The organism is Bradyrhizobium sp. in8p8 (genome assembly GCF_000426845.1).
In the GTDB taxonomy this organism is placed as follows: Bacteria; Pseudomonadota; Alphaproteobacteria; order Rhizobiales; family Xanthobacteraceae; genus Bradyrhizobium; species Bradyrhizobium japonicum_C.
Genome location: NZ_AUGD01000007.1, coordinates 1 through 55,321 on the forward strand (window position 1 = coordinate 1; position 55,321 = coordinate 55,321).

A 55,321-nucleotide genomic window follows, 5' to 3' on the forward strand; every position below is an offset into this window, starting at 1 on the left:
GCGACCGCGTGCGGACGAGCGGCGCTGACAGGTTCGTCCCGCCGGTGCTCGATGGCAACGTGCACAAGGCCGTCGGAGCCGGTGGGGTCAAGCGAACCGCGCGTACGGCAAAACCGTGTGGTCCTGACCGTCGTTGCTACGGTCAAGCGTTGGCGAATGCGGCAGTCGCGTCAACCGGCGCGGGCGCCGGTGAATTTCGCTGGGGCGAGGGAGGCCAGAAGGAACTCGGCTCCCGGGAGAGCGCGGCATAAGCCGTCCGACCATCGCGCAGGGAAGGCCGTGTGTTGGGCTTCACCTGTATGCTGCTGTGCGGTTTCCTGCGTGCACCTTTTGCGCAGCAGACCGCGGGTGCCGCCGGCACTCGGCCTTCCCTGCGCCCTCTTGGTTTGGAGTGCGGAGAGATCAAGCAAAGCTCGGGTGAAGCAGCCGCGAGAACGGGAAGGCATGTCTGCGAGCCGACACGCGCATTTGAGAACGGCGGCGATGCCGCCCTTGCTCTGTCGTTGCGAGCGCAGCGAAGCAATCCAGAATTCGTCCCCGGCGACAGTGTGGATTGCTTCGTCGCAGAAGCTCCTCGCAATGACGAGGCGGAGAGGGCGTGCGCAAGACTCCACCTTCTTGCCCCGGACGCACCGCAGCGTCCCCGTGAGGACACGCTGCTAGGTCGCGATGAAGCTGCTCGCCTGAATTTTTTGTCAGAATGGGGAATAGTCATTCCCTATACCTATCTTGAGTCCAAGAGAATGACCATGAATGCCACGATCGAGAGCACGCCCGGCCCGGATACGCTGTCCCAGCGCCTGACCGTCGTGCTCGCTGCGGCTTGCGGCATGGTCGCCGCCAACATCTACTATGCCCAGCCGCTGATCGCCCCGATCAGCGCCGCGCTCGGCCTGTCGCATGCGGCGGCGGGGCTGATCGTCACAATGACGCAGATCGGCTACGGCACCGGGCTGCTGCTCATCGTGCCGCTCGGCGATCTCGTCGAGAACCGTGCCCTGATCTGCGCGGTGATCATGCTCGGCGCTGCGGCGTTGCTCGCTGCCGCCTTCGCGACCCATGCGCTGCCGTTCCTGCTTGCCGCATTGTTCATCGGGGTCGGCTCGGTCGCCGTGCAGATTATCATTCCCTATGCCGCGCATCTGGCACCCGAAGCCATCCGCGGCCGCGTCGTCGGCAACGTCTCGACCGGGCTGATGCTCGGCATCATGCTGGCGCGTCCGGTGTCGAGCTTCATCACTGCAGCGCTGTCCTGGCACGCGGTGTTCTTCTGCTCGGCCGCGCTGATGATCGTACTCGCCGCCGTGCTCTGGATGACGTTGCCGAAGCGCAGGCCGCTCGCGCGGATGCACTATGGCGAATTGTTGCTGTCGATGCCGCAGCTGGTGCGGGCCACGCCGCTGCTGCGGCGCCGCGCGCTCTATCAGGCGAGCCTGTTCGGCGCCTTCACTTTGTTCTGGACGGTGGCTCCGCTCCAGTTGGCCGGCGAATTCGGTTTCACCCAGCGCGGCATCGCGCTGTTCGCGCTCGCCGGCGTTGCCGGCGTATTCGCCGCACCGATCGCCGGACGGCTCGCCGACAGCGGCCACAGCCGCATCGCGACACTGGTCGCGATGCTGCTCGCGGCGGCCGGCTTCCTCGCGACCTATATCGGCGTCCCCGGCTCGATGCTGAACCTCGCCTGTCTGGTCGTGGCTGCGATTGCCATCGACATCGGCGTCCAGGGCAACGTCGTGCTCGGCTTCCGCGCCATCTTCGCGCTTGGGCACGAGCACCGCAGCCGCCTCAACGGCCTCTACATGGCGACGTTCTTCGCGGCCGGTGCGGCGGGCTCTGGGGTCGGAGCCTTCGCCTTCGCGCAGGGCGGCTGGATGCTTGCATCGGCCATTGGCCTCGCGCTGCCCGTCGCCGGCCTGCTCTATGCGGCGACTGAATGACCGCCAGCATGCCCGGATGTGGCCCATTCACCAACGGCGCAAGGATGCAATTCCGTCTCGCGGTCACTGCGGCGCCGTAGCACTTTGATCGCAGACCCTCCTGGTTAACGGGCGGCAGGGGGAAGGCTGATGAAGCGTGCGGGGCTGTTCGGCGTACAGCGGGGGCGGCCATGGTCGTGCCAGGCGTTTCTGCTTGGGCTGGTGGTCGTCTAATGTCCGTCCTGCTTCAGGGCATTTGCGTCGCGCTCGGCGTCAGAAGCGGCGGACTGAAGCCTTCGGCCGAGAGCGCGGTAACGAATCCGCAATAGACCTTCTCGCGCACGTTGCGCCCGCGCAACAGTCCGGCAACCATCCGCGAACTTGCCGGGCGCCGCTAACTTTTCGAAAAAGATTTGGCCGCAGTTTCTCCCGCGGGAATGACGAGGGAGTCTTCAATCATGAACGGTCACGCCATCCTGGAGAACGTGCGCCGCTACCGTGGCATCGCATCGCTCTATCGCCAGACTGCTGCATTCCGCCCGGGCCAGAGCTGGTCGCTGCTGGAGCAGGCCAGGGATTGGGAAGCGCGGGCGTTGTCGGAGCTCGAAGCCTATTTCGCGACGCGCAGCGACTGCGCCGCCTCGCTCGCGGCCTGATCTCAAGCCATCGGCCCGGCCGCGAACCGGCGCCGGGGAGGCGCCGCCGCCCACGGGGCGACTACGGAGTTGCCTGCGCATCCTACTGTGCTAGCAACGCGCGGATCGACATCTTCTTCACGTCGGCCGGGGCACGCGATGACCACCTTCAACCGCATCTTCACGACCGAGCGTCTGCTCCAGATCATCTTGGTGCTGATGGCGACCTTGGCCATGAAGCTGATGAGCTGAGCGCCTTCGCCCTATCGCCCGCCGAGCTCGGGTACGTCGGGCAGATAGTTCGAGCCTTCCGAACCCAGGAAATCGAACATCGCCTGCGCGGGCGGCAGCAGCACCTTGTCGCTGCGGCGGATCACGTACCATTGCCGGACGATCGGCAGGCCCGCGACATCGAGCACGACGAGCCGGCCCTCGGCGAGCTCATGCGCCACGGTGTGGGCCGAGATGAAGGCGATGCCGAGTCCGGCGATCACCGCCTGCTTGATGGTCTCGTTGCTGCTCATCTCCATGCCGATGACCGGCTCGAGATCCGACTTCTGGAACATGCCTTCCATCAGCGTCCGCGTGCCCGAGCCGGGCTCGCGGGTGAGGAAGGTCTCGTGCACGAGGTCGGTCAGGCTGAGACCGGAATCCTTCTCCAGCCAGTGCCCCTTGCGCGCGACGATGATGTGCGGATTGCGCCCGAGCTGGCGGACGTCGACGGTGACGTCGGCCGGTGGCCGACCCATGACCGCAAAATCGAGGTCGTAGCCGTGCATGGCCTCGCGGATCTCTTCGCGATTGCCGATGGTGAGCTTGATCTCGATCTTCGGGTATCGCTTGGAGAACGCCGCGATCGCGTGCGGCACGAAGTATTTCGCGGTCGAGACCGCGCCGAGATGCACGGTGCCGCCGGTCCGCCCCGCAAGCAGGTCGAGCGCACCTTGGCAGTCCGCGATGGCAGCTTCGACGCGCTCGGCCAGCGCCAGCACCTCCTTGCCTGCGTCCGTCAGCAGCATGCCGTCACCGGTCCGCTGCACCAGCGGCAGGCCGGCGAGGTCCTGAAGCTGCCGAAGCTGCTGGGTCACGGCCGGCTGGGTCAGCCCGAGATGGCTGGACGCGGCCGTGACGCTGCCTTTGAGCGAGAGCGCCGCAAGCGAGCGCAACTGCCGGATCGTCAGATGCCGGAGCTGAGCGGCCGCATGGCCGGGACCATTATAAGAAAATTCTTTGAGGCTCATTATGAATAGAAATTTTCCTTATTAAGCTGCCCCTGTCAATCTCCTGATGCCGGGACTGGGCGCACCAAACCTCCAGCGGGGAGGGACAATAGGTGCGGCGCCGGCAAGGGGATGGACGCAGATGATTGGGCAACTCAGGCTGGATGACCACCTTCAACGGTATTCAGAGACCGTTCCGCACGCGCTAGCGGTGGCGGGCGCCGTCGATGCCATCGCAGCCGCCGCTATCGAAATCGCGGATCTCATCGCCTCGGGCGATCTAGCGGATGCTTCGGGCCTGACCACCGGCCGCAACAGCGACGGCGATCTCCAGCGCGATCTCGACGTGCAGGCGGATGCGATCCTGCGCCGCCGCCTCGGCAGGCTGCCGATCGCGGCGCTGGCGTCGGAGGAGATGCGTGAGGCTCAGATCGTCGATCGTCAGGGCCGCATCTGCATCGCGATCGATCCGCTCGATGGCTCCTCCAACATCGACATCAACATGACCGTCGGCACCATCTTCTCGATCCTGCCGGCACCCGATGATCTCTCGCTCGCCTTCCACCAGCGCGGTTCGGCGCAGCTCGCCGCCGGCTTCGTCACCTACGGCCCCCAGACCTCGCTGGTGCTGACGCTCGGCGAGGGCGTCGACATCTTCACGCTCGACCGCAAGGCGGGCTGCTTCCGCCTCGCGCGCAGCGGCGTGCAGATCTCCGAGGCCTGTGACGAGTTCGCGATCAACGCGTCCAATCGCCGGCACTGGGATCCGCCAGTGCGCGCCTTCATCGACGAATGCCTCGCCGGTGTCGAAGGCCCCGCCAACCACGATTTCAACATGCGCTGGATCGGCTCGTTGGTCGCCGAGGCCTATCGCATCCTCACCCGCGGCGGCGTGTTTCTCTATCCCGCGGACGCGCGCGCCGGCTACGGCGACGGCCGCCTGCGCCTGACTTACGAGGCGCATCCGATGGCGATGATCATCGAGCAGGCCGGCGGCTCCGCAACCACCGGACGCGAGCGCATCGTGGAGCTGTCGGCACAGAGTCTGCACCAGCGCGTCCCGCTGATCATGGGCTCGAGCAACGGGGTGCGGCGCGTCGAGGAATTGCATTGCGATCCGCTGCTGGTCGCGAGCGTCTCGGCGCCGCTATTCGCGCGGCGCGGATTCTTCCGGCTCTGAGCGAGGCGATCCCATGTCCAGGAAGCATCCGATCATCTCCATCACGGGCTCCTCCGGCGCCGGCACCACCTCGGTCAAAAAAACCTTCGAGCAGATATTCTTCCGTGAGAAAGTCAACGCTGCCTACATCGAGGGCGACGCCTTTCATCGCTACGACCGCGCCGAGATGCGCGCGCAGATGGCCAAGGAGGCCGAGCGCGGCAACAAGCATTTCAGCCATTTCAGCCCCGAAACCAATCTGTTCGAAGAGCTCGAGCGGGCCTTCCGGGATTACGGCGAGACCGGGACTGCGGTGACGCGGCACTACGTCCACGACGCCGAGGAGTCCGCGCTGCACGGCGCCGCGCCCGGCACCTTCACCGAGTGGAAGCGGCTGCCGGAGAACTCCGACCTGCTGTTCTATGAGGGCCTGCACGGCGCGGTGGTCACGGACAAGGTCAATGTCGCGCGCTACGCCGACCTCAAGATCGGCGTCGTGCCTGTCATCAATCTCGAATGGATCCAGAAGCTGCACCGCGACCGCAGCGCGCGCGGCTATTCGACCGAGGCCGTCACGGACACCATCCTGCGGCGGATGCCGGATTACATTCACTACATCTGCCCGCAGTTCACCGAGACCGACATCAACTTCCAGCGCGTGCCGACGGTGGACACCTCCAATCCCTTCGTGGCGCGCTGGATCCCGACGCCGGACGAATCGATGGTCGTGATCCGCTTCAAGAACCCGCGCGGCATCGATTTCCCCTATCTGCTCTCGATGCTGCCGCAAAGCTGGATGTCCCGCGCCAACTCGATCGTGTGCCCCGGCGCCAAGCTCGATCTCGCGATGCAGCTGATCCTGACGCCGCTGATCATGCAACTCATCGAGCGCAAGCGAAGCCTGAAATGATCCGCGACACCAACAACGGGAGGATCTTATGAACATCTCGGTACATGCCGAAGCCGACCTCTATGCCGTCGCACATAACGACCTCGCAAACGCCGTCCGCTTCCTCGCGATCGACGCCATCGAGACCTCGCAGTCGGGGCATCCCGGCCTGCCGATGGGCATGGCCGACGTCGCGACCGTGCTGTTCTCGCGCTTCCTGAAATTCGACTCGGCGCATCCGAACTGGCCGGACCGCGACCGCTTTGTGCTGTCGGCAGGTCACGGCTCGATGCTGCTCTATGCGCTGCTGCATCTGACCGGCGGCGATGTCAGCCTGGACGACATCAAGGCCTTCCGGCAGTGGGGCTCCAAAACGCCGGGCCATCCCGAATACGGCCACACGGCCGGCGTCGAGACCACGACCGGCCCGTTGGGGCAAGGGATCGCCACCGCGGTCGGCATGGCGCTCGCCGAGCGTATGGCCAATGCGCGCCATGGCGACGGCCTCGTCGATCACTTTACGTATGTCATCGCCGGCGACGGCTGCCTGATGGAAGGCATCAGCCAGGAGGCGATCTCGCTTGCCGGTCATCTCCAACTCGGCCGGTTGATCGTGCTGTTCGACGATAACGGCATCTCCATCGACGGGCCGACCTCGCTGGCGACCTCCGACGACCAGCTGGCACGCTTTGCAGCCTCCGGCTGGTCGGTGCGTCGAATCGACGGCCACGATCCCGAAGCCATTGCGCAGGCAATCGCCGAAGAGCGCGAAACCGAGAAGCCGTCGTTGATCGCCTGCCGCACCATCATCGGCTATGGTGCGCCTGATCGGCAGGGCACCGAGAAGGCGCACGGCGCGCCGCTTGGTACCGAGCAGACCGCAGCAGCGCGCCGGGCGCTGGGCTGGGACTATCAGCCCTTCGTCGTGCCGATCCCGATCCTCAAAGCCTGGCGGATGATCGGGCAACGCGGGCAGGTCGATCGCCTCGCCTGGCTTGATCGCTATGAATGCGCAACGCCCGAGCAGCGCGACCTGTTCGTCGAGGGCAGAGCCGTTGCCTTGCCCGCCGCCTATGCACTGGCCGCGGCGAAGTTGCGCGAGCGCTTTGCATCCGAGCGTCCGAAGCTCGCGACGCGGCAGGCCTCGCAACAGGTGCTTGATGGCATCGCCGGGACGATTCCCGGCCTTGTCGGCGGCTCCGCGGACCTGACACATTCGAATCTGACGCACGCCAGGGCGCAGGCGCCGGTCAAGAGCGGTGCGTTCGCGGGCGACTACATTCATTACGGCATTCGCGAGCATGGCATGGCCGCTGCGATGAACGGCCTCGCGCTGCATGGGGGCTTCATCCCCTACGGCGGCACGTTCCTCGCGTTTTCCGACTACAGCCGGCCGGCGATCCGGCTCGCGGCCCTGATGCGGCTGCGCGTCATCCACGTGATGACGCACGATTCGATCGGCCTCGGCGAGGACGGCCCGACGCACCAGCCGGTCGAGCATCTCGCGGCGCTGCGCGTGATTCCCAACCTGCTCGTGTTCCGGCCGGCTGATGCGGTGGAGACGCTGGAGGCCTGGGATTGCGCATTGAGCGCGGAGCATCGTCCGTCCGTGTTGTGCCTGTCGCGGCAGGCATTGCCGACTTTCCGCAGCGATGCGCGCGGCAAAAATCGCGTCGCGCGCGGTGCCTACCTCGTCGTCTCCCCGGACGGCGGCCGCGACGTGACGTTGATGGCAACCGGCTCGGAGGTCTCGATCGCGCTGGATGCTGCCCGCCTGCTAGCGACCGAGCACATCCGTGCGGCCGTCGTCTCGGCGCCGTGCTTCGCGCTGTTCGAGGAACAGCCGGAAGATTACCGCGCCACGGTGCTCGGCACAGCGCCGCGCGTCGGTATCGAGGCGGCCGTGCAGGGCGATTGGTCACGCTGGATCGGGATGGAGGGCGAATTCGTCGGCATGCGTGGCTTCGGCGCCTCGGCGCCCGCAGCCGTGCTGTACCGCGAATTCGGCATCACGCCGCAAAGCATTGCGGAAGCCGCCCGCCGGGCGATTGCGCGCAAGAGCCAATGACCAACAAGGAGGACGTCTCGTGGCCCGTATCACACTTCGGCAACTGCTCGATCATGCCGCCAGCCACGGTTATGCCGTGCCGGCGTTCAACATCAACAACATGGAGCAGGGCATCGCGATCATGCAGGCGGCAGCCGAGGTCGATGCGCCTGTGATCATGCAGGCCTCGCGCGGCGCGCGCAGCTATGCCGGCGACCTCATGCTTTCGCACATGATCGACGCGCTGGAGCGAACCTATCCGGACATCCCGCTCTGCATGCACCAGGACCACGGCAATGATGAGGCGACGTGCGCCTCGGCCATCGCCCATGGCTTCACCTCGGTGATGATGGACGGCTCGCTCAAGGCCGATGCCAAAACGGCGGCGGACTACGATTACAACGTTGCGATCACCCGCCGCGTCGTCGATCTCGCGCACTGGGTCGGCGCGTCAGTCGAAGGCGAGCTCGGCGTGCTTGGCTCGCTCGAGCAGGGCGGCGGGGAGCAGGAGGATGGGCACGGCGTCGAGGGCACAGTCGGTCACGACCAGCTACTGACCGATCCGGATCAAGCCGTCGATTTCGTGCGCGCGACGAAGGTCGATGCACTCGCGATCGCGATGGGCACCTCGCACGGTGCCTATAAGTTCAGCCGCAAACCGGACGGGGACATCCTCGCGATGCGCGTGGTCGAGGAGATCCATCGGCGACTGCCGAATACGCATCTGGTCATGCACGGCTCCTCCTCCGTGCCGCAGCCGCTCCAGGACATGTTCAACCAGTTCGGCGGCGAGATGCCCCAGACCTGGGGGGTGCCTGTCGAGGAGATCGTCCGGGGCATCAGGAGCGGCGTGCGCAAGGTCAATATCGACACGGACTGCCGCCTCGCGATGACCGCGGTGTTCCGTAAGGTCGCGTCCGAGGCGCGCTCCGAGTTCGATCCGCGCAAGTTTCTCAAGCCGGCAATGGATGCGATGCGCGAGCTTTGCCGCGAGCGCTTCGAGCAATTCGGCACCGCGGGCCATGCGAGCAGGATCAAGGTGGTCCCGATGAGCGAGATGGCGCGTCGATATCGCGCCGGCGAACTCGATCCGCGCGGCGACGCCCGCGAGTCCGTGGCGGCCTAGCCAATCCGAAAGACCAGAGAAAAGAGCAGGAGAGAGACATGAACGCACATGCAGGCACAGTCCGCGGCAAAGAGCGCTATCGATCCGGCGTGATGGAATACAAGCGCATGGGTTATTGGGAGCCCGACTACACGCCAAAGGATACGGACGTGATCGCGCTGTTTCGCGTCACGCCACAGGAGGGCGTCGATCCGATCGAGGCATCGGCTGCGGTAGCCGGCGAATCCTCTACCGCGACCTGGACGGTGGTGTGGACCGATCGCCTGACCGCCGCGGAGAAATATCGCGCCAAATGCTATCGCGTCGATCCGGTCCCGGGCTCGCCCGGCTCGTACTTCGCCTACATCGCCTATGATCTCGACCTGTTCGAGCCGGGCTCGATCGCCAACCTCTCGGCGTCCATCATCGGCAACGTGTTCGGGTTCAAGCCGCTCAAGGCGTTGCGGCTGGAAGATATGCGCTTCCCCGTCGCCTATGTGAAGACGTTCCAGGGGCCCGCGACCGGCATCGTGGTCGAGCGCGAACGCCTCGACAAGTTCGGTCGGCCGTTGCTGGGGGCCACCGTGAAGCCGAAGCTCGGACTTTCCGGCCGCAACTACGGCCGCGTGGTCTACGAGGCGCTGAAGGGCGGGCTCGATTTCACCAAGGACGACGAGAACATCAACTCGCAGCCCTTCATGCACTGGCGCGACCGTTTCCTTTACTGCATGGAGGCGGTGAACCGCGCGCAGGCGGCCTCAGGTGAGGTGAAAGGCACCTACCTGAACGTCACCGCGGGCACGATGGAGGACATGTACGAGCGCGCGGAGTTCGCGAAAGAGCTCGGCTCGGTCATCGTCATGATCGATCTCGTGATCGGCTACACCGCGATCCAGTCGATGGCCAGATGGGCGCGGCGCAATGATATGATCCTGCATCTGCATCGCGCTGGCCACTCGACCTATACGCGGCAGAAGAGCCACGGAGTGTCATTTCGCGTCATCGCGAAATGGATGCGGCTTGCGGGCGTCGACCACATCCACGCCGGCACGGTGGTCGGCAAGCTCGAAGGCGATCCAAACACCACGCGCGGCTACTACGACGTCTGCCGCGAGGACTTCAACCCGACCAAGCTGGAACATGGCCTGTTCTTCGACCAGTCATGGGCCAGCCTCAACAAGATGATGCCGGTTGCCTCCGGCGGCATCCATGCCGGGCAGATGCACCAGCTGCTCGATCTGCTGGGTGAGGACGTGGTGCTGCAGTTCGGCGGCGGCACCATCGGTCATCCCATGGGCATTGCGGCCGGGGCGACCGCCAATCGCGTCGCGCTGGAAGCGATGATCCTCGCCCGCAATGAGGGACGCGACTATGTCCACGAAGGGCCAGAGATCCTCGCCAAGGCGGCTCAGACCTGCACGCCGCTGAAGGCCGCGCTCGAGGTCTGGAAGGACGTCACCTTCAACTATCAATCCACCGACACGCCGGACTTCGTGCCGACCGCGCTGGAAACCGTCTGAGGAGATCTGACATGAAGATGACCCAGGGCTGCTTCTCGTTCCTGCCCGATCTGACCGACCAGCAGATAACAAGCCAGGTGCAGTATTGCCTCGCCAACGGCTGGGCGGTGAACATCGAGTTCACCGACGATCCGCATCCCCGCAACACCTATTGGGAGATGTGGGGGCTGCCGATGTTCGATCTCCAGGATGCCGCAGGTGTGATGATGGAGCTGGCCGAGTGCCGAAAGGTGTACAGCGACCGCTACATCCGCATCAGCGGCTTCGATTCCAGCCATGGCTGGGAATCGGTGCGGATCTCCTTCCTCGTCAACCGGCCGAAGCAGGAGGCCGAATTCGAACTGGTGCGCCAGGAAGTCGGTGGCCGCGCCGTTCGCTACACCACGGTGCGCAAGCCGGCCGCGCAGGCCGCAACCTGAGCTGTTCACCTCCGCACGGGGCTCTCCCTGCTCCGTATCCTTGGCGGACCACTGCTTCGCCGCTTCCCCCGCGGCGAAGCTCCTTTCTTCGAGGTGCCGATGCTCGACGTGCCCGATGCAACGACGACCGAACCCGGCGAGACCCATTTCGATCTCCGCAAGGAGGCCGAAGCGGCCGGGATCACGGATACGCTGCAACAGCTCGATCAGGAACTGATCGGGCTCAAGCCGGTGAAGAGCCGCGTGCGCCAGATCGCCTCACTGCTGCTGATCGAACGTGTCCGGCAGCGGGCGGGCCTCGCTTCCGCCCCGCCGACGCTGCACATGTCGTTCACCGGCAATCCCGGCACCGGCAAGACCACCGTGGCGCTGCGCATGGCGAAGATCCTGCACGGACTTGGGTTCGTGCGGCGCGGCCAGGTGATCTCGGTGACACGCGACGATCTCGTCGGCCAGTATATCGGCCACACCGCGCCGAAGACGAAGGAGATATTGAAGAAGGCGATGGGCGGCGTGCTGTTCATTGACGAGGCCTATTACCTGCATCGCCCCGACAATGAGCGTGACTATGGGCAGGAGGCGATCGAGATCCTGCTCCAGGTGATGGAGAACCAGCGCGAGGACCTCGTCGTGATTCTCGCCGGCTATGGCGAGCGGATGACCAGTTTTTTCGCCTCGAATCCCGGCTTCCGCTCGCGCATCGCCCACCACATCGAATTCCCAGACTATGCCGAGGCCGAGCTGCTCGTCATCGCCGAGCTGATGCTGAAAGAGCGCGGCTATCGCTTCTCGGCAGCAGCGCGGGAAGCGTTCGAGAAATACATCGCGCTACGCCGCACCCAGCCGTTCTTCTCCAATGCGCGCTCGATCCGTAACGCGGTCGACCGCATTCGCCTGCGGCAGGCCGATCGTCTGGTGTCGGATCTCGACCGCATGCTGGATGTCGCCGATCTCGAAACCATCGATGCCATGGACGTGTTGGCGAGCCGGGTCTTCAACGGCGGCGCCGATGTGCGGAGTGCAGAGCCATGACCGGAGAGATCATCATTGCTCCCTCGATCCTGGCTGCGGATTTCTCGCGGCTCGGCGAGGAGATTTCGGCAATCGACGCGGCTGGCGCCGATTGGATCCATTGCGATGTCATGGACGGACATTTCGTACCGAACATCAGCTTCGGTGCCGACGTCATCAAGGCGATCCGGCCGCAGACGGAGAAGATCTTCGACGTGCATTTGATGATCGCGCCGACCGATCCCTATCTCGAAGCGTTCGCGCAAGCTGGAGCGGATATCATCACGGTGCACGCCGAGGCCGGCCCGCATCTGGACCGCTCGCTCCAGGCGATCCGCGCGCTCGGCAAGAAGGCCGGTGTCAGCCTCTGTCCCGCCACGCCCGAGAGTGCGATCGCCTATGCGCTCGATCACGTCGATCTGGTGCTGGTGATGACGGTCAATCCGGGATTCGGCGGCCAGTCCTTCCTCGAGCCCCAGCTTGAAAAGATCGAACGGATCAAGACCATGATTGGCGATCGGCCGATCCGGCTCGAGGTCGACGGCGGTATCACGCCCGACAATGCCGCTGTCGTGGCGGCGGCGGGAGCTGATGTGCTGGTCGCGGGTTCCGCCGTGTTTCGCGGCAAGGGCGTTGCCGATTATGGTGCAAACATCCAGGCCATTCGCCTCGCAGCTGAGAGGGGCCGGATCCCGAAGCGGCAAGACAATGCTGCGCAGCGGATGCGCGTCAGCGATGGGGGCCGATCCGGTAGACCCGCGTGAGGCCGAGCGTCCGCCGGCGCGTTTGGAACTTTGAGCCGAATACGCATTTCCCAGGAGCGAGCCGAAATCGGGTGCGGGGCGCAGCAAATCTTTCGCGCAACCGCCATCGGCCTGACGCAAACTGGGGCGATAACCCCCAGCAAATGCGAGGGAGGGTCTCATGGAGAACGTACGTCGCTACCGGGCGCTGGCATCCCTCTGTCGACAGCAGGCGGCCTACCGGCCGCTGCAGAACTGGGAACTCCTCGGCCAAGCCGAACATTTCGAACATCTCGCCGACATCGAGCTCAAGGCATATTTCGACGCCTGCAATGTGTCTCAGGACGAGGACACCCCCGCAGCCGCGACATGGGAAGCTCCCGTCGCGGCGTGATGGCGCCAAGCCGGCGCGGCTCAGTGGGTCATCAGTGTCGGGACCGTCATGGCCTCCAGCATGGCACGCGTGACGCCCCCGAGAATGCGCTCCTGCAACCGGGAATGGCCGTAGCCACCCATCACAAGGAGGTCGAGGCTCTCATCGGCCGCGAGCGACAGGATGGTCGGCTGAATGTCGGCGCGCGTCGCCGACAGGCCGACGATGCGGGTCGACAGACCGCGCCGGCCGAGATGTCTTGCCAGACCGCTTGCTGAAGCTTCGCCGGAGCCGGCGTCGGGTTCGTTGATGGTGATGACCACGATTTCTGTGGCGCGCGCCAGGAACGGCGCTGCGTCGCGCACTGCTCGGGCGGCGAGACGGCTGCCGTCCCAGCAGATGCCGATCCGGTTTGCCTTGAAGGCTCCACGGAAGGTGTAAGGCAGGAAGAGCACCGGGCCGCCCGCCTGGAACAGGATCTCGCTTGGCACGTCGTTGTCGAACGAGCCTTGCGCCGGATCAGGCTGGAGCACGATGCTGAGGTCGTGCAGCCGGGCCATCTCGCCGAGCGATTCGGCTGCGTCCGCCGGGATCGCGCCGAGCGGGTGGCAGGCGTAGGAGATGCCGGCGTTCGCCGCTTCGGTCTTGAACACGGCCAGCGCTGCCTCGGCCCGTTCCACGGCGCGCTCGCGTTCCAGCTCGAACACGGCCGCCACGGCCGCGCCCCCCTCCATCACGTAGGCTACACTGGTTGTGACATAGCCCACCGCGACCGCGTCGAGATGGGCGTTGAGGTGCGCCGCGAGCGAGATCGAGCCCTCGATTGCGGGTCGCATGGGACGTTCGGTGGGAATGTGGACGAGAATATCTTTGTACATGGCGCGCCTCCGGTCGTCATCCGATGATCGCAGTTTTTCACGGCGCGAAGGACCCATGTTGAGCTGTATCAAACGGGCAGGGGTGATTTTCCTGCCGCGCCCGCTGCCTCATTCTTTGCCGAGATTTAATCGGACGGACGGGACCCCGTAAGGTGGCAACGACCATGTTGGGGTCAAGGCGACACCAGCTCAACATGGACATTTCGACATGAACGATCGCGTCAATTCCGACACCACCACGTCTCGCAAGATCTTGCGGCCGCGCCGCCTCGCGCTGCTCGGCACCGTGGCCGCGCTGGGCGTAGCCGCCCTGTCAATTGCGCCGGGCACTTCGCCGTTCGGCATGAATTCCTTCATTGCGCCGGCTCAGGCTGCGGAGGCCGCGGCGACGCCACCGAGCTTCGGCGATCTGGTCAGCAAGGTCAAACCCGCGGTTATCTCCGTGCGGGTCAGGATCGACCGGGACAACGACAAGAGCGCAATGCTGCAGCAGAACCGTATGGACTCGGACGAGGACACGCCGTTCGACCAGTTCTCGCGGCAATTCGGTTTCCGCTTTCCGGGCGGCATGAACGGCATGCCGCGCCAGCGTCACCAGATGATCACCGGTGAAGGGTCCGGCTTCTTCATCTCCGCCGACGGCTATGCAGTGACCAACAACCATGTCGTCGATCACGCCGAATCCGTTCAGGTCACCATGGACGACGGCACGACCTACAAGGCGAAGGTCGTCGGCACCGACCCGAAGACCGATCTGGCGCTGATCAAGGTCGATGGCAGGAGGGATTTTCCGTTCGTCAAATTCTCCGACCAGAAGCCGCGCATCGGCGACTGGGTGGTCGCGGTCGGCAATCCCTTTGGTCTTGGCGGCACCGTGACCGCCGGCATCGTCTCGGCCAGCGGTCGGGACATCGGGAATGGTCCCTATGACGACTTCATCCAGATCGATGCGCCCATCAACAAGGGCAATTCAGGCGGCCCGGCCTTCGATATGAACGGCAACGTGATCGGCGTGAACACGGCGATCTTCTCGCCCTCGGGCGGCTCCGTCGGCATCGGCTTTGATATTCCGGCCTCGACCGCCAAGCTCGTCGTCGCGCAATTGAAGGACAAGGGGGCGGTCACCCGCGGTTGGCTCGGCGTGCAGGTGCAACCCGTGACATCGGATATTGCGGACAGCCTCGGCCTCAAGGAGGCGCGCGGTGCAATCGTCGACAATCCGCAAGATGGCAGCCCGGCGGCGAAGGCCGGCATCGAGGCCGGTGACGTCATCACCGCCGTCAACGGCACCGCGATCAAGGACTCCCGCGATCTTGCCCGCACCATTGCCACCCTGGCACCGGGTACGTCGGTGAAGCTCGAGGTGTTCCGCAAGGGCGACAGCAAAACGGTGACTTTGGCGCTAGGCGAGCTGCCGAACGAGCGGCAAGCCAAAGAAAATCGCAATTCCGACGAGCGTAGGGGGCAGCCGAATGCCGGCACGCCGCGCCTGGGTCTCAGCCTGGCACCGGCTGGCGACGTCCAGGGTGCAGGTCAGAGCGGTGTCGTCGTCACCGAGGTCGATCCGCAGGGGCCGGCAGCTCAGCGCGGCATTCAGACCGGCGACGTCATCCTAAATGTCGGCGGCAAGGCCGTTGCCAGTGTCGGCGACGTCCGTTCGGAGCTGGCGCAGGCCAAGTCGTCCGGCAAGCGCAGCGTGCTGTTGCAGGTCAGAAGCGCGGAGGCGACAAGATTCGTCGCGGTTCCGCTCGCCTAAGCCGAGCGCGCAACATCGGTTAGAAAAAAGGCGGCCCTATCGGGCCGCCTTTCCTGTTCATCCTCAGAAGTCCCGTGGACGTCCGGATAACATTCTTGTTAGCCGCAGCGACGCAGGTCGTCTGAAAGAGCCTCTTGGCTCATCACAGTTCCAATTCCCGTTGCAGACGGCAATGGGCGCCGCCAAATGTGGTTGCAACCTTGGAACTTCCAACCTGCCACCGCTTTGTGGAACGGGCCGGTGGTACGCAGTTGATCGGTGCCGACATGGATCGATTGAAGTTCTCGCTGTGGAGCACGCTGCTCGTGGCGCCATTGGTTCTTTCAGGCGGAAACGCGTTCGGGCGCGACGACGGCCGTTACGCGAATTCTCCCCTGAAGCCCTGGTTCGACAGCCTGCGCAGTCGCCTCGGTCCATGCTGCTCGGACGCGGATGGTTTCGCCGTTGCCGATCCCGACTGGGAATCGCACAACGGACGTTACCGTGTGCGTCTCGACGGGCAGTGGATCGAGGTGCCGGACGACGCCGTGATCACCGAGCCGAACCGGGCCGGCCGCACCATGGTGTGGCCGGTGAAGACGGCGTTCGGGGTTTCGATCCGCTGCTTCATGCCAGGCAGCATGATGTGAACAGGTCAGCGCGACCGTGTGGAGGATTTACGCTTCGATGATTTCTTCGAGGACTTCCTGGACGACTTCTTGGATGTTTTCCTGGACGTCTTCTTGGCGCTCGTTCGCTTCGATGCCTTCTTCGGGACCTTCTTGCCTTTCTTGCGCGCCTTCGACAGTCCGATCGCGATCGCCTGTTTGCGGCTCTTGACGCGGCCGCCGCGTCCTCCACGGCCGCTCTTCGCGGTCCCCTTCTTGTAGCGCCGCATCTCGCTCGCGACATCGCTGCCCGAGCTGCGTGAGTAGCGTTTCTTTGCCTTGCGTGCCATGCATGTTCTCCCTTGGCCGAGAAGAACCCTTCGGTACAGGCATGGTTCCGGGAGCGCGTGTGCAACACTCCGGAAGGCGCGATGCAGTCTAGAAGGAATTCGCCAGCTCGATCTCCGCTTCCAACGCTCGGATGCGCTGTGCGGCCTCGCTGAAGGAGAGATCACGCGAATATTGAGCAGGCTGATAAGCTTCCTCGCTCAGCCGTTTCAGCTTGAGCCCCTGCGCTCGCGTCATCTGCTCGCTCAGGAAAACCCGCGCGTCGTATTTACCTTGCACCGGCATCTGACTTCTCCGTTCCGAAATCGTGACTTGACTATATGTTCTTATTTTGTTCTAACAAGCCATGGACAACAGAATTAGCGAAATTCGACGCAAAATCAGAGCCTTGAGGCTTGAGATGGCCGACGTCGAGGTGTCGGTGCGCGACCTCGTCGAGCGCGATCGCGACTGCACTGAAAAGGCCCTGGCGCAGATGGAGTTGCGCCGGAGGATCAACCTTCTGATCGGGGAATGGAAGGCGGCTGGTGGCACCGACGTTCTGCCCGACATTCGGGACCGGGTGCGCGGTCGCGCATGACGACCGCTGGTGATCCCGCACGCGTGATCGGACATGCGGGAGAATCATTGACGCAGGCAACCCTCGTTCGCGCACAAGCCCTAAACGGGTCGTCGCATAGTGCGTCACGCACCCTTCAAGGTTCCTTGTCCTCTGTAAGGATGAACACGACGCCCGTAAGGGTGGCGCCGATCGCGAACGTCATCACCAAGGTGAGAGCGACGACCACGATCGCCTGGCTTCCGCCGTTGTTTAGCAAGTTGGCCACGGCCGGGTTGGACAGGACCAGCGTAAGGGTGAAGGTGAGGCCGAGGGCTGCGCCCATCATTGTATGCGTCATCAGCTTGATGAGGCCGGTGGCTGAGATCAGCTGATGCCTTCTGCGCATGGACCGCATCCCGAATTGTGGCATGCAAACGCCAGCGTGATTACCAGGTTCCTTTCGAGTGGAGGAATCGTCGTCGCCGGTTTTCATGCGACGTTCATGCCGGGCCTGCGAGGATGGAGCCCAGCAAAACGGGAACATCAATATGGGTAAGGTAGTCTTTCTCTACCGCTCGCTGGCCTATCGCAACGCGGCCGCGGACATCCTGCGCAAGGCGCGCAAGCTCCCGAACGGGGCGGAGCGAAGCGCGGCACGCCGCTACGCCAGGGCATTGCGCGATCTCGCGCGAACGGAAGCCTGGCTGGAAGGGCGGGTCGCACGCGAACCGCGGACGGTCCGGCGCATGACGAGCGCTGCGTCCGGTTAACCGGACGCGCGTTGCAATTCGGCGGCGCCGGCGGCGTCGAACTTGCCGGGTGCTGTCGTCGCCGAGGCCTTGCGCGTCAACGGGACCTCCAGGCGGCACAACAGGCCCTCGGCGCGCCAATCGAACTGCGCCTGTCCGCCAAGCTGCGACTCGACGCTCGCAAGCAGGCTCCGCGTGCCGAAGCCGCGGGATTTCGGTGTCATGACCAACGGACCGCCGGATTCCTCCCAGCTCAGGGTGAGGAGTTCGTCCTCAATCTGCCAGGCGATCGAAAGCCGCCCCGATCGCGTGGAGAGCGCGCCATACTTCGCCGAGTTGGTGAAGAGCTCGTGCAGCGCGAGCGCAAGTGTCTGCGCCGTTGTCGGCAGCAGCTGGACTTCGGGCCCGGCCAATCTGATCTGGCCGCCGAGCGAGTAGGGCGCAAGCTCCTCGTCGATCAGCTTAGAGAGTTCGGCACCCTGCCAGCTCGACAGCGACAGGATGGTGTGCACGCGCGCCAGCGCATTGATGCGTCCCTCGACGGCGTTGACATAGGCCTTGACCTCGTCGGCCCGGGTGAGACGCACGATCGACTGCGCCAGCGCCAGCGCATTCTTGGCGCGATGATCAACTTCCCGCGCCAGCAGATTCTGCCGCTCCTCGGCGCGCTTGCGTTCGGTGATGTCGACGGTGACGCCGCTGACGCGCACCACGCGCCCGCTCTCGTCGACCGTTGCAGCCGCCGTGCCGACGCACCAGCGAACCTCGCCGTCGGGCCGCAAGATGCGGAACTCTGTCTCATAGGCACGCGTGCCTTTGCTGAATTCGGCGATCGCCCTGCGCAACTGATCGACGTCATCGGGATGCAACAGCGCCTGAACATTCGCCGGGTTGACCTCAAAGCTCTCCGCGTCGACGCCAAAGATGCGGTACTGCCCCTCATCCCACATCCAATCGCCGCTGACCCAGTCCCAGTCCCAGGACCCCATCTTGCCGGCAGCGATCGCCATGCTGCGCCGCTGCTCGCTTTCGCGCAGCTTCGCGGTGGAACGCTCCAGTTCCGCGGTGCGAGCGCGGACGCGGTCTTCGAGATCGTGGTTCAGCCGTTCGAGTTCGCGGGTCTTGCGGTAAAGCTCGGCAAACACCTTTATCTTGGCGCGCAGCACCTCCGGCACGACCGGAACCGGCACATAATCGACCGCGCCCATCTCGTAGCCGCGCAATCGGTCCATGTCGCTGACCTGGATGGCTGAGATGAAGATCATCGCGGTCTTCTGGAACCGCGGATGCTCGCGGATCATGGCGGCGAGCTCGAAGCCGTCGAGTTCGGGCATGCAGACGTCGACCAAGATCACCGCGATCTCAGTCTTGAGCAGCACCTCGAGCGCCTCGCGTCCCGACGAGGCGATCACGAGGTTCTCGCCGAGATCCTTCAGGATCACCTCATAGGCAAGCAGCTTGGCGGGCTGATCGTCGACGAGAAGGATATTGACCTTGTCCTGGTCCATACGGGGCCCAACTCAGCGATGCAGCCACATGCGGATCGCAAGCAGCAATTGGTCGGTGTTGACCGGCTTGGCGAGGTAATCGGACGCGCCGGCTTCGAGGCACTTCTCACGGTCGCCCTTCATCGCCTTGGCGGTCAAGGCGATGATCGGAAGACGGGCGAAGGCCGGGTTCTCGCGGATCACGCCGATGGTCTGATAGCCATCCATCTGCGGCATCATGATGTCCATCAGCACGATCGCGATCTCCGGATTGGATTCGACCAGTGTCACCGCCTCGCTGCCGGTCGTCGCCGTCAGCACTTTCATGCCACGACGTTCGAGCACACTCGACAGGGCGAAGATGTTGCGGGCGTCGTCGTCGACGAGCAGGGCGGTCTTGCCGATCAGGTCCTCGTCGGAACTATTTAGCTTCTCCAGCATACGCTGCTTCTCGACCGGCAATTCCGTGATCACGCGGTGCAGGAACAGCGCGGTCTCGTCGAGCAGGCGCTCGGGCGATTCCACCCCCTTGACCACGATGCTGCGCGCCATGGTGTGCAGTTCGGCGTCCTCCTCTGCGGAAAGCTCGCGTCCGGTGAACACCACGACCGGGATGTTCGACAGTGTCTCGTCGTTGCGGATCTGATCCAGCACCTCGAAACCACTCATGTCCGGCAGCCTGAGGTCGAGCACCACGCAGTCGCAGGGGTGCATGCGGAGCGTCGAAAGCGCGCCAGCGCCGGTGTCCGTCGTCACGATCTCGATATCGTCATGATGCAGCAGCTCGCGGATCGAAAGCTGCTCGGCCTCGTTGTCCTCGACGATCAGCAGCCGCTTGCGCCGCGGCCGCGCATACTCCTTGATCTGCGTCAGCGCGGCAGAGATGCCTTCGGGCGTCGTCGGCTTGTTGACGAACGAGAATGCGCCGCGCGCCAGCGCATGCTGGCGGTCCTCGTCGAGCGTGATGATCTGCACCGGGATGTGGCGGGTGAGCGGATTGTGCTTGAGCTGGCTCAGCACGGTCCAGCCGAGCATATCAGGCAGGAACACGTCGAGGGAGACGGCGGTCGGCTGGTACTGCTTGGCGAGCTCCAGCGCTTCCCCGCCGCGGGCCGCGACCAGGACCCGGAAGCCTTTGTCGCGGGCCAGATCCACCAGCACCCGGGCGTAATGCGGGTCATCCTCGACGATCAGGAGGATGCTGTCGCCAGGCTCGAGGTTCAACCGGTCGTCGGGAAGCTGCTCGATCACGCGCTGCTCGGGCGCGGGCGGTTGCAGAGCCGGAGTCTGGCTGTATTGCTGCGGCGCCGGCGCGGACCGCGGCGCAAGGGTCGGGCCGGAATATTTCAGCGGCAGATATAGCGTGAAGGACGAGCCCTTGCCAGGCGTGCTGCGCAGATGGATCTCGCCGCCGAGCAGGCTCGCGAGCTCGCGGCTGATCGCGAGCCCAAGTCCGGTGCCGCCGTACTTTCGGCTCGTGCCTGCATCCGCCTGCTGGAAGGCCTCGAAGATCAGTTTCTGCTTCTCCAACGGGATTCCGATGCCGGTATCGGACACTTCGAATGCGATCACGGCCGGCGCGGAGTTCAGCACCGGATGATCCGTTCCCCAGCCGCCGATCGCGCCGGCGACCTTGAGGCGCACCTCGCCTTCGGCGGTGAACTTGAAGGCGTTCGAGAGCAGGTTCTTCAGGACCTGCTGCAGGCGCTTGGAGTCGGTGACGATGCTGCGTGGCAGGTTCGGATCGACGTCGATCTTGAACGACAGGTTGCGGTTGTCCGCCTCGTGCCGGAACGGCCGGCCCACGGTCTCCAGCAGGTTCGCGGTGAGAATTTCCTCGGCGTCGACCGTCACCGTGCCGGACTCGATCTTGGAGAGATCGAGAATGTCGCTGATAAGATTGAGCAGGTCGGTGCCCGCGCCGTGGATGGTGCGGGCGAATTCGACCTGCTTGGCCGAGAGGTTGCCGTCCGGGTTGTCGGTGAGCTGCTGACCCAGGATCAGGATCGAATTCAGCGGCGTACGGAGCTCGTGGCTCATATTGGCCAGGAATTCGGACTTGTACTTCGAGGTCAGAGCGAGCTCGGTGGCCTTTTCCTCAAGCGCGCGGCGAGCCTGCTCGATTTCCTGATTCTTGCGCTCGACCTCGACGTTACGCTCGGCCAGCTGCTGCGCCTTCTGCTCGAGCTGGTCGTTGGTCTGCTGCAGCTCGCGCTGTTGGGTCTGCAGCTCGCCGGCGAGCTGTTGCGACTGTTTGAGCAGGCCTTCGGTCTGCATCGTCGCCTCGATCGAATTGAGCACGATTCCGATGGAGTCGGTGAGCTGCTCCAGGAACGTCATCTGCGAGGTCGTGAAGGAGACCAGCGAGGCGAGTTCGATCACGGCCTTGACCTGGCCTTCGAACAGGACCGGCAGCACCACGAGGTTCTTCGGCGCGACGCGGAACAGCGCCGAGTTGATCGGCACCACGTCGGCCGGAATGTCGGAGACGACGCGCGGCCGCTTGTCGAGCGCGCATTGGCCGATCAGGCCTTCGCCGAACTGCAGCACGGGTTGATAGGGATAGACGCCGTCGCTGGCATAAGAGGCGAGCAACAGCAGCTGCGGGTCGTTCTCGTTCTCTACCTGGTAGATCACGCCGGTATGGGCGTTCACCAGCGGCGACAATTCGGTGAGCAGCATCCGGCCGACCGTGGTGAGATCGCGCTGTCCCTGGAGCATGTTGGTGAACTTGGCGAGGTTGGTCTTCAGCCAGTCCTGCTCGGTGTTCACATCCGTCGTCAGACGGAGGTTCGTGATCATCGTGTTGATGTTGTCCTTCAGCTCCGCGACTTCGCCGCGGGCGTCGACCTGGATCGATCGCGTCAGGTCGCCCTTTGTCACCGCGGTCGCGACCTCGGCGATCGCGCGCACCTGCGAGGTGAGGTTGGCAGCCAGAAGATTCACGTTGCCGGTGAGGTCCTTCCAGGTGCCGGCAGCGCCCGGCACGTTGGCCTGGCCGCCGAGCCGACCTTCGACGCCGACCTCGCGCGCCACCGACGTTACCTGGTCGGCGAAGGTCGCCAGCGTCTCGGTCATGTTGTTGATGGTGTCGGCGAGAGCGGCGACCTCGCCGCGCGATTTCATCGTCAAGTTCTGCTTGAGATCGCCGTTGGCGACCGCGGTCACCACCTTGACGATGCCGCGCACCTGCTCGGTCAGGTTCGCGGCCATGAGGTTCACCGTGTCGGTGAGGTCCTTCCATGTGCCGGCAACCCCGGGCACCTGGGCCTGGCCACCGAGCTTGCCCTCGGTGCCGACCTCGCGCGCCACGCGCGTGACTTCGCCGGCAAAGGCGTTGAGCTGGTCCACCATGGTGTTGATGGTGTTCTTGAGCTCGAGGATTTCACCTTTCACGTCGACCGTGATCTTGCGCGAGAGGTCGCCGCGCGCAACCGCCGTGGTGACTTCGGCGATGTTGCGGACCTGCGTCGTCAGGTTCGCGGCCAGGAGGTTGACGTTGTCGGTGAGATCCTTCCACGTGCCACCGACGCCGGGCACGACGGCCTGACCGCCGAGCCGGCCTTCGGTGCCGACCTCGCGCGCGACGCGCGTCACTTCGGCGGCGAAGGAGCGGAGCTGCTCGACCATGGTGTTCAGGGTGTCCTTCAAGAGAAGGATCTCGCCGCGCACGTCGACCGTGATCTTCTTCGAAAGGTCGCCGCCGGCAATGGCGGTTGCGACCTCGGCGATGTTGCGGACCTGGGCCGTCAGATTCGAAGCCATGAAGTTGACGTTGTCGGTGAGGTCCTTCCAGGTGCCGGCGACGCCGGGCACTTCGGCCTGTCCGCCGAGCTTACCTTCGGTACCGACCTCGCGCGCGACGCGCGTGACTTCGCCGGCAAAGCCGTTGAGCTGGTCCACCATGGTGTTGATGGTGTTCTTGAGCTCGAGGATTTCGCCTTTCACGTCGACGGTGATCTTGCGGGAGAGGTCGCCGCGCGCAACGGCGGTCGTCACTTCGGCGATGTTGCGGACCTGGGCCGTGAGGTTGCCCGCCATCGAGTTCACGGAGTCGGTGAGATCCTTCCAGGTGCCGGCAACGCCGGGCACGTTGGCCTGGCCGCCGAGGCGTCCTTCGGTGCCGACCTCGCGCGCGACGCGCGTCACCTCGCCGGCGAACCGGTTGAGCTGGTCGACCATCGTGTTCAGCGTATCCTTGAGCTGAAGGATCTCGCCGCGCACATCCACGGTGATCTTGCGGGAGAGGTCGCCGCCAGCGATCGCAGTCGCGACTTCCGCGATGTTGCGGACCTGGGCCGTGAGGTTGCCCGCCATCGAGTTCACGGAGTCGGTCAAATCCTTCCAGGTGCCGGCAACGCCGGGCACGCCGGCCTGGCCGCCAAGCTTGCCGTCGGTGCCGACCTCGCGCGCGACGCGCGTGACCTCGCCGGCGAAGGCGTTGAGCTGGTCGACCATGGTGTTGAGCGTTTCCTTCAGCTGAAGGATTTCGCCCGACACGTTCACAGTGATCTTCTTGGACAGGTCGCCCTTCGCCACGGCGGTCGCGACCTCTGCGATGTTGCGGACCTGCCCGGTCAGGTTCGAGGCCATCGAATTGACGCTGTCGGTCAAGTCTTTCCACGTGCCGCCGACGCCGCGCACCACGGCCTGGCCGCCGAGCTTGCCTTCGGTGCCGACCTCGCGCGCCACGCGCGTGACTTCGCCGGCGAAGGCGTTGAGCTGGTCGACCATGGTGTTGATGGTGTCCTTCAGCTCCAGGATCTCGCCGCGCACGTCCACGGTGATCTTCTTCGAGAGGTCGCCGCCGGCGACCGCCGTCGTCACCTCCGCGATGTTGCGCACCTGCGCGGTCAGGTTGGAAGCCATCGAGTTGACGCTCTCGGTCAGGTCTTTCCAGGTGCCGGCAACGCCGAGCACGTTGGCCTGACCGCCCAGCCGCCCCTCGGTGCCGACTTCGCGCGCGACCCGCGTGACTTCGCCGGCGAAGGCGTTGAGCTGGTCGACCATGGTGTTGAGCGTCTCCTTCAGCTGAAGGATCTCGCCCGAGACGTTCACCGTGATCTTCTTCGAGAGGTCGCCGCTCGCGATGGCGGTAGCGACGTCGGCAATGTTGCGAACCTGCGCGGTCAGGTTCGAGGCCATGAAGTTGACGTTGTCGGTGAGATCCTTCCATGTGCCGGCCACGCCGGGCACCTGGGCCTGGCCACCGAGCTTGCCTTCGGTGCCGACCTCGCGCGCCACGCGCGTCACTTCCGAGGCGAACGAGTTGAGCTGGTCCACCATGGTGTTGATGGTGTCCTTCAGCTCCAGGATCTCGCCGCGCACGTCCACGGTGATCTTGCGCGAGAGGTCGCCGCGCGCCACGGCCGTGGTGACGTTCGCGATATTTCGTACCTGCGCGGTCAAATTGCCGCACATCGCGTTGACGGAGTCGGTCAAATCCTTCCAGGTGCCGGCCACGCCCGGCACGATCGCCTGGCCGCCGAGCTTGCCGTCGGTGCCGACCTCGCGCGCCACGCGCGTCACTTCCGAGGCGAAGGAGCGGAGCTGGTCCACCATCGTGTTGATGGCTTCCTTGAGCTGGAGGATCTCGCCGCGGACGTCGACCGTGATCTTCTTGGAGAGGTCGCCATTGGCGACCGCGATCGTCACCTCCGCGATGTTGCGAACCTGGTTGGTCAGGTTGTTCGCCATCGAGTTGACGCTTTCAGTGAGGTCCTTCCAGACGCCGGTCACCTCGGGCACCTGGGCTTGGCCGCCGAGCTTGCCCTCGGTGCCGACCTCGCGCGCGACGCGCGTCACCTCGGAGGTGAACACGCCGAGCTGCTTGATCATGGTGTTGACGATGTTCGCCGACTGCAGGAATTCGCCGCGCAGCGGCCGACCGTCGACGTCGAGCTTGACGGTCTGGAGCAGGTCGCCTTGCGCCACCGCCGCGACCGCACGCGTAACCTCGCGGGTCGGCCACAACAAATCGTCGATCAGCGTGTTGACGGAGCCTTCCATGTCGGCCCAGGAGCCCGAGGCGAGGCCGAACTTCACGCGTTGCCGGGTCTTGCCCTCACGGCCCACCACCTGGCCGACCAGCTCGAGCTGCTGTGCCATGCGCTGATTGGCCGCGATGATCTCATTAAAAGTGTCGGCGATCTTGCCGTCGATGCCCAGATAGTCACCGCTCATCCGCACTGAGAAATCGCCACTGCGCATTGCCTGCAATGCGAGCAGCAATTCAGCCCGGGAATCCTGCTCCGATGAACCGTTGTTTTTCGGTTTTGGGCCGCGACGACCGGAGCGTGATGCACTTCCGGGATCGAGGTCGCTCATACTGATTCCCCCGCAGGCGTCGCCCGAATCCTAGGCGTGGCGCGTTTGGTCAAAATAGAGCGTCAGCCAAATTCGAAATCAAGCGCCAAGGGTGCGGCGCGGGAATGGAACCTGCTTTGCTCAGCCCGATCCAACTAACGATGATCAGCCGAATTGGTTCCGCCCAAAACCGGAAGAAATGCCATCGGGCTCCCGCGCTCTGCTCTCCGTACCTGGCGTCCGGCTCGCGGAACGGAGCGGCGAGCCCGACTGTTAGCCCGTGAAGAGAGGAGAACGAACATGAAAGCAGGACTCCCCGCTATGGCTATGATGGTGTTCGCCGCCGGTTCGGCCTTGGCACAGGGCGGCGGCCCCAGCGGCCGTGGGGCCGTGACCGGCGACCCCGCCGCGAGCTCCGCCAATCCCCGGGCGGATACCCCAACCACCGGCACGACGACCCGATCAAACCCGAGCGGCAGCGGGACCTCGTCTTCAGGTGGTAAGGACGACAATGGCGATGCCGGCAGGGACAAGATGTTGGAGGGCGACCGCACCGCGCAACCGCAGCGACATCCGAACGACAAGTAGAGGCGGCGCCTACTTGTCCGCCATGGTACGCTCGGCGTCCCTGGCCTGCACGCGCAAAATCGGGAGCTGCTCGCGCGCAAACGCCGCGAGCGCTGCATGGTCGGGCGCCTTCAGATAACGCTCGAGCAGAATGATGATCGACTCGTATTCGGGAATCTGCGCGGCATAGAAGCTTCTGACGTAAGTCGGACCATCCGACATTTCGGGTTCGACGAGACTAGCAGTCGGCGACTCTACCTTGCCGACGTGCAGTTCTGCGCCAATCGCCTCCTGGACGCCTTTCAGTCTCTTGTCGCGCTTGACCGCTTCCTCGGCGCGCAGGGCGGCCAGGTTCTTGACCTCCGCATTGCCCTTGAGGTCGGTGTTCTCAAGAAGACCCTGTTGAAATCGGCTGAAGCTGTAGAGCCCGCTGATGACTTCGATCGCGGTTGGTGGCCGATCGCCAGGCTTTCGCTCGCCGGTGCTCTCGGCAAGAGTCGCGGTGTGGATGAATGCCAGGATAATCGCGGCAAGAACTCGCATCGATATCAATGACGGAATGCGTACGAAGTTCCCCAGGTTACGATCCGGTGAGTGGGTTGCGACGCGAGAGTTCCGCCCTTACGTGTTGTGCATGAAACAGTCTGACATCTTCAGAGACAACGCCGACAATTGTCTTCAGCTTGCCGAGCGAGCGGACGGACAACCTGCCCATAAGCGCTACTCGCGCATGGCCGATGCCTGGGCGGCGCTCGCCAACGAGCAGGATTGGCTCGATGGCGAAATCCCGCCCGTTCCGGCCCACGCTCCTGCTCCGAACCGGGATATGTAGATCCGCTGTGAGACCGCTCACAGAGGACAAGCAACAGATCCGGGATCATTCAGGAGTATTCGATCGCCTCGGTTTCCGGTTGCAGAAGGAGGTTTGGCGATGGCTCCACGTCTGGTGCTTCTTTCCCTCATGCTCGCCTTTGGCGTCTCAGTCGCGTTCGCCACTGTAACGACGGTGCGGCAGGTGCATCTCGAAAACGCATCTGGCGAGGAGGTGCATCCGGTGCGAAGTTAGCGGTGGCGGAACATTCCTGGCCGTATTGCGTAGGCGCTCCGAGACATCAGGAGAAGCGAGAGCCCACCATGGCCCATTCCGATCAAGGTATCGTCAAGGACAAGCGCGGGGAGGAACAGCCGCGCGACAAGGAGCGTGCACAATCTGTGCACAAGACGGATCCGAAAGGTTCGCCCTCGCGCGAAGCGACGCGCGATCCCAAGCTAAGCGACGACAGCAAGACGCCGGGCTCCGGCGCAATGCCGGACGGCTCGAGCGATGCGACAGGCTAGATTTCGCACGGGAACCAATTCCCGCGCGAGGAGTCGAAGGATTGCTTCCGGTTGTCATGCCCCCGGTGCGCCGGAAGCAATCTCCAAGCACGGCCCTGGCACCCACCGTGCCAGGGCCGTTTGCCTGGCAGAGGGCGTCCGTTGCGGTCAGTCCGCTGCGTCTTCCGGATCTCTGTGGGTATGTCCGTCTGGTCCGCGGCCCAGCACGCCGAAGTTGCTTGACTTCACGCCGGCGCTGGCATCGACGCCCACAGCCGCAAGTCCGAGGTTGAGCAGTTCGCGGACGGCGGCCGCCCGCGTCGGCATGCGGTGCCTGAACCGGAAATCATCAATAGCGGCCAATTCTTCCGGCGAGAGCATGACCTGAAGGCGCTCGGCCCGTACGTCGTTCATGGTGATCACGCAATTTGAGTAAGTTGAGTAGATTACTCAACCTGCCAACTTGGGAAGAGTTCCATGCGTATCGTCGCACCCGGCATTGAAGACGGATTCCGAAACAAGCGATTGTAGGCAGTCGGAGGCGCAACCTCCGACGGGCGCAAGCTGCCCGAGCCGACAGGCCGACAAGGCGGCAAGGCCAATGCTGCCCAGCAGTTCCGGCGCTGACATTCGTCGGCTGCGGCGTGACTAGGGTTGCCCGGATCCGCCAGCGGAGCCGTACACCTGACCCGTCGCATAGCTGGCGTCCGCCGCGGCAAGCTGCACGTAGATCGAGGCCAGCTCGACCGGTTGGCCGGGACGGCCCAGCGGGGTCATGCCGCCGAATTTCTCGAGCTTCTCCATGGTAGCGCCGCCGGAGACCTGGAGCGGCGTCCAGATCGGCCCCGGCGCAACGCCATTGACGCGGATGCCCTTGGAGGCGAGCTGCTTCGCCAGCGACTTCACGTAGTTCATCGTCGCCGCCTTGGTCTGCGCATAATCGTAGAGGTCCGGTGAGGGATCATAAGCCTGCTCCGACGTCGTGCCGATGATGCAGGAGCCAGGCTTGAGGTGCGGCAGTGCCGCTTTGATGATCCAGAACGGCGCGTAGATATTCGTCTTCATGGTTGCATCGAAATCCTCTGACGAGACGTCGAGGATGGAAGCGCGCGCTTGTTGTCGCGCGGCGTTGCACACGACGATGTCGATCCCGCCGAGGCCCTGCACGGCCTGGTCGACCAATTGCTTGCAGAAGGCTTCGTCTGTCAGGTCGCCGGGGATGGCGAGCCCGGTGCGCCGTTCCTTTTTGATCAGTGCGATCACCTCCTGCGCATCCGGTTCTTCTGCGGACAGATAGTTGATGGCGACATCGGCACCTTCGCGCGCATAGGCGATCGCGGCAGCGCGGCCCATGCCGGAATCGCCGCCGGTGATCAAGGCCTTGCGGCCGGCGAGCCGGCCGGAGCCCTTGTAGGTGGTCTCGCCATGATCCGGCCGCGGCTCCATCTTGCCGGCGAGACCCGGCCAGGGCTGCGACTGCTTCTTGAACGGCGGCTTTGGAAAGCGGCTTACCGGATCGATCAAGGCCTGCTCGGACATGGGGGTGTTTCCTTTCGCTGTCGATGCCAGCGAAGCCGCCGCGAGCGTTGCGCTCGCGGCGTGGACGACATGCCGGCGGGACAAGGAAGTTTTGCTGGAGTTCGACATCATGCTCTCCGCGAGGATCGAGACTCAATGCGCGGAGACGGTCGTCGTTGCTAGAGTGGGGACGCCGGGTGTACCGGCGTCCTTCAGCAATGCGTGACTTGGGCTGACGCTACCTGGACTGAGGCTATTTGGACTGACCGACGCTCGGCGCCTTGCCGAGCTCCTTGGCCATCTCGAGATGGTGCTTGAGCGCAGGCAGGGTCTTGCCCGCCCAGCCCTTCAGCGCGGCATTGTCGCCACCGTTGGCGTAGCGCTCGAACAGGGAGACGGCGTCCTCATGGGCGCTGACCTGGTAGGAATCGTAGTCCGAGCTGAAGTCCTTGCCCGTCGCGTTCTTGAGCTTGTCGAGCTTGCTCTGGTGCGCGCTGTCGAGCGTGGTCGGCAGGGTTGCCTGTACCTTGCCATCGCTGACGAGGCCCTTGAGTTCGGTGCTGGTCTTGGTGTGATCAGTCACCATCTGCTTCGCGAAGCTCTTCTCCTGCGCGTTGCCCTTCTGCTCGGCGAGCTTGCTCGACTCGATCTCGAACATGTCGCTGATGGCCACCTGCTTGACGAAATCGGGGGTGCTTGGCGCGACGCCCAGCGCGGAGTTTACGCCGGTCTTCTCACCCAGCGATTGGGCAAGTGCTGGCCCCGCAAGAATCATGCAGGCAAGGGCGATGATAGTGCGTTTCATGATAGATCCCTTCGATGAGTCGCGCGGCGCCTGCCGGCGACGTTTGCGCCGACCAACACGCGGCCGGGGCCGAGGTTCCAAACCGGTCAGTCGGTCGGCTTCCTGCCGCTTCGGGGGTTGATCGGATCAGTTGCCTTTCGCCGGAGTCGTTCGGGAAGGAATGGCTCGGTCGGTGTGGGGGTCGCGTCGGCGCGGACGTCGGCATGATGCTGCGCCCGCTCATGTGGAGTGCGATTGTCGTTAACCTGGCGCTTGACGTCCAAGCCCCCGACCGGATCGTTCACGCCGTGCTGGATATCGCGGAAATCACTCATGGTTCACCTCATTGCTTTCCGGGCAGGATCGACTCGAGGACCTGCCGCGCCGCGCCCTTGATCATCGCGCTTTCGTTCGGATCGCCCTTCAGCACGGCGAGCGAAAAATTCTTCGCCTGCTGCAGGGTGATGTGCGGCGGCAGCGGCGGAACCTCAGGATCGGTCTTCACTTCCAGCACGACGGGCATGTCGCTCGCCAGAGCCTGGTCCCAGGCCGAGCCGATCTGCTGCGGGTCGTCAACGAAGATGCCGCGCAGGCCGACCAACTCCGCGAAGCGGGAGTAGGAGACATCCGGGATGCGCTGCGAGGCCTCGAATTTCGGATCTCCGTTGATGATGCGCTGCTCCCAGGTGACCTGGTTCAAGTCTTCGTTGTTGAAGACGCAAACGATGAAGCGCGGGTCCCGCCACGAGCGCCAGTACTTCGCAGCCGTGATCAGCTCGGCCATGTTGTTCATCTGCATGGCACCGTCGCCGACCAGCGCGATCACCGGCCGGTCCGGGTGGGCGTATTTGGCCGCGAGTGCGTAAGGCACTGCGGCGCCCATCGAAGCGAGCCCACCGGAGAGCGATGCCGTCATGCCGCGCCGCATCTTTAGATCGCGCGCGAACCAGTTGGCGCAGGAGCCGGAATCGCTGGTGATGATGGCGCGGTCGGGTAGGCGCGGGGACAGTTCCCAGGTGACGAGCTGCGGATTGACGGGCGTCGCAGGCTGATGCGCGCGGTCGTCGAGGGTCGTCCACCATTTCGCGATGTCGTCCTCGATCCGCTGGCGCCAAGCCCCGTCGCTCTTGGGCTTGAGCCGCGGCAACAATGCGCGCAGCGTTTCGGCGGCGTCCCCGACGAGGCCGACCTCCATCGGAAAGCGGATCGACATCATGCTGGCGTCGATGTCGATCTGCACGCCCCGCGCGCTGCCTTCCTTTGGCAGGAACTCGGCGTAGGGAAAGGCCGAGCCCACCATCAGCAGCGTGTCGCACTCCATCATCATGTTGTAGCTGGGCTCGGTACCCAGCAGGCCGATCGAGCCGGTGACCCATGGCAGATCGTCGGGCAGCGCGGCCTTGCCGAGCAGCGCCTTGGCGCAGCCGGCCGACAGCCGATCGGCCACCGCGATGACTTCGTCGGTGGCGCCAAGCGCGCCTGCACCCACGAGCATCGCAACTTTCTTGCCGCCGTTGAGGATATCCGCCGCGCGGTCGAGATCGGCCTCGCGGGGCATCACGCTAGGCGCGCTGTAGCCGATACCGGAATGCAGCGTTCCGTGTGCACGGGGCGGATCCTCGTAAGGCTCTTCCTGAAGGTCGTTGGGCAGAATGATCACGGTCGGGGCCCGCCGCGCCAGCGCAATCCGCACCGCACGATCGATCAGGTGTCGCACTTGTGCAGGTGAGGATGCCTGCATGACGTAGGCGCCGGCGACGTCCTTGAACATCGAGAGAAGATCGATCTCCTGCTGATAGTGTCCGCCGAGGGCGTTGCGCGATTGCTGGCCGACTATTGCGAGCACCGGCTGGTGATCGAGCAGCGCGTCATAGAGCCCGGTGACGAGATGCGAGGCGCCGGGACCGGATGTCGCGATGCACACACCGATCTCCCCCGAGAATTTGGCGTAAGCGGTCGCCATGAATGCCGCCATCTCCTCGTGACGCGCCTGCACAAAATTGAGCTTGCCGTCCGCCCGGTTCATCGCGCCGAACAGGCCGTTGATGCCGTCTCCGGGATAGCCAAAGATGTGTCGCACGCCCCACTGATGCAGGCGTTGAACGATGAAGTCCGAGACGGTCTGAGACATTGCGGCGGCTCTCGGTCGGCGGCGTGTGAGACCCAGAGAACCGCTCGCTTGGCGCGATGTTCCTGACCTGCTCAGGGGACGTTCGCCGGAACGATCGTTCGCCGATCCGGTTGGTTTTGCACGTGGCTGAGTGGAGAATTGCGATGTTGAACCAAGACGAGCTAGATCGCAGCGAGACAGGACGTTTGATCGGCAGCGACAAGGTCGAAGGAACGTCGGTCTACGGCGCCGATCGCAACCGGGTCGGTTCGATCGAACGCGTGATGATCGACAAGATCACCGGCAAGGTGTCTTATGCCGTGCTGAGCTTCGGGGGGTTCCTGGGAATGGGCAACGATCACTACCCATTGCCCTGGCAATCGCTCAAATACGATACAGAGCTTGGCGGCTATATTACCGCGATCACCGCCAAGGATCTGGAAAGCGCCCCAAAATATGGGGAGAAGGCCGAATGGAACTGGGGCGATGACGCTGCCGTGCGAGGTATCAACACCTACTACGGGGTGCCCTTCGCGTAGCACGACCCCTCAGCCGGACGGCCAGGTTCACACAGCCGGACCGATAGCTGACCACCGGGATCCGCATCCGGTCGCAACCGTGGCGGGCTGACGGCGCTCCCGTGGCCATGCTGCGCCTGATGGACTGGAGGGCGCGGGATCCCTCAACGGCCTGCTTCCCTCCGCGCCGGCCCCGCATGCACATGCACCTGCTTCGCGTGAAGCGCCTCGCCGCATTCCGAACACACCATCACCGGATCGAACAGCTTGCCGCAGGTCTTGTGCTCGTGCAGCAGCGGACGGCCACGCTCGTCGCCCATATGAGCGTCGCCCCAATGCACCATCGCCATGATGATCGGGTAGAGGTCGAGCCCTTTCTGCGTGAGGATGTATTCGTAGCGCTTCGGCGCGTCGGAATAGGGCACGCGGCGCAGGATGCCGAAGCGGACAAGCTTCTTGAGTCGCTCCGAGAGCAGGTGCCGGGTGATCTGGAGCGAGGACTGGAACGCTTCGAAGCGCCGCACGCGCAAGAAGCACTCGCGCAGGATCAGCAGGGTCCAGCGGTCCCCGATGACGGCGACGGTGCGGGCGAGTGAGCAGGTTTCTTCTTCCAGCGTGTCCCATCTCACGAGCGGTCTCCACTTGCAGTGAGTCTAAACTTGCAGTCAGTCTAAAAATGGAACTGCATTGAACAGCCATCGCAATTCTGTTTGGAAACTACCAGCGCTCCCACCAGTTTGACAGTTCTATTTTAGAACTATAGCCTCCGGCACACTGCGCGCGGCGCGCCCGCGGCGCGACTCATCGGGGGAGGCGACCTTGCCCAAGCGAAACGCGACTGCCGCCGTGATCGGGGCCGGCGACTTCATCGGCTCCGAGATCGCCAAGAAATTCGCCGCCGAGGGCTTCTCGATCTATGCGGGGCGTCGCAACGGCGACAAGCTCGCGCCGCTGGTCAAGGCGATCGAAGCTGCCGGCGGTGAAATCCACGCGCGCTCGCTTGATGCGCGAAAGGAGGAGGAGATCACCGCGTTCCTTAACGACGCCGATCAGCGCGCACCGCTGGACGTCTGCATCTTCAACGTCGGCGCCAACGTCAATTTTCCAATCCTCGACACCACCGAGCGCGTTTTCCGGAAAGTCTGGGAGATGGCCTGCTATTCCGGCTTCCTGGCAGGACGCGAGGCGGCACGGCTGATGCTGCCCCGCGGCGGCGGCAATATCTTCTTCACCGGCGCCACCGCCTCCTTGCGCGGCGGCAGCGGCTTTGCCGCCTTTGCGAGCGCCAAGTTCGGGCTTCGCGCGGTGGCGCAAGCGATGGCGCGCGAACTCGGGCCGAAAAACATTCACGTCGCCCATCTCATCATCGATTCTGGGGTCGACACCGAATGGGTGCGCCAGCGCCGGCTCGAAGCGCTCGGGCCCAATGCGCTCGATAATCCCGACCTGCTAATGCCGCCCTCGTCCGTTGCAGACGCCTATTGGCAGCTCTACCAGCAGCCGAAGAGTGCCTGGACCTTCGAGATGGAGATTCGTCCGTTCGGAGAGAAATGGTGACCGCGGTGGATAACTGCGATTAGACTGATCCTAACGCCAGGTAAAATCCAGGGAGGTACTTAAGTGAAGACCGCGATCACCGAACTGTTCGGCATCGAGCACCCGATCATCCAGGGCGGCATGCATTTCGTCGGCTTTGCCGAGTTGGCCGCCGCCGTCTCCAATGCCGGCGGGCTCGGCATCATCACCGGTCTAACCCAGAAGACGCCGGAATTGCTCGCGAAGGAGATCGCACGCTGCCGCGACATGACCGACAAGCCGTTCGGCGTGAACCTCACCTTCCTGCCGACCTTCTCGGCGCCGCCCTATCCCGAATACATCGCGGCCATCGTGGAAGGTGGCATCAAGGCGGTCGAAACCGCAGGCCGCAGTCCTGAACAATACATGCCGGCGCTAAAGGCGGCCGGCATCAAGGTCATCCACAAGTGCACCTCGGTGCGGCACTCGCTGAAGGCGGAGCGCATCGGCTGCGACGCCGTCAGCGTCGATGGCTTCGAGTGCGGCGGCCATCCCGGCGAGGACGACATTCCCAACATGATCCTGCTGCCGCGCGCGGCGGAAGAGTTGAAGATCCCGTTCGTCGCCTCCGGCGGCATGGCCGACGGACGCAGCCTGGTCGCGGCCCTGTCGCTGGGTGCCGCCGGGATGAACATGGGCACACGCTTCATCGCCACCAAGGAAGCGCCGGTGCATCAGAACGTGAAGAATGCGCTCGTCGCGGCGACCGAGCTCGACACTCGGCTGATCATGCGGAGCTTGCGCAATACCGAGCGCGTCATGAAGAACGCCAACGTCGACCGCCTCATCGAGATCGAGCGCGAGAAGGGCGACAAGCTCACGATCGACGACATCCACGACCAGGTTGCGGGTGTCTATCCCAAGATCATGCTGGACGGGCAGATGGACGCCGGCGCATGGAGCTGCGGCATGGTCGCCGGCCTGATCCACGATATCCCATCCTGCAAGGAACTCATCGATCGAATCATGAGCGAGGCGGAAACCATCATCCGCAGCCGCCTGATGGGGTTTCTGGACGGGACGGGAGCGGCGCGAAAGGTCGCCTGACACCGCCAACTTCTTAACCACGGCCGCATCTGGCCGCTGGAATTGCGCGCGACGCCTCCTAAATAAGGGTAAATTACCCTATTAACAACAGTTTCAGGAGGCGTCCGTGGTCCTGAAAAGCGTTCTTGCTGCAATTGCTTTTGCCCTCGTGATCACAGGGGGCGGCATCGCGCGCGCTGACGGCTACAAGCCTGAGGAATATCTCGGCCTCGATCTCTCCAAGGCCGTGCTTTCGCCGAAACGGCTCGGGCCGGAGACCCGCTTCGCGCCGGTCGCGCTAGAAGCGCGCGACGGCAACGAAGCACAGGCTCGCGCTGAGCCCGTCGGCGTGCCGAAGAAGGTTGCGGCCGAGCGCGTCCGTGTGGCCGAGCCGAAGGCCACCCAAGCCAGGGGCGGACAGGCACGCGGCGCGGCCCGGGCGAAGCTTGCACGGCGCCACGGCAATCCGCTCGACGCGCAGGCAATGGATACCCGGATCCAGACCTGGCCCTGCCGCTCCGGCGGCATCTGCAACTGGAAGCGCTAGGCGGCGACGGCCAAGCCGTCATGCCCGCGTCGTAAAAACGTAGGCGCGGCGTCAAAAAAACGTAAGCTGGGAGTCAAGCTGTGCAGGCACCTTCCGTCGGAGTTCGACGAAGGTCTTCTGAATGGCATCACCTCGCGCCTCGCGCGCCTGGACCCGGCGGCAGTTCCTGGTCCGCTCCGCCTTCAGCCTCCCTATCGCCTCGCTTGCGACGCCTTCGATCAGCCGCGCTGCTGATCGCCCGCAGATCTTGGGCGGCATCCAGTCCGGCGATGTCTCTGACGGCTCCGCTGTGAACTGGGGGCGTGCCGGCCGGCCGGCGCGGATGCAGGTGGAATGGTCGACCGTCGAGAGCTTCAAGTCGATCATCGCGTCAGCCTCCGGTGATGCGCTGCCCGACGCTGATTTCACCTCAAAGCTGCTGCTGACGGATTTGCCACCGGGCCAGGATATCATCTACCGCCTGCGCTTCGACGACATTGCCACGGGTCTCGGCGGTGAAAGCCGCATCGGACACTTCCGCACCGCGCCGGCAGCTAGCCACTCGATCTCGTTCCTGTGGTCCGGCGATACCGCGGGCCAGGGCTGGGGCATAGATGCCTCGCGCGGCGGCTATCGCAGCTATCGCACCATGCTCGACAATCGCCCGGATTTCTTCGTCCACTCCGGCGACCACATCTACGCGGACTGCGCAATTCTTCCCGAACAAAAGCTGCCGAACGGCGAGATCTGGCGCAACATCGTCACCGAGGAGAAATCGGAAGTCGCGCAAACGCTGGCGCAGTTTCGTAGCAACTACAAATACAACCATCTCGACGAGCACTTCCGCGCCTTCCATGCGGAGGTACCGATGTTCGCACAATGGGATGATCACGAGGTCACCAACGACTGGTCGCCGACTGGCAGCTACGACGGCACAGGCTATGACGACGACGGCACCCCCCGGCTGGTCGCGCGAGCTCGCCGCGCCTTCTTCGACTTCATGCCGATCCGCGACATCGGCTCGCGGCAGGGCCGGGTCTACCGCAAGATCGCCTACGGCCCGCTGCTGGATGTGTTCATCATCGACATGCGCAGCTATCGCGATGGCACCTGGAACAAGGGAGATGACCATCGCGGCTGGATCCTCGGCGCCGAGCAGCTGGCGTGGCTGAAGCGGGAGCTCTCAGCTTCGGGCGCGACCTGGAAAGTGATCGCAGCCGATCTGCCGATCGGGCTGATCAGCTTGGACGCGGTCGCGCTCGGCGACGGGCCGCCCGACCGGCGTGAGCACGAGATCGCCGATCTGCTATCCTCCATCAAACGTGCCGGAATCCGCAACATCGTCTGGCTTACCGCCGACATGCACTACACTGCCGCGCACTATTACGATCCGAACAAGGCGCAATTTCAGGATTTCGAGCCGTTCTGGGAGTTCGTCTCCGGTCCGCTTCATGCCGGCAGTTGGAGTCCTGGCGAGCTCGACGACACGTTTGGCCCGGTCCCGATGTACCAGCATGGCTGCAGCGCTGAGCAGGGCGAGAACCTCGCGCCGTGTTTCGGCCTGCAGTTTTTCGGACGGGTCGACATCGATGGAACGACCGGGGTGATGACGGTCACCCTTAAAGACGTCGACAACCGCGACCTCTGGTCGGTCGACCTTCTGCCGCAACTGCAGATGCGCCCCGCTGTGGTGGCGAAACATTCCTGAGTATCGGCGGCTCGAAGCAATACGGTCTCGCTGCGATTCCGAGAGCCCTGCGCCGCGCGTGCCAAATGCCTCAACCGACTTTGCGCGAGGCTGGGGCTGGCCTCGGACAGGCAAAGAAACGGCCCCGTGAGGGGCCATTTCCATTGCGCATCAGTGGTGGTGATGGTGGCGCCGGTGGCTGCGCTTGATCACGACCACTCGGTCACCGCGATGGTGGCGGTGCCAACTGCGATCATGTTGATGCATGCGGTATTCGGCGCGAGCGCCGTAGGGGCCGTGATGGTGATGATGCCCGCGCTTGATCACCACGGTCTCTGCGCTTGCCAGCGTTGGCGCCGCAACGACGAGCATACCCAGAGCTGCAGCCACATAACCAAGCTTTTTCATGAAGTCCTCCTCCAAACGAATGCACATCTAACCGCACCTGCATGCGAACGTTCCGGAGGAACGGGAGGAGAATTCTGAACGGATGTTCAGCTGAGCGTGATGGTTTCCGACAGGAATGCAGGGTGAGGATCAATCGCAGCGTTGCTGCACCGGTGTCGGCGCGCCGCTCGCAACGTATTTGCCGTTCTTGATTGTGTATTCGCCGCGCTCGTTGCGATTGTAGATCGCGCGCAGGCTGCCGTCTTTCAGCAAGAGGAGACCGAACTCGCGCGTCTGACGCAGCGAGGGAAAGAACACCATCACGTTGAGCAGACCCTCGCCATTGACCGTGGCTGACACCACCTCGTTCTCGTCCTTGGCGTCGCCGAAATTGCGCCGGTACATCACCCGGCCATCCTTCCTGATCTCGTAGGTCAGCAGCGCGCCCTTTTCGCGATCCGGCCGGACGCCGCAATCGACGGCCCACGAGCCGAGCAGGCCCCATTGCTCGAGGGTCGCGGCCAGCGTCTCGGCGCCGGCCATGGAGGTGAATGCAGCAGCCCACAGCACCGCAGCCGCAATCCCGCGGCCCAAATTGCGCATCATGTCCCGAAAAACCCTGCCTCGAAGAATTCCAAATTGTAGCATCGCGCCCGCGGCCGTTCCACGGCAGCCGCCGATCGCTCACGAATTTGATCCGCGTCAATGAGACAGGGCGTTCGAAGAGTAGGATGGCCTTTCCGAAGGCGAACGTGGAAAGAGCAATGCTGAATCAAGTCATGGATTTCGCGGGCGAAGTGCTGCCGGGGAGCTGCGCCGTACCGCCTTATTCCGAGGCCGCGTTTCTGACCGAGCTGGGCGATCGCTTACGGTCCTCCCGCATGCGCTGCGACCTGTCCCGCCGCGAGTTGGCCCGCCGCTCCGGGATTTCCGAGCGCTATATCGCCCAGATCGAGGCCGGCAAGGGCAATGTCTCGATCGTGCTGTTGTTGCGGCTCGCTTCCGCCATCCACGGCAGTCAACCACAGGCCTGACGCTTCTAGGTGACCGCCATGGGGCAGCTCGTACTCGCGGCAAAGGTCACCCACGTTCCATCACTGATGCTGTCGGAGACCCCCGGCAGTCCGCTCCGAGCGGCCCGTGAGCCGGCAGTCTCCTCCTTGCGCGAACTCGGCCGGCGGGCAAAAGAGCGCGGCGTGAGCTGCTTCGTGGTGTTCGACACCCATTGGCTCTCCAATTTCGGCTATCACATCAACGCCAATGCGCGGCATCGTGGCTCGTTCACGAGCCACGAGGCGCCGCAGATGATCCAGGATCTGCGCTACGATCTGCCGGGTGATACGAGTCTGGCTGAAGCTATCGCGAACAGGGCCGGGGATGCGGGTCTCTACGTGATCGCCCACCAGGTGCCCAGCCTCGGCCTCGAATACGGCACCATCGTGCCGATGCACTACATGAACCCCGACGGCTTCGCGAAGGTGGTCTCGGTCGCCTCGCCGCTGTTTACCTCGTTCGAGGAAAGCCGGATACTCGGTGAAGCCACCCGCCGCGCCATCGACGCATCGGATGAACGGGTCGCCGTTCTCGCCAGCGGGTCGCTCTCGCATCGGCTCTGGCCGAACAAGAAACTGGGCCCCGAAGCGTGGACGTCGGTCACCAGCGAGTTCAATCGCCAAGTGGACCTGCGCGTGCTCGAGCTCTGGCAGAGCAGCCGCTATCGCGAATTCCTCGACATGCTTCCGGACTATGCCACCAAGTGCAACGGCGAGGGCGGCATGGCCGATACCATCATGCTGTTCGCGGCGCTCGGCTGGCATGACTACCACGGCACCGCCGAGCAGCTCTGCGACTATTTTCCCTCGTCCGGCTCCGGCCAGGTCAACGTTGAGTTTCACGTCGAGGCGTGAGGCAGCAGCCTCAGGCCCGCTTCTCCACATTGGCACTACGGGCCGGCACCCCGAATTCCTTGCGGCAGACCTCGGCCAGGACAGCGATCCCCTCGCGGATCTGCTGATGCGTGGGACTTGCAAAGCACAGCCGCAGCCGCGAGCTGGACTGGCCCTTGTTGGTCGACCATTCCGGCCCAGGATTGATCGAGACGCCAGCGGCGAGCGCGGCCTGATACAGTTTCAGCGTGTCGACCTGGTCTGGCAGCTTGACCCACAGGAAGATACCGCCCTTGGGCTCCTCGAACTCCGCGGCCGTCCCGAACTGCTCGTTCAACGCTTCCATCAACGTGTCGAGCTTGGTGCGCAGCGCCTTGGTCAGGGCGGGCACATGGCTCGCGAAATGCGACTTGCAATAGGCGGCGAGCACCATCTGCTCCAGCGCACCGGAGCCCGCGTCCGTCTTCAGAGCCAGCATCCGTGACATCACCTCCCAGGGCGCCACGACGAAGCCGACGCGCAGCGCCGGCGCGATTGACTTGGAGAACGAGCCGATATGGATCACGCCGCCATTCGGGCTCATCGCGTAGATCGCCGGCGGCCGCTGTCCTGACCACACGAGGTCGGCATAGCAATCGTCCTCGAAAATCGGCACGCCATATTCGGTTGCGAGCCGTACCAGCTCGGCGCGACGACTCTCGGGCATGATGCTGCCGGTCGGGTTCTGAACCGTCGGAATGGTGTAGATGTATTTCGGACGGATGCCGCGGCTCTTCAGATCGGCCAGCGTCATCGCCAGCACGTCCATGCGCATGCCGTCCTTGTCGAGGGGGATGCCGACGACATTGACGCCGAGCCGCGCCAGGCGGGTCAGGGAGCCTTGATAGCTCTCCTGCTCGAAAATCACTGTGTCGCCCCGAGTCAACAGCGTGGCATTGACGAGATCAAGCGCCTGGAGCGAGCCGGACACGATCAGGAGGTCATCGATCGTACAGCTGATGCCGGCATCGCGCTTGAGTTTCGTCACCAGGAATTCGCGCAAGGGGAGGTAGCCCTGCGGGCCATGCGCCAGCCCGTAAGTGGCGAGCGACCGCCCCTCGCGTCGTAGCACCGCATTTGTCGCCTCGATCAGGTCGTCAAGCGGCACCTGCTCGGAGTCGTTGTTTCCCCCGACAAAGCTGTATTTCGCCAGGCCCGTCCACCGCGCAGAAGGGGCCGGCAGCCCCGCCGGAAACAGGGACGCGAAATCGAAGCTGGACGTCATGGGGGCGTTCCTCGCTTTGTTCTTGTTGAGCGGCGGCTTTGCACCGCCCCTTACTTCTTGCCGGCCGTCCGGGTCGGACGGCCCTGGCTGATGAAAGCGTAATGCGCATTGGCGATGCCGCCAACCATCAATGCTTCGACCACCGGCTCGGCGATCTCGCCTGTGGCGGCCCAGTCGACGAGGAAATTGGCTCCGGTCCCGCCGCGCACGTCGTCGGTCGGAATGAAGATCGAAACCGTGGCCAGCGGCCTCAAGGCCACCGGCGCCTTCAGATAATTCTCGACCTGCTTGCCTGCGGTGTCGAAATAGGCGATGCGTTTGACGACCAGTGGCTGGGTCTCGGAGGCGTTGTGCACGCTTAGCGTCACCGAGAAGTCGACACGCAACTTGCCCTGGCTCATCGCGACGCTGGAATAGGCGGGCACGTAGAACCCGCCGGAGACGGCGAGGTCCTCCTTCGGCAGAGCGGTGAGCGAATCGGCAAAGTTTTGTTCGATATTGACCTTGGATTGCGCGGCGGCGGGCACGGCAAAGGCGAGGGGACCCAGCAGCATGGCTGCAACGAGCCCTTTCCGCATGTGACGAATTGCTCGCTTGCCGCACCGCAACCCGTCTCTAGGGTGCGGCAAAACGGACCAATTTGGCATGCACGAGCTCATTCGAGACATCACTCTCTCTATTCTGTTTGCCTGGATGCTGGGACTGCTTGCCCATTTCTCCCGGCAACCGCTGATCCTGGCCTACCTTATCGCCGGCTTCTGCATAGGTCCATTCGGCGCGGGCTGGGTCCACTCTCAGGAATCGATCAGCGTCATCTCGGAGCTCGGCCTGATCTTCATGCTGTTCATGATCGGGCTCGAGATCGACCTGAAGAAGATCGTGCGGGCAGGGCGGGTGATCCTGTTCGCGGCGGGCAGCCAGCTGCTCGGAGGCTGTCTGCTCGGGCTGCTTTTCTTCGTCGGCATCGGCCTGTCCCTCGGCAGCGGGCATTTCGATGCGGTCTATCTCTGTGTCGCCTGCGCGCTGTCGAGCACCGTGATCATCGTCAAGGTGCTCTACGAGAAGCGCGAGCTCGACACGCTGCCGGGCCGCATCACCCTCGGCGTCCTGGTGCTCCAAGACATCTTCGCCATCCTGTTTCTGGCGGTGCAGCCGAGCCTCGCCAACCTCCAGGTCAGCGTCATCCTGCTCTCGATAGGCCGCGTCGCGGTGTTGGTCGCTGCCACACTCCTGGTCAGCCGCTATGTGCTGCCGCGCGTGTTCCACCAGATCGCCCGCCGGCCCGAACTGATTCTGCTCGGCGCGCTGGCCTGGTGCTTTCTGGTCGCCGAGACCGCGTACCGGCTGTCGCTGTCGCGCGAGATGGGCGCCTTGATTGCAGGCGTCTCGCTCTCGACCTTCCCCTACGCGCTCGACGTCACCGCGAAGGTCACCACGCTCCGCGACTTCTTCATCACATTGTTCTTCGTCGCCCTGGGCATGACCATTCCCGTGCCCGGCCTCTCGGTGATCAGCCTTGCCTTGATGATCGCGGCGTTCACGGTCGTGAGCCGCCTCGTCACCACCTTCACTCCGCTCTATCTGATGAAACAGGGCTTGCGCGCCAGTCTGTTGCCGGCGCTGAACCTCGCGCAGATCTCCGAGTTCTCGCTGGTGGTCATCCAGACCGGCGTCGCCGACCACCACATCGCGGCCGAGACGGCGAACGCCGCCTCGTTTGCCTTCGTCGTGCTGGCGGTACTCTCGACCTTCGTGATGACCCGCAGCGACGAGATCACCCGCTGGGCGATTGGCCCCTTGAAGCGGATCGGCCTGCGCGATCTCGATCACGGTAACGGGCATGCCGAGGAAGGGCACGAGGGCGGTCACGGGGAGGCCCGCCGCATCGTCATCCTCGGCTTTTTTCGTGCGGCGAGCGCGCTGCTGGCGGAGATCGAACGGCAGACACCGGTGCTGCTCGAGCAGATCACCGTCGTCGACTTCAACCCCAATGTGTATCAGACGCTGCTCTCGCGCGGCCTGCACGTGATCTATGGCGACATCAGCAATGTCGATACGCTGCTCCACGCCGGTATCGGCAAGTCCGAGATGATCATCCTCAGCGTGCCGGATTCGCTGCTGAAGGGTGCCACCAACGAAAAGCTGGTCCGGCACGTCCGCGCGCTCAATCCGACCGCCCTGATCGTTGCGACCGCGGACCTGTTGGCCGACGTTGCCCCGCTCTACGAGGCCGGCGCCAGCTATGTCACCGTGACCCGGCTCAGCGATGCCCACGAGCTGTTTACCGTGATCGAAGCCGCCCAGGCGGGCCTGCTTGCCGACAAGCGCGCCGAGCTCGATCAGCGCCTCGGCGAGCGCCGGGAGGTGCTTCCCTGACGCGCCGGCCGCCTTCCTTGCTGTTAGTCTGCGCCTATATCGCTGGTATGCCCGGTGCAAGCCTGAAACCCATTGGCAGGCCTGCCGTCCGGCATATGTGGTTGCGCTTGGGAGACTAGCGCCCAGCCCCAAGTCCGGCTAAGCCTCCCGGCCATAACCGATAGAGATTGGGAAATGCCCGATAGCGTTCAGGAAGTCTTGCAGGCCTTTGCCAGGGGTGAGCTCGTGGTCGTCACCGACGACGAGGACCGCGAGGGCGAGGGCGATCTGATCGTCGCCGCCTCGCTCTGCACCGCCGAGAAGATGGCGTTCATCATCCGCCATACCTCCGGCATCGTCTGCGCGCCCGTGACGACCGAGGACGCGCGCCGCCTGCGGCTCGACCCGATGGTGGCCCACAACGATTCCGCGCACACCACCGCCTTCACGGTCTCGATCGACTACAAGCCCGACGGCGGCACCGGCATCTCCGCCGAGGAGCGCGCCTCGTGCTGCCGCGCGCTCGCCAATCCCAATGTCGGCGCCAATGACTTCGCCCGCCCCGGGCACATCTTCCCGCTGATCGCCAAGGACGGCGGCGTGCTCCTGCGCTCCGGCCATACGGAGGCGGCCGTCGACCTCTGCAAGCTTTCCGGGCTGCCGCCGGTCGGTGTGATCAGCGAGCTCATGAACGACGACGGCAGCGTGATGAAGGGCGAGCAGGTTGCCCGCTTCGCCGCCGAGCACAAGCTCAAGCACGTCACCATCGCGGACATGATTGCCTATCGGCAGGCGCGCGAAAAGCTGATCGAGCGGGTCTCGACCTTCGTCACGGAGAGTCCGATCGGTCCCTTGCAGGGCTATGCCTACCGTTCACCGTTCGATTCCATCGCTCACGTCGCCTTCGTCTATAACGGCGTCGGCGACGGCAAGAATGTGCTGACGCGCTTCCACAAGCCGAACATCGTCAAGGATACCTTTACCGGACACAAGCGCATGGCGGCCGTGCTCGAGCATTTCAAGAAATCGGGCCGTGGCGTGCTGGTTTACTTGCGCGACGGTGCAGCCGGTGTCCCCGTGGCGCCGCTGCCGGACGAGTCGTCGACGGAGGCCGACCGCAACCGCCAGTGGCGCGAAGTCGGCGTCGGCGCGCAGATCCTGCGCGACCTCGGCGTGACCTCGATCCGGCATCTCACCTCCTCGGTGCACGACTACAAGGGTTTGTCGGGCTTCGGCATCGAGATCGTCGCCAACGAGCAGCTCGAGAGCTGACTCGCCGTGTAATTCCGGGCTGGCGCTGCAGGCGCCCGATCCGGGATCTCGATGTTGTAGAAACGAGATTTTGGGTCGGCGCTTCGGATCGCCCCGGAACGACCGAAGCCAGGATGCAATTGAACTTGTTGCCGCGGCGCTCTAGTTTGTCCGGCAATTATCGACGGAACCAGACTCGAAAGGACGTTTCATGAGCGTGCGCCCTCAGGCCAAGGACAAGCCGGCTGCGGCTTCTTTCCAGTGGGACGATCCGTTCCTGCTCGATGAGCAGCTGACCGAAGACGAGCGCATGGTGCGCGACACCGCTCGCGCTTACGCCCAGGACAAACTGCTGCCGCGCGTCTCCAAGGCTTATCTTGAAGAGAAGACCGACCGCGAGATCTTCAACGAGATGGGCGAACTCGGGCTGATCGGCATCACGCTGCCGGAAGAGTATGGCTGCGCCAATGCGAGCTACGTCGCCTATGGCCTCGTGGCGCGTGAGATCGAGCGTGTCGATTCCGGCTATCGATCGATGAATTCGGTGCAGTCCTCGCTGGTGATGTATCCCATCTACGCCTATGGCGACGAGAACCAGCGCAAGAAGTACTTGCCCAAGCTCGCCAGCGGCGAGTGGGTTGGCTGCTTCGGCCTGACCGAGCCCGACGCCGGCTCCGATCCGGCCGGGATGAAGACCCGCGCCGAGAAGGTGTCGGACGGCTATCGCCTCACCGGCAGCAAGATGTGGATCTCGAACGCGCCGATCGCGGACGTGTTCGTGGTCTGGGCCAAGTCGGCCGCGCACGATAACCAGATCCGCGGCTTCGTGCTCGAGAAGGGCATGAAGGGCCTCTCCGCGCCGAAGATCGGGGGCAAGCTGTCCCTGCGTGCGTCCATTACCGGCGAGGTGGTGATGGACGGCGTCGTGGTTCCGGAAGACGCCCTGCTGCCCAACGTCTCCGGCCTGAAGGGCCCGTTCGGCTGCCTCAACCGCGCCCGTTACGGCATCTCATGGGGTGCGTTGGGGGCCGCCGAGGACTGCATGCATCGCGCCCGCCAGTACACGCTCGACCGCAAGCAGTTCGGCAAGCCGCTCGCCGCCACGCAGCTCGTGCAGAAGAAGCTGGCCGACATGGAGACCGAGATCGCGCTGGGCCTGCAGGCCTCGTTGCGCGTCGGCCGTCTGATGGACGAGGGCAAGTTCGCGCCCGAGATGATCTCTATCGTCAAGCGCAACAATTGCGGCAAGGCTCTCGATATCGCCCGGACAGCGCGCGACATGCACGGCGGCAACGGCATCTCGATCGAGTATCACGTCATGCGCCACGTCCATAACCTCGAAACTGTCAACACCTACGAGGGCACCCATGACGTCCACGCCCTGATCCTGGGACGCGCGATCACTGGCATTCAGGCGTTTTTCTGAGGTCGCGTCCTCGGCATGGAGTGCAACGGAAACTCTCCAATTGCGTCATGGCCGGGCAAGAGCGCGAAGTGCATCTTCGCGCCAGAAGTCCCGGCCATCCACGTCTTGGGCGCGATGAATGTGGATGCCCGGCACTCGGCCGTGCATGACGAAGTCAGCAAGGTGTGAGCAAGCCATGTCCGACAATGACGACGTCCCGTTCAACCGCGATTTTCCGCTGAAGCCTGGCGTCGTCGAGGAGGTCCGCCCCGGTGTGCGGCGCGTGCTCTGCAACAATCCGAGCCCGTTCACCTTCACCGGCACGGTCAGCTACATCGTCGGCAAGGGCAATGTTGCGATCATCGATCCCGGTCCGGACGATGAGGGGCATGCGGCTGCGCTGCTCGATGCCGTGCGCGGCGAGACGGTGAGCCACATCTTCGTCACCCACACCCATCGCGATCATTCGCCAAACGCGGTGCGCATCAAGCAGGCGACAGGTGCGCCGGTCTATGCCGAAGGCCCGCATCGTGCATCGCGCCCGCGTTTCGAGAGCGAGAAGCACAATCCGGAATCCGGCGCCGACCGGGATTTTGCCCCGGATGTCAGCCTCGCGCACGGGGACGTCGTCGAGGGTGACGGCTGGCAGCTCGAGGCCGTGGCGACGCCGGGGCACACCGCCAATCATCTGGCGTTCGCCTGGGCCGAGCGAAAGTTCAACTTCGTCGGCGATCATGTGATGGGCTGGTCGACCTCCATCGTGGCGCCGCCCGACGGCTCGATGATCGACTACATGGACTCGCTCGACCGGCTCGCGGCACGCGATGAGGATCTCTATTTCTCGGGTCACGGGCCCGAGATCTCCGAAGGTCCACGCTTCGCGCGCTTCCTGATCCGACACCGCAAGGCCCGTGAGGCCTCGATTCTTCACCGCCTCGCCAAAGGCGAGACCGACATTCCGACGATGGTCCGCGCGATCTATATCGGCATTGATCCCAGGCTGACGACGGCCGCCGGCTACTCCGTGCTGGCGCACCTGGAAGACCTGGTCGCGCGCGGCGTGGTCGCGACCGAGGGCGATCCCGTGATTGGCGGGACATATCGGATGGCCTAGGAGCGAACCAGCGAGTGGCAAATGGCATTGTCCATTCGCTGTTCGCCACCCCCCATTCGCTATTTCTTCACAGTCTTTGCCGGCGTCTTGGGCGGCGCGATCGGCGTCTTCTTCACGGGCTTGAGCGCGTCGGCGTCGGCAGCAGCGTTGAGATCGTCGATGAACTGCTTGACGCGCGCGGCGTTGCTGCCGAGGTCGCTGTCGAAATTGCGCGAGGCGGAGCGGATATCGACGCGAGAATCGTCGCCGTCTGCCACGACCCTGATCGAGACGTCCTCGCGGAAGCCCATGATCGGCGTACGCGCCACCGCCTCGATGCGGCCGATGCGGCGCGGCGGCTGCGGCGCGCGCTCGTCGATCACGATCCATTTGCGCTTATGGACGAGCTGGAGCGCGATCGCATAGGCGCGGTCGACCGAAATCTCGAGCTCAACGGGCTCGACTTCGGGATAGAAGCGGCGCTGCTGTTCTGCCGAGTAGAGGCCGGCATAGACTGCAGTATTGGTGCCGTCGCCCGTGCGCAGCCGCGCCAGCGCGTCGAAGCGCGGCGGGTCGATCGGGTCCGTGGTGATATCGTAGATCGGCGGCAGCTTGCGATATTGCAGGCCTAGATAGGCAGGGTAGGCGAGGATCGCCCCGTCGATCAGGAAGGCGAGCAGGATGCGCGCCATGCCACGCGAGCCGTTCTGCCAGATCGCGGCAAAGCCGGCCAGTCCGAACAGGATCGAGACGCCGGCGATCGCGAGCCCGCCGAGGAAAGTCGCAAGCGCCGGCTTCGGCTCCAGGAAGTCGAAGCGGACGATGATGATCGAGACCACCACCGCCACGACCGCGAACACGGCCAGATTGCGGGCCCAGATCGCAAGGCTCGACACGGGCTCCGACTGATAGGGAGCGGAAAACCTGCGGGCCATCGGGGTGAGCTCTGCCGGATGTTGAGGGCGGTGCCGGCCGGTCTGGCGCGACGATGCGCCGTTGAGACCACGGCCCGGGAGCAAATTCAAGGGAGACCGGACTGTTACTGGCCCGGCAGCCCGGGGCGATGCCAGCGGCATCGAACCCCGGTCGGCCCATTCCGGGACGGCGCTGTTTCAGCCGCCTGGAATGACGCTGATGCCTACGCCGCCGCGTTCGGGAAGCGGTAATCCTTGAACTGGTCGCGCAGCGCCGTCTTCAGGATCTTGCCGGTGGCCGTGTGCGGAATACCCTCGACGAAGGCGACGTCGTCGGGCATCCACCATTTGGCGATCTTGCCTTCCATGAACTTCAGGATGTCTTCGCGCGTGGCCTGCTGGCCCTGCTTGAGCTGCACGATCAGAAGCGGCCGCTCGTCCCATTTCGGGTGGAACACGCCGATCACTGCGGCTTCCGCCACGGCCGGATGTCCCACCGCTAGGTTCTCGAGGTCGATCGAGGAAATCCACTCGCCGCCGGACTTGATCACGTCCTTGGAACGGTCGGTGATCCGCATGTAGCCGTCCTCGTCGATGGTCGAGACGTCGCCGGTGTCGAAGAAGCCTTCCTCGTCGAGGATGTTGGTGTCGACGCGGTAATAGGCCTTGGCGACGGCGGGGCCGGAGACCTTCAGGCGGCCGAAGGTCTTGCCGTCCCAGGGCAGCTCCTTGCCGGCATCGTCGGTGATCTTCATCTGCACCGCGAAGGGCGCATAACCCTGCATCTGGAGCACGTCGAGCCGCGCCTCGCCGGTGGCATTCTGGAACGGCGGCTTCAGCGCCGCGACGCTGCCGATCGGGCTCATCTCGGTCATGCCCCAGGCGTGGCGGACGTTGGAGCCCATGTCGAGGAACGCCTTGATCATCGAGCGCGGCATCGCCGAGCCGCCGCAGATCACCATCTTCAGATCGGGAAGCTTGAGATTGTTGGCGGCCATGTGTTGGAGCAGCATCAGCCACACCGTCGGCACGCCCGCGGTGTGCGTCACCTTTTCGGTCGAGAGCAGCTCATAGACGGAGGCGCCGTCGAGCTTGGCGCCGGGCATCACCAGCTTGGTACCTTGCGAGGGTGCGGAAAATGCGATGCCCCAGCTATTGGCATGGAACAGCGGAACCACCGGCAGCATTGTCTCGGACGCACTCGTGCCGAGCGCGTCGACATTGTTGGCCATCAGCGCGTGCAGCACGTTGGATCGATGCGAATACAGCACACCCTTGGGATCTCCGGTCGTGCCGGAGGTGTAACACATCGCGGCAGCCGTGTTCTCGTCAAACTCCTTCCATTTGAATTTTCCGTCGGCTTCGGCAATCCAGTCCTCGTAGGCGACCACGTTCTTCAGAGTGGTCTCAGGCATATGCGCCTTGTCGGTGAGCACGATGTAGCGCTCCACGCTCGGCAGCTTGTCGGCGATCTTCTCCAGGATCGGAACGAAGGTGATGTCGGTCATCACGATGCGATCCTGCGCATGATTGATGATCCAGGCGATCTGCTCGGGGAAGAGGCGGGGATTGACGGTATGGCAGATCGCACCGATTCCCATGATGCCGTACCAGACTTCGAGATGGCGCCAGGTGTTCCAGGCGATCGTAGCGACACGGTCGCCGAGCTTGATGCCGCCGCGTTCCAGCATCTGCGAGACCTTCAGTGCGCGCTTGTGGATCTCGGCGTAGTTGGTGCGATGGATTGGTCCCTCGACCGAGCGTGTGACCACCTCCTGCTTGCCATGAATCCTGGCGGCGTGTTCGATGATCCGGTGGCAGAGCAGGGGCCAATCTTGCATCAAACCAAGCATTCCGACGTTCCTCCGAGAAGTCGCTGGGCGCGTGTTCGCTCTCAGCGTTGGGCCAAAGAATTGTCATGACTTTTAGCGTGCCGGACTTTCGCCGCAAATGGTCTTATCGCGGCTTTATGTCCGCTGGCGCAGCAATGGTTACCGCTGCGCTGGGCCTGTTGCTCGTGTCCGCAGAGAGAGCCGAGGCCCGGAAATATCCTGCGCCCCTGGATCTCTTCGGCCTTGGTACAGCACGCCCGCGCGCGGCCGTCCATGCTGCCAGGATTCCGCTGCCCAGACCGCGGCCGGCCGAGGCTCCCAAGGCACCGGAACAGGCATCGGAAAAGCCGCCGGTCGTGCCTCCGCCCGCGGCAGAGGAAAAGCCGTCTCCGGACCAGCCGGGCGCCGACAAGCCCGCCGAGGTGGCATCGCCACCCCAGAAAGAAGCCTCGCCCTGCCGCCTCGCGCTGACCGAGGACATCGCGATTGCGCCTTCAATCCCCGACATCCGCGGCCCCGGCGCCTGTGGTGGCGAGGATCTGGTTCGGCTGGAGGCCGTCGTGCTTCCGGACAAGCGCAAGGTGACGGTCAAGCCGGCGGCGATCCTTCGCTGCACCATGGCGTCCGCGATCGCCGATTGGCTGCGCAAGGACGTGGTGCCGCTGGCCAGCAGCCTCGGCTCGCCTGTCAACGAGCTCGACAATTTCGATTCCTTCGAGTGCCGGGGCCGCAACCGGGTCGCAGGCGCGACGCTGTCGGAGCACGGCAAGGCGAATGCGATCGACATTCGTGGCATCAAGCTCGCCAATGGCCAGTCGATCGGCCTCACCGATCGCACCCTGTCGCGCGAGGTGCGTGAGCGCGTGCTGCACTCGGTCTGCGCGCGCTTTTCCACCGTGCTCGGTCCGGGCTCGGACTGGTACCACGAGGACCACATCCATCTGGATCTGGCGCAGCGGCGCAACGACTACCGGATCTGTCAATGGAATGTGTGGGATCCGCTGCCGCAAGTCGCCCCACTGCTGCCGGCGGAGCGTCCCGAGGAAGCGCCGCCGCGAGAGGTTGCGGCCAGACCAGAGGCAAATGAAGGGACCGATGACGAGGCGGAGAAATCCCATGCGCCTAAAAACAACTCGGAGCCCGAGAAGGCCCGAGCGTCCAAGCCGGCAACGAAAAAGCGCCGGTGAAACCGGCGCTTTGGATGTCGGCCGTTGTGGCGATCAGTAGCTTGCTGCCTGGCCGGTTTGGCTGCTGCCCAGCGCCAGTCGCGAGTTGTGCGGGGAGTCGCCGTGCTTCGGCTCGAGCACCACGACGAGGGTACCGACCTTGACGCGATCATAGAGATCGATCGCGTCCTCGTTGGTCAGGCGGATGCAGCCGGACGAGATCGAGGCGCCGATGTATTCCGGCTGGTTGGTGCCGTGGATGCGGAACAGCGTGTCCTTGCCCCCCGAATAGAGGTACAGCGCACGGGAGCCCATCGGATTGTCCGGGCCGGGGGCGACATAGGTCGGCACGCCCAGGCGCGAAATTTCGCTGGGGGTGGGGTGCCAGGCAGGCCACTCGGTCTTGCTGCCCACCTTGGCGATGCCCGACCAAGCCATGGCCTCTTCGCCGACGGTGATGCCGTAGCGGATCGCCTTGCCGCCCTCCAGCACGTAATAGAGATAGTGGTTGTCGGAATCGACCACGATCGAGCCAGGCGCTTCCTTGCGATGGAACTCGACGATAGCACGGCGGAACGGCTCCGCGACCGGGGTATTCTCGTATTTGACCTTGGCGAGGAGTTCCTTGTCCTTCGGCTTGAATGCCTTGGTGTCGGTCGCCTCATAGCGCGTGGCCTGCATACAGCCCGACAACAGCAGGCCAGCGGCCAAAATCCCAAATGTAAATTTCAGCGACGACATGGTTTGGTTCCAATCAAAACAATACCGTGCGGAAGGCTTGGCTTGGCGCCCAAGCTCCTCGACTCCGTTAATCCATTATCGTTGAAATCTGCCACAATTCCAGCACTGAAGGCCGTCTGCCGGGCCGCGGGGGGCCAGCTGTGACTTTTGTGCCGCAAATTTGGCGGTCCTATACGGCGTTTCTTGAGCCAGAGGCGTCAGACTGTCGATTTCGTGCAACAGTCGGGACCTGGGCCGCCGTAGATGTAAACACCCCGTTAATGTTGTTGTCATCGTGAACCTGTCAGAATCGCGGTAAGGGCTGTCATTCTGTCGGCAGGATCTCTGGAGCTTTTCATGTTTTCGGTGTTTGTTCCCTCCGAGTCCGCCCTCAAGAAGGCCGTGATCGAGGACCTTGCGGCAGTGCCGGAGAGCGCCGTCTGGATCGACCTCGTCAATCCAAGCGCGGCCGAGGACAAAGCGGTGGAGCGGCTCGCGGGCATCGCCATCCCGACCCGGGAAGACATGCAGGAGATCGAGATCTCCAGCCGCCTTTATATGGAGAACGGCGCGCGCTACATGACTGCGACGCTGATGTGTCACTCCGATACCGACATGCCTCGGACCACGCCGGTGACCTTCATCCTCGGCGACCACCGGCTGGTGACGGTGCGCTACGACCTGCCGAAGCCATTCGCCCTGGTCGAAGCCAAGCTCGCCCGCTCCTGCACGCCGGCGGTTACTGGCGAGATGGTGCTCATGGAGCTGCTGGACGCCGTGATCGACCGCTGCGCTGACATTCTGGAGCGTTGCGGCGCCGACATCGATCAGGTCTCCCATGACATCTTTGAGCCTGAGAGCGAGCGTCACGGGCAGGCAAAGAGATATTCCCAGATCCTGATCTCGATCGGCCGCAAGGGCGATCTGACCTCGAAGGTTCGCGAGAGCCTGGTGTCGATCGGCCGCGTCGTGACGTTCCTGTCCGCGGTGGTCGAGGGCGTGAAATGGTCGAAAGACATGCGCGAGCAGCTCAAGACCATGCAGCGCGACGTGGCGTCACTGACCGACCATGCCTCCTATCTTTCCAACAAGATCACCTTCGTGCTCGATGCCATGCTCGGCGTCGTCAATCTCGAGCAGAACAACATCATCAAGCTGTTCTCGGTGATGGCCGTCGTCCTGATGCCGCCGACGCTGATCGCCTCGGTCTACGGCATGAACTTCAGGGTGATGCCGGAACTCGAATGGGTGCACGGCTATCCGATGGCGCTGGTGATGATGCTGATCGCGGCGATCGTCCCGTACTGGATCTTCAAGTGGAAGAAGTGGCTGTAGGCGTCATGCTCGAGCAAAGATGCCTACCGGGACCTTACGCCGCTCGCATAGACGCGGTCGATCGTGTCGCAGAATAGATCGGGATTGAGGCGGCGCTGTGATGCGTGCGTCGTGCCGCAATTCCTCCGGTAAAATTTGAGCGGTGGGCTGAACGTTTGCGCGAAACTTGTCTGCGATAAGCAGCGCGTAGCCGCGAGGAACAGCCATGGTTGAGAAACACATAACGTCGCCCCGCAACGTCATCGACCTGGCGAACTACCGCCAGGTCCTGACGAGCGGCAAGGCGCCGTCGATGTCGGCACGCATGTGCCGGCACTGTGGTGCTCCGCTGCTCGATGGTGAGAATGACGACGACTGCTCGACCGCATTCAGCACGGCCGCTCCGCGGCCGCGCGAAAGGTCACGTCGGATTCGACTCGATTGAGGAACGGAAGGTAAGGGCGATCCAGGTCTTGCGGCGGCGTTGTCTGGATCGCCTTGCTTCTCTAAGAGCTAGATCTCGTCATTGCGAGGAGCGAAGCAATGGCGGATGGATAGAGGACAGCCTACACGTGCTGGCCGCCGTTGATGTGGATTTCGGCGCCGTTGACGTAGGAACTGGTTTCCGTACACAGCACGTAGATGATCTTGGCCACCTCGTCGGGCGTGCCGAGGCGATGCATCGGAATCTGCTGCTCGACGATCTTCTCGGTGCCCGGCGACAGGATCGAGGTGTCGATCTCGCCAGGTGCAATCGCGTTGACGCGCACGCCGACGCGGCCGAAGTCGGACGCCATCTCGCGCGTCAGCGAGGCAAGGGCGGCCTTCGAGGTCGCGTAGGCGGCGCCTGCGAAGGGGTGCACGCGCGAGCCCGCGATCGAGGTGACGTTCACCACCGAGCCCTTGGCCGCCTTCAATTCCTCGATCAGTCCGCGGGCCATCATGATCGGCGCGAAGAAGTTGACGTGGAAGACGTGCGTCCAGGTGTCGAGGTCGGTGTCGACCGAGCCGAGCCGCGTGCCGCCCGGTCCCTTCGGCGAGATCGCGGCATTATTGACCAGCGCGTGCAGCGTGCCGCCCTCGAGCCGGTCGCGAATTTCGGAGATCGCACGCGTTGTGTCCGCCGGGTTGCCGAGGTCGACCTGGATGTGGTCTTCAGGGCCGGCGTCCCACGGGCAGTCCTCCGGGAATGGATGCCGCGAGCAGGTGATCACCCGCCAGCCTGCAGAAGAGAAACGGATCACCGTGGCGTGGCCGATACCGCGGCTGGCTCCGGTCAGGAGCAGAGTGCGACGCGGCGCATTGGACGAATGCGGCATGGACATCTTTCAGGTCGGCGCAAGTCTCAAGATAAGGTTCAAGATGAGTCTCAAGGATACATCCGCGTCTTGGACCATTTCTGGCCGGCCGCGTCACGGCGAAATTCGATGCGGTCGTGCAGCCGGAACGGGCGGTCGTGCCAGAACTCGATCCGCAACGGCGTGATGCGCCAGCCGCTCCAGCCTGGCGGCCGCGGCACGTCCCCGATGACGTATTTGGCCGCAACCTTGGCGATGGCTTGTTCGAAGGCGAAGCGGCTCTCCAGTTCTTGCGACTGCTTGCTCGCCCAGGCGCCGATCTGGGCCTGCTTGGGGCGGGTGGCGAAATAGGCGTCGGCTTCAGTGTCGGTCACCGGCGTCACGTTGCCGCGGATGCGGACCTGACGGCGCAGCGACTTCCAGTGAAAAAGTAACGCTGCCTTAGGGTTTGCGGCGAGTTCGCGGCCCTTCTGGCTGGCGATGTGGCTGTAGAAGACGAAACCCTCGGTATCGAATCCCTTCATCAGCACCATGCGCACGTCAGGCAGCCCGTCAGAGTCCACCGTCGCGAGCGCCATGGCGTTGGGATCGTTCGGCTCGCTCTTGATCGCCTCGTTCAGCCAGGCCTCGAACAGCGCAAATGGCTCGTCGGCGGCGGTGAAATCACCGGATGTTAAGGGTGTCTGGTGTTTCATCGAGGTCGTGTCGGTCATGTCTGGAGTCCGAGTTGCGTCCCGCGGCCCAAAACGCGTTGTTGTCCGCTAACGCCCTATATAGGGCATGGGAACGCGTTGGCCTATCGGCGATCCGGCCCTCCGGCTTTGTCATGACCGTCGTTCTCGTCGGCCTCGGTGCCGGCGGCTGCAGCTTTTCCCGCAATGAACAGAGCGCCTACGCCAAGGTCGACGACAGCGACCTCACCGGCTCGATCGCGCGGCCGGCGAAGGACGCGTCCCCGACCGAGACCGATCTCGCCTTCACCCGCAACGCCGCCTCCGATGTCCTCAGCAAGGGGGACAAGGATTCCAGCCAGCACTGGGAGAATCCGGAAACGGGCGCGCGCGGTTCGGTGACGCCGATCGCGCAGTCCTATGCGGCCGAGGACGGACGCAAGTGCCG

General features: G+C 64.0%; 58 protein-coding genes and 1 pseudogene (1 of these 59 cut by a window edge). 34 read left to right on the top strand and 25 right to left on the bottom strand.

Annotated features, from left to right (window positions below; all coding sequences use genetic code 11):
- Both K408_RS43115 and K408_RS0118385 read left to right on the top strand, forming a co-directional pair.
- The coding region (locus K408_RS43115) for a hypothetical protein (protein WP_210164260.1) at positions 1-251 on the top strand (251 nt) is incomplete at its 5' end.
- A 492-nt stretch (positions 252-743) separates the two neighbouring features.
- The gene (locus tag K408_RS0118385) at positions 744-1,937 is read left to right on the top strand and encodes an MFS transporter (RefSeq protein ID WP_024340341.1); all 1,194 of its coding nucleotides are present in this window, start codon (positions 744-746) and stop codon (positions 1,935-1,937) included.
- 226 nt (positions 1,938-2,163) lie between these two features.
- Here K408_RS0118385 and K408_RS43920 read toward each other — a convergent pair whose 3' ends face one another.
- Entirely contained in the window at positions 2,164-2,289 is a 126-nt protein-coding gene (locus K408_RS43920) for a hypothetical protein (protein ID WP_283806489.1), read from the bottom strand.
- An 85-nt stretch (positions 2,290-2,374) separates the two neighbouring features.
- Here K408_RS43920 and K408_RS0118395 point away from each other — a divergent pair, with 85 nt between their 5' ends.
- The gene (locus tag K408_RS0118395; RefSeq protein WP_024340340.1) at positions 2,375-2,572 is read left to right on the top strand and encodes a hypothetical protein; all 198 of its coding nucleotides are present in this window, start codon (positions 2,375-2,377) and stop codon (positions 2,570-2,572) included.
- Between the two features lie 242 nt (positions 2,573-2,814).
- On the opposite strand, the gene K408_RS0118405 is transcribed toward K408_RS0118395, so the two are convergent.
- On the bottom strand, positions 2,815-3,792 hold the full coding sequence (locus K408_RS0118405; protein WP_024340339.1) for a LysR family transcriptional regulator: 978 nt from the start codon (positions 3,790-3,792) through the stop codon (positions 2,815-2,817).
- A gap of 121 nt (positions 3,793-3,913) precedes the next feature.
- Between K408_RS0118405 and K408_RS0118410 the strand changes: the two genes are divergently transcribed.
- The 9 genes from K408_RS0118410 (at position 3,914) to K408_RS0118450 (ending at position 13,058) form a co-directional block, all read left to right on the top strand.
- Positions 3,914-4,951, top strand: coding sequence for a class 1 fructose-bisphosphatase (locus tag K408_RS0118410; protein ID WP_024340338.1), 1,038 nt, complete (start codon positions 3,914-3,916; stop codon positions 4,949-4,951).
- A 13-nt stretch (positions 4,952-4,964) separates the two neighbouring features.
- On the top strand, positions 4,965-5,840 hold the full coding sequence (locus K408_RS0118415) for a phosphoribulokinase (protein WP_024340337.1): 876 nt from the start codon (positions 4,965-4,967) through the stop codon (positions 5,838-5,840).
- A gap of 28 nt (positions 5,841-5,868) precedes the next feature.
- Entirely contained in the window at positions 5,869-7,887 is a 2,019-nt protein-coding gene (tkt, locus tag K408_RS0118420; protein ID WP_024340336.1) for a transketolase, read from the top strand.
- A 19-nt stretch (positions 7,888-7,906) separates the two neighbouring features.
- The gene (gene fba / locus K408_RS0118425; RefSeq protein ID WP_024340335.1) at positions 7,907-8,992 is read left to right on the top strand and encodes a class II fructose-bisphosphate aldolase; all 1,086 of its coding nucleotides are present in this window, start codon (positions 7,907-7,909) and stop codon (positions 8,990-8,992) included.
- Between the two features lie 38 nt (positions 8,993-9,030).
- Complete coding sequence (locus tag K408_RS0118430; protein WP_024340334.1) at positions 9,031-10,491, top strand: form I ribulose bisphosphate carboxylase large subunit; 1,461 nt, start codon at positions 9,031-9,033, stop codon at positions 10,489-10,491.
- An 11-nt stretch (positions 10,492-10,502) separates the two neighbouring features.
- Positions 10,503-10,910: a ribulose bisphosphate carboxylase small subunit gene (locus K408_RS0118435; protein WP_024340333.1), complete on the top strand. Its 408-nt coding sequence runs from the start codon at positions 10,503-10,505 to the stop codon at positions 10,908-10,910.
- Positions 10,911-11,009: 99 nt separating this feature from the next.
- On the top strand, positions 11,010-11,942 hold the full coding sequence (cbbX, locus tag K408_RS0118440) for a CbbX protein (protein ID WP_024340332.1): 933 nt from the start codon (positions 11,010-11,012) through the stop codon (positions 11,940-11,942).
- Positions 11,939-12,685 (top strand): ribulose-phosphate 3-epimerase, encoded by a 747-nt coding sequence (gene rpe / locus K408_RS0118445; RefSeq protein WP_024340331.1) that lies wholly within the window; start codon positions 11,939-11,941, stop codon positions 12,683-12,685. The genes cbbX and rpe overlap by 4 nt, the downstream gene beginning before the upstream one ends.
- A 160-nt stretch (positions 12,686-12,845) precedes the next feature.
- Entirely contained in the window at positions 12,846-13,058 is a 213-nt protein-coding gene (locus tag K408_RS0118450) for a hypothetical protein (RefSeq protein ID WP_024340330.1), read from the top strand.
- 20 nt (positions 13,059-13,078) lie between these two features.
- Here K408_RS0118450 and K408_RS0118455 read toward each other — a convergent pair whose 3' ends face one another.
- On the bottom strand, positions 13,079-13,915 hold the full coding sequence (locus tag K408_RS0118455) for a universal stress protein (RefSeq protein WP_024340329.1): 837 nt from the start codon (positions 13,913-13,915) through the stop codon (positions 13,079-13,081).
- Between the two features lie 208 nt (positions 13,916-14,123).
- Here K408_RS0118455 and K408_RS0118460 point away from each other — a divergent pair, with 208 nt between their 5' ends.
- Positions 14,124-15,671: a Do family serine endopeptidase gene (locus K408_RS0118460; RefSeq protein ID WP_024340328.1), complete on the top strand. Its 1,548-nt coding sequence runs from the start codon at positions 14,124-14,126 to the stop codon at positions 15,669-15,671.
- A gap of 266 nt (positions 15,672-15,937) precedes the next feature.
- On the top strand, positions 15,938-16,300 hold the full coding sequence (locus K408_RS0118465; RefSeq protein ID WP_024340327.1) for a hypothetical protein: 363 nt from the start codon (positions 15,938-15,940) through the stop codon (positions 16,298-16,300).
- A gap of 5 nt (positions 16,301-16,305) precedes the next feature.
- On the opposite strand, the gene K408_RS0118470 is transcribed toward K408_RS0118465, so the two are convergent.
- Positions 16,306-16,608, bottom strand: a complete 303-nt coding sequence (locus K408_RS0118470) for a DUF6496 domain-containing protein (protein WP_024340326.1) — start codon at positions 16,606-16,608, stop codon at positions 16,306-16,308.
- An 88-nt stretch (positions 16,609-16,696) separates the two neighbouring features.
- The gene (locus K408_RS0118475) at positions 16,697-16,891 is read right to left on the bottom strand and encodes a DUF3072 domain-containing protein (RefSeq protein WP_024340325.1); all 195 of its coding nucleotides are present in this window, start codon (positions 16,889-16,891) and stop codon (positions 16,697-16,699) included.
- Between the two features lie 115 nt (positions 16,892-17,006).
- Here K408_RS0118475 and K408_RS38175 point away from each other — a divergent pair, with 115 nt between their 5' ends.
- Positions 17,007-17,186 (top strand): hypothetical protein, encoded by a 180-nt coding sequence (locus tag K408_RS38175; RefSeq protein ID WP_051160686.1) that lies wholly within the window; start codon positions 17,007-17,009, stop codon positions 17,184-17,186.
- Positions 17,187-17,301: 115 nt separating this feature from the next.
- On the opposite strand, the gene K408_RS0118485 is transcribed toward K408_RS38175, so the two are convergent.
- Positions 17,302-17,553, bottom strand: coding sequence for a hypothetical protein (locus K408_RS0118485; RefSeq protein WP_422866290.1), 252 nt, complete (start codon positions 17,551-17,553; stop codon positions 17,302-17,304).
- 142 nt (positions 17,554-17,695) lie between these two features.
- Between K408_RS0118485 and K408_RS0118490 the strand changes: the two genes are divergently transcribed.
- On the top strand, positions 17,696-17,917 hold the full coding sequence (locus tag K408_RS0118490; protein ID WP_024340323.1) for a hypothetical protein: 222 nt from the start codon (positions 17,696-17,698) through the stop codon (positions 17,915-17,917).
- Here the strand turns inward: K408_RS0118490 and K408_RS0118495 are convergent.
- From K408_RS0118495 to K408_RS0118500, 3 genes and pseudogenes are all read right to left on the bottom strand, one after another.
- Positions 17,914-19,404, bottom strand: coding sequence for an HWE histidine kinase domain-containing protein (locus K408_RS0118495; RefSeq protein WP_024340322.1), 1,491 nt, complete (start codon positions 19,402-19,404; stop codon positions 17,914-17,916). The two genes, K408_RS0118490 and K408_RS0118495, sit on opposite strands and share 4 nt — an antisense overlap.
- A gap of 12 nt (positions 19,405-19,416) precedes the next feature.
- On the bottom strand, positions 19,417-21,066 hold the full coding sequence (locus K408_RS44310; protein ID WP_433994142.1) for a response regulator: 1,650 nt from the start codon (positions 21,064-21,066) through the stop codon (positions 19,417-19,419).
- Between the two features lie 234 nt (positions 21,067-21,300).
- A pseudogene (locus K408_RS0118500) lies at positions 21,301-25,710 on the bottom strand (HAMP domain-containing protein); the annotation flags it as partial.
- 279 nt (positions 25,711-25,989) lie between these two features.
- On the opposite strand from K408_RS0118500, the gene K408_RS0118505 reads away from it, so the two are divergent.
- Positions 25,990-26,277: a hypothetical protein gene (locus K408_RS0118505; RefSeq protein ID WP_024340320.1), complete on the top strand. Its 288-nt coding sequence runs from the start codon at positions 25,990-25,992 to the stop codon at positions 26,275-26,277.
- A 9-nt stretch (positions 26,278-26,286) separates the two neighbouring features.
- On the opposite strand, the gene K408_RS0118510 is transcribed toward K408_RS0118505, so the two are convergent.
- On the bottom strand, positions 26,287-26,799 hold the full coding sequence (locus tag K408_RS0118510) for a hypothetical protein (RefSeq protein ID WP_024340319.1): 513 nt from the start codon (positions 26,797-26,799) through the stop codon (positions 26,287-26,289).
- A gap of 91 nt (positions 26,800-26,890) precedes the next feature.
- Here K408_RS0118510 and K408_RS38180 point away from each other — a divergent pair, with 91 nt between their 5' ends.
- From K408_RS38180 to K408_RS0118520, 3 genes are all read left to right on the top strand, one after another.
- A complete protein-coding gene (locus K408_RS38180) occupies positions 26,891-27,088 on the top strand; it encodes a hypothetical protein (protein ID WP_024340318.1) in 198 nt (65 codons plus the stop codon).
- Positions 27,089-27,187: 99 nt separating this feature from the next.
- Entirely contained in the window at positions 27,188-27,322 is a 135-nt protein-coding gene (locus K408_RS43925; protein ID WP_283805278.1) for a hypothetical protein, read from the top strand.
- A gap of 68 nt (positions 27,323-27,390) precedes the next feature.
- Complete coding sequence (locus tag K408_RS0118520) at positions 27,391-27,594, top strand: hypothetical protein (RefSeq protein ID WP_024340317.1); 204 nt, start codon at positions 27,391-27,393, stop codon at positions 27,592-27,594.
- 147 nt (positions 27,595-27,741) lie between these two features.
- Here the strand turns inward: K408_RS0118520 and K408_RS0118525 are convergent, their stop codons facing one another.
- From K408_RS0118525 to K408_RS0118550, 5 genes are all read right to left on the bottom strand, one after another.
- Positions 27,742-27,987, bottom strand: a complete 246-nt coding sequence (locus K408_RS0118525) for a hypothetical protein (RefSeq protein ID WP_024340316.1) — start codon at positions 27,985-27,987, stop codon at positions 27,742-27,744.
- Positions 27,988-28,221: 234 nt separating this feature from the next.
- Positions 28,222-29,112, bottom strand: coding sequence for an SDR family oxidoreductase (locus K408_RS0118530; protein ID WP_028145925.1), 891 nt, complete (start codon positions 29,110-29,112; stop codon positions 28,222-28,224).
- Positions 29,113-29,344: 232 nt separating this feature from the next.
- The gene (locus tag K408_RS0118540) at positions 29,345-29,896 is read right to left on the bottom strand and encodes a DUF4142 domain-containing protein (RefSeq protein ID WP_024340314.1); all 552 of its coding nucleotides are present in this window, start codon (positions 29,894-29,896) and stop codon (positions 29,345-29,347) included.
- Positions 29,897-29,982: 86 nt separating this feature from the next.
- The gene (locus K408_RS0118545) at positions 29,983-30,210 is read right to left on the bottom strand and encodes a hypothetical protein (RefSeq protein ID WP_024340313.1); all 228 of its coding nucleotides are present in this window, start codon (positions 30,208-30,210) and stop codon (positions 29,983-29,985) included.
- 8 nt (positions 30,211-30,218) lie between these two features.
- Complete coding sequence (locus K408_RS0118550; protein ID WP_024340312.1) at positions 30,219-32,006, bottom strand: thiamine pyrophosphate-requiring protein; 1,788 nt, start codon at positions 32,004-32,006, stop codon at positions 30,219-30,221.
- Positions 32,007-32,149: 143 nt separating this feature from the next.
- Here K408_RS0118550 and K408_RS0118555 point away from each other — a divergent pair, with 143 nt between their 5' ends.
- A complete protein-coding gene (locus K408_RS0118555; protein ID WP_024340311.1) occupies positions 32,150-32,524 on the top strand; it encodes a PRC-barrel domain-containing protein in 375 nt (124 codons plus the stop codon).
- Between the two features lie 143 nt (positions 32,525-32,667).
- Here K408_RS0118555 and K408_RS0118560 read toward each other — a convergent pair whose 3' ends face one another.
- Positions 32,668-33,132 (bottom strand): winged helix-turn-helix transcriptional regulator, encoded by a 465-nt coding sequence (locus tag K408_RS0118560; RefSeq protein ID WP_024340310.1) that lies wholly within the window; start codon positions 33,130-33,132, stop codon positions 32,668-32,670.
- A gap of 190 nt (positions 33,133-33,322) precedes the next feature.
- Between K408_RS0118560 and K408_RS0118565 the strand changes: the two genes are divergently transcribed.
- The 4 genes from K408_RS0118565 (at position 33,323) to K408_RS0118580 (ending at position 37,338) form a co-directional block, all read left to right on the top strand.
- Positions 33,323-34,060, top strand: a complete 738-nt coding sequence (locus K408_RS0118565; protein ID WP_024340309.1) for an SDR family oxidoreductase — start codon at positions 33,323-33,325, stop codon at positions 34,058-34,060.
- Between the two features lie 63 nt (positions 34,061-34,123).
- Entirely contained in the window at positions 34,124-35,125 is a 1,002-nt protein-coding gene (locus K408_RS0118570; RefSeq protein ID WP_024340308.1) for an NAD(P)H-dependent flavin oxidoreductase, read from the top strand.
- A gap of 106 nt (positions 35,126-35,231) precedes the next feature.
- Positions 35,232-35,651 carry a hypothetical protein gene (locus tag K408_RS0118575; protein WP_024340307.1) on the top strand — a complete coding sequence of 140 codons (420 nt, stop codon included), beginning with the start codon at positions 35,232-35,234 and terminating at the stop codon, positions 35,649-35,651.
- A gap of 121 nt (positions 35,652-35,772) precedes the next feature.
- Positions 35,773-37,338, top strand: a complete 1,566-nt coding sequence (locus K408_RS0118580) for an alkaline phosphatase D family protein (protein WP_024340306.1) — start codon at positions 35,773-35,775, stop codon at positions 37,336-37,338.
- A gap of 150 nt (positions 37,339-37,488) precedes the next feature.
- Here K408_RS0118580 and K408_RS0118585 read toward each other — a convergent pair whose 3' ends face one another.
- Both K408_RS0118585 and K408_RS0118590 read right to left on the bottom strand, forming a co-directional pair.
- On the bottom strand, positions 37,489-37,725 hold the full coding sequence (locus K408_RS0118585) for a hypothetical protein (RefSeq protein ID WP_024340305.1): 237 nt from the start codon (positions 37,723-37,725) through the stop codon (positions 37,489-37,491).
- Positions 37,726-37,854: 129 nt separating this feature from the next.
- Complete coding sequence (locus tag K408_RS0118590; protein WP_024340304.1) at positions 37,855-38,310, bottom strand: hypothetical protein; 456 nt, start codon at positions 38,308-38,310, stop codon at positions 37,855-37,857.
- Between the two features lie 158 nt (positions 38,311-38,468).
- On the opposite strand from K408_RS0118590, the gene K408_RS0118595 reads away from it, so the two are divergent.
- The gene (locus K408_RS0118595) at positions 38,469-38,738 is read left to right on the top strand and encodes a helix-turn-helix domain-containing protein (RefSeq protein ID WP_024340303.1); all 270 of its coding nucleotides are present in this window, start codon (positions 38,469-38,471) and stop codon (positions 38,736-38,738) included.
- An 18-nt stretch (positions 38,739-38,756) separates the two neighbouring features.
- Positions 38,757-39,611: a 3,4-dihydroxyphenylacetate 2,3-dioxygenase gene (gene hpaD, locus K408_RS0118600; RefSeq protein WP_024340302.1), complete on the top strand. Its 855-nt coding sequence runs from the start codon at positions 38,757-38,759 to the stop codon at positions 39,609-39,611.
- A gap of 10 nt (positions 39,612-39,621) precedes the next feature.
- On the opposite strand, the gene K408_RS0118605 is transcribed toward hpaD, so the two are convergent.
- Both K408_RS0118605 and K408_RS0118610 read right to left on the bottom strand, forming a co-directional pair.
- Positions 39,622-40,854, bottom strand: a complete 1,233-nt coding sequence (locus K408_RS0118605; protein ID WP_024340301.1) for an aminotransferase-like domain-containing protein — start codon at positions 40,852-40,854, stop codon at positions 39,622-39,624.
- 50 nt (positions 40,855-40,904) lie between these two features.
- Positions 40,905-41,432: a DUF3124 domain-containing protein gene (locus tag K408_RS0118610; RefSeq protein ID WP_028145928.1), complete on the bottom strand. Its 528-nt coding sequence runs from the start codon at positions 41,430-41,432 to the stop codon at positions 40,905-40,907.
- A gap of 67 nt (positions 41,433-41,499) precedes the next feature.
- On the opposite strand from K408_RS0118610, the gene K408_RS0118615 reads away from it, so the two are divergent.
- The 4 genes from K408_RS0118615 (at position 41,500) to K408_RS0118635 (ending at position 46,979) form a co-directional block, all read left to right on the top strand.
- Complete coding sequence (locus K408_RS0118615) at positions 41,500-43,230, top strand: cation:proton antiporter (RefSeq protein ID WP_024340299.1); 1,731 nt, start codon at positions 41,500-41,502, stop codon at positions 43,228-43,230.
- 174 nt (positions 43,231-43,404) lie between these two features.
- Positions 43,405-44,481, top strand: a complete 1,077-nt coding sequence (gene ribB, locus K408_RS0118620; protein WP_024340298.1) for a 3,4-dihydroxy-2-butanone-4-phosphate synthase — start codon at positions 43,405-43,407, stop codon at positions 44,479-44,481.
- A 190-nt stretch (positions 44,482-44,671) separates the two neighbouring features.
- Positions 44,672-45,886 carry an acyl-CoA dehydrogenase gene (locus K408_RS0118625; protein ID WP_024340297.1) on the top strand — a complete coding sequence of 405 codons (1,215 nt, stop codon included), beginning with the start codon at positions 44,672-44,674 and terminating at the stop codon, positions 45,884-45,886.
- A 175-nt stretch (positions 45,887-46,061) separates the two neighbouring features.
- The gene (locus K408_RS0118635) at positions 46,062-46,979 is read left to right on the top strand and encodes an MBL fold metallo-hydrolase (protein ID WP_024340296.1); all 918 of its coding nucleotides are present in this window, start codon (positions 46,062-46,064) and stop codon (positions 46,977-46,979) included.
- Positions 46,980-47,038: 59 nt separating this feature from the next.
- On the opposite strand, the gene K408_RS0118640 is transcribed toward K408_RS0118635, so the two are convergent.
- Positions 47,039-47,893, bottom strand: coding sequence for a DUF1499 domain-containing protein (locus K408_RS0118640; RefSeq protein WP_024340295.1), 855 nt, complete (start codon positions 47,891-47,893; stop codon positions 47,039-47,041).
- 203 nt (positions 47,894-48,096) lie between these two features.
- A complete protein-coding gene (locus K408_RS0118645) occupies positions 48,097-49,725 on the bottom strand; it encodes a fatty-acid--CoA ligase (RefSeq protein ID WP_024340294.1) in 1,629 nt (542 codons plus the stop codon).
- Positions 49,726-49,790: 65 nt separating this feature from the next.
- Between K408_RS0118645 and K408_RS0118650 the strand changes: the two genes are divergently transcribed.
- Entirely contained in the window at positions 49,791-50,891 is a 1,101-nt protein-coding gene (locus tag K408_RS0118650) for an extensin family protein (RefSeq protein ID WP_024340293.1), read from the top strand.
- Between the two features lie 33 nt (positions 50,892-50,924).
- Here K408_RS0118650 and K408_RS0118655 read toward each other — a convergent pair whose 3' ends face one another.
- Positions 50,925-51,611 (bottom strand): L,D-transpeptidase, encoded by a 687-nt coding sequence (locus K408_RS0118655; RefSeq protein ID WP_024340292.1) that lies wholly within the window; start codon positions 51,609-51,611, stop codon positions 50,925-50,927.
- A 336-nt stretch (positions 51,612-51,947) separates the two neighbouring features.
- Here K408_RS0118655 and K408_RS0118660 point away from each other — a divergent pair, with 336 nt between their 5' ends.
- Positions 51,948-52,925: a magnesium transporter CorA family protein gene (locus tag K408_RS0118660; protein ID WP_024340291.1), complete on the top strand. Its 978-nt coding sequence runs from the start codon at positions 51,948-51,950 to the stop codon at positions 52,923-52,925.
- Positions 52,926-53,470: 545 nt separating this feature from the next.
- Here K408_RS0118660 and K408_RS0118670 read toward each other — a convergent pair.
- Together K408_RS0118670 and pdxH are read right to left on the bottom strand one after the other, a co-directional pair.
- Positions 53,471-54,223 carry an SDR family NAD(P)-dependent oxidoreductase gene (locus tag K408_RS0118670; RefSeq protein WP_024340289.1) on the bottom strand — a complete coding sequence of 251 codons (753 nt, stop codon included), beginning with the start codon at positions 54,221-54,223 and terminating at the stop codon, positions 53,471-53,473.
- A 50-nt stretch (positions 54,224-54,273) separates the two neighbouring features.
- Complete coding sequence (gene pdxH, locus K408_RS0118675) at positions 54,274-54,915, bottom strand: pyridoxamine 5'-phosphate oxidase (RefSeq protein WP_024340288.1); 642 nt, start codon at positions 54,913-54,915, stop codon at positions 54,274-54,276.
- A 113-nt stretch (positions 54,916-55,028) separates the two neighbouring features.
- Between pdxH and K408_RS0118680 the strand changes: the two genes are divergently transcribed.
- Positions 55,029-55,321: the 5' portion of an RT0821/Lpp0805 family surface protein gene (locus K408_RS0118680; RefSeq protein WP_024340287.1), read on the top strand. The gene runs 115 nt beyond the window's last position; 293 of the gene's 408 nt are visible here — the first part of the coding sequence; the start codon lies at positions 55,029-55,031; its stop codon lies off the right edge, out of view.

Bases quoted from the DNA above. Each gene is read 5' to 3' on its own strand.
- K408_RS0118540 (WP_024340314.1), bottom strand. From the start codon at position 29,896: ATGAAACGCACTATCATCGCCCTTGCCTGCATGATTCTTGCGGGGCCA.
- K408_RS0118460 (WP_024340328.1), top strand. From the start codon at position 14,124: ATGAACGATCGCGTCAATTCCGACACCACCACGTCTCGCAAGATCTTG.
- K408_RS0118510 (WP_024340319.1), bottom strand. From the start codon at position 26,799: ATGCGAGTTCTTGCCGCGATTATCCTGGCATTCATCCACACCGCGACT.
- K408_RS0118505 (WP_024340320.1), top strand. From the start codon at position 25,990: ATGAAAGCAGGACTCCCCGCTATGGCTATGATGGTGTTCGCCGCCGGT.
- K408_RS0118610 (WP_028145928.1), bottom strand. From the start codon at position 41,432: ATGCGGAAAGGGCTCGTTGCAGCCATGCTGCTGGGTCCCCTCGCCTTT.
- K408_RS0118670 (WP_024340289.1), bottom strand. From the start codon at position 54,223: ATGCCGCATTCGTCCAATGCGCCGCGTCGCACTCTGCTCCTGACCGGA.
- K408_RS0118395 (WP_024340340.1), top strand. From the start codon at position 2,375: ATGAACGGTCACGCCATCCTGGAGAACGTGCGCCGCTACCGTGGCATC.
- tkt (WP_024340336.1), top strand. From the start codon at position 5,869: ATGAACATCTCGGTACATGCCGAAGCCGACCTCTATGCCGTCGCACAT.
- K408_RS0118470 (WP_024340326.1), bottom strand. From the start codon at position 16,608: ATGGCACGCAAGGCAAAGAAACGCTACTCACGCAGCTCGGGCAGCGAT.
- K408_RS0118455 (WP_024340329.1), bottom strand. From the start codon at position 13,915: ATGTACAAAGATATTCTCGTCCACATTCCCACCGAACGTCCCATGCGA.
- K408_RS0118430 (WP_024340334.1), top strand. From the start codon at position 9,031: ATGAACGCACATGCAGGCACAGTCCGCGGCAAAGAGCGCTATCGATCC.
- K408_RS0118450 (WP_024340330.1), top strand. From the start codon at position 12,846: ATGGAGAACGTACGTCGCTACCGGGCGCTGGCATCCCTCTGTCGACAG.
- K408_RS0118545 (WP_024340313.1), bottom strand. From the start codon at position 30,210: ATGAGTGATTTCCGCGATATCCAGCACGGCGTGAACGATCCGGTCGGG.
- K408_RS0118635 (WP_024340296.1), top strand. From the start codon at position 46,062: ATGTCCGACAATGACGACGTCCCGTTCAACCGCGATTTTCCGCTGAAG.
- K408_RS0118650 (WP_024340293.1), top strand. From the start codon at position 49,791: ATGACTTTTAGCGTGCCGGACTTTCGCCGCAAATGGTCTTATCGCGGC.
- K408_RS0118640 (WP_024340295.1), bottom strand. From the start codon at position 47,893: ATGGCCCGCAGGTTTTCCGCTCCCTATCAGTCGGAGCCCGTGTCGAGC.
- cbbX (WP_024340332.1), top strand. From the start codon at position 11,010: ATGCTCGACGTGCCCGATGCAACGACGACCGAACCCGGCGAGACCCAT.
- K408_RS38180 (WP_024340318.1), top strand. From the start codon at position 26,891: ATGAAACAGTCTGACATCTTCAGAGACAACGCCGACAATTGTCTTCAG.
- K408_RS0118385 (WP_024340341.1), top strand. From the start codon at position 744: ATGACCATGAATGCCACGATCGAGAGCACGCCCGGCCCGGATACGCTG.
- K408_RS0118655 (WP_024340292.1), bottom strand. From the start codon at position 51,611: ATGTCGTCGCTGAAATTTACATTTGGGATTTTGGCCGCTGGCCTGCTG.
- K408_RS0118605 (WP_024340301.1), bottom strand. From the start codon at position 40,854: ATGACGTCCAGCTTCGATTTCGCGTCCCTGTTTCCGGCGGGGCTGCCG.
- K408_RS38175 (WP_051160686.1), top strand. From the start codon at position 17,007: ATGGCCGACGTCGAGGTGTCGGTGCGCGACCTCGTCGAGCGCGATCGC.
- K408_RS0118435 (WP_024340333.1), top strand. From the start codon at position 10,503: ATGAAGATGACCCAGGGCTGCTTCTCGTTCCTGCCCGATCTGACCGAC.
- K408_RS0118405 (WP_024340339.1), bottom strand. From the start codon at position 3,792: ATGAGCCTCAAAGAATTTTCTTATAATGGTCCCGGCCATGCGGCCGCT.
- K408_RS0118485 (WP_422866290.1), bottom strand. From the start codon at position 17,553: ATGCGCAGAAGGCATCAGCTGATCTCAGCCACCGGCCTCATCAAGCTG.
- K408_RS0118525 (WP_024340316.1), bottom strand. From the start codon at position 27,987: ATGAACGACGTACGGGCCGAGCGCCTTCAGGTCATGCTCTCGCCGGAA.
- pdxH (WP_024340288.1), bottom strand. From the start codon at position 54,915: ATGACCGACACGACCTCGATGAAACACCAGACACCCTTAACATCCGGT.
- K408_RS0118530 (WP_028145925.1), bottom strand. From the start codon at position 29,112: ATGTCCGAGCAGGCCTTGATCGATCCGGTAAGCCGCTTTCCAAAGCCG.
- K408_RS0118415 (WP_024340337.1), top strand. From the start codon at position 4,965: ATGTCCAGGAAGCATCCGATCATCTCCATCACGGGCTCCTCCGGCGCC.
- K408_RS0118615 (WP_024340299.1), top strand. From the start codon at position 41,500: ATGCACGAGCTCATTCGAGACATCACTCTCTCTATTCTGTTTGCCTGG.
- K408_RS0118495 (WP_024340322.1), bottom strand. From the start codon at position 19,404: ATGGACCAGGACAAGGTCAATATCCTTCTCGTCGACGATCAGCCCGCC.
- K408_RS0118660 (WP_024340291.1), top strand. From the start codon at position 51,948: ATGTTTTCGGTGTTTGTTCCCTCCGAGTCCGCCCTCAAGAAGGCCGTG.
- K408_RS43920 (WP_283806489.1), bottom strand. From the start codon at position 2,289: ATGGTTGCCGGACTGTTGCGCGGGCGCAACGTGCGCGAGAAGGTCTAT.
- K408_RS0118645 (WP_024340294.1), bottom strand. From the start codon at position 49,725: ATGCTTGGTTTGATGCAAGATTGGCCCCTGCTCTGCCACCGGATCATC.
- K408_RS0118475 (WP_024340325.1), bottom strand. From the start codon at position 16,891: ATGCCGGTGCAAGGTAAATACGACGCGCGGGTTTTCCTGAGCGAGCAG.
- K408_RS0118595 (WP_024340303.1), top strand. From the start codon at position 38,469: ATGCTGAATCAAGTCATGGATTTCGCGGGCGAAGTGCTGCCGGGGAGC.
- K408_RS0118625 (WP_024340297.1), top strand. From the start codon at position 44,672: ATGAGCGTGCGCCCTCAGGCCAAGGACAAGCCGGCTGCGGCTTCTTTC.
- K408_RS0118520 (WP_024340317.1), top strand. From the start codon at position 27,391: ATGGCCCATTCCGATCAAGGTATCGTCAAGGACAAGCGCGGGGAGGAA.
- K408_RS0118490 (WP_024340323.1), top strand. From the start codon at position 17,696: ATGGGTAAGGTAGTCTTTCTCTACCGCTCGCTGGCCTATCGCAACGCG.
- hpaD (WP_024340302.1), top strand. From the start codon at position 38,757: ATGGGGCAGCTCGTACTCGCGGCAAAGGTCACCCACGTTCCATCACTG.
- K408_RS0118465 (WP_024340327.1), top strand. From the start codon at position 15,938: ATGGATCGATTGAAGTTCTCGCTGTGGAGCACGCTGCTCGTGGCGCCA.
- rpe (WP_024340331.1), top strand. From the start codon at position 11,939: ATGACCGGAGAGATCATCATTGCTCCCTCGATCCTGGCTGCGGATTTC.
- K408_RS0118590 (WP_024340304.1), bottom strand. From the start codon at position 38,310: ATGATGCGCAATTTGGGCCGCGGGATTGCGGCTGCGGTGCTGTGGGCT.
- ribB (WP_024340298.1), top strand. From the start codon at position 43,405: ATGCCCGATAGCGTTCAGGAAGTCTTGCAGGCCTTTGCCAGGGGTGAG.
- K408_RS0118555 (WP_024340311.1), top strand. From the start codon at position 32,150: ATGTTGAACCAAGACGAGCTAGATCGCAGCGAGACAGGACGTTTGATC.
- K408_RS0118585 (WP_024340305.1), bottom strand. From the start codon at position 37,725: ATGAAAAAGCTTGGTTATGTGGCTGCAGCTCTGGGTATGCTCGTCGTT.
- K408_RS0118580 (WP_024340306.1), top strand. From the start codon at position 35,773: ATGGCATCACCTCGCGCCTCGCGCGCCTGGACCCGGCGGCAGTTCCTG.
- K408_RS0118410 (WP_024340338.1), top strand. From the start codon at position 3,914: ATGATTGGGCAACTCAGGCTGGATGACCACCTTCAACGGTATTCAGAG.
- K408_RS43925 (WP_283805278.1), top strand. From the start codon at position 27,188: ATGGCTCCACGTCTGGTGCTTCTTTCCCTCATGCTCGCCTTTGGCGTC.
- K408_RS0118550 (WP_024340312.1), bottom strand. From the start codon at position 32,006: ATGTCTCAGACCGTCTCGGACTTCATCGTTCAACGCCTGCATCAGTGG.